This window comes from Enterobacter cloacae complex sp. GF14B (assembly GCF_004136805.1).
Taxonomy (GTDB): Bacteria; Pseudomonadota; Gammaproteobacteria; order Enterobacterales; family Enterobacteriaceae; genus Enterobacter; species Enterobacter hormaechei_C.
Genome location: NZ_QFRV01000014.1, coordinates 1 through 53,904, shown reverse-complemented (window position 1 = coordinate 53,904; position 53,904 = coordinate 1). Strand labels below are relative to the sequence as shown.

The 53,904-nt window shown below is 52.3% G+C and carries 68 protein-coding genes, 1 tRNA gene and 1 pseudogene (1 of these 70 only partly in view); 20 read left to right on the top strand and 50 right to left on the bottom strand.

Annotated features, from left to right (window positions below; translation table 11 throughout):
• Positions 1–459: the final stretch of a glyceraldehyde-3-phosphate dehydrogenase gene (gene gapA / locus DD606_RS07525; protein WP_006809136.1), read on the top strand. Its footprint begins 537 nt before the window's first position; the window shows 459 of its 996 coding nt (coding positions 538–996); its start codon lies off the left edge, out of view; it ends in the stop codon at positions 457–459.
• 74 nt (positions 460–533) lie between these two features.
• Positions 534–1,418 (top strand): D-hexose-6-phosphate mutarotase, encoded by an 885-nt coding sequence (locus DD606_RS07520; protein ID WP_023324474.1) that lies wholly within the window; start codon positions 534–536, stop codon positions 1,416–1,418.
• A gap of 66 nt (positions 1,419–1,484) precedes the next feature.
• Here the strand turns inward: DD606_RS07520 and DD606_RS07515 are convergent, their stop codons facing one another.
• Entirely contained in the window at positions 1,485–2,231 is a 747-nt protein-coding gene (locus tag DD606_RS07515) for a MipA/OmpV family protein (RefSeq protein ID WP_022650867.1), read from the bottom strand.
• A gap of 432 nt (positions 2,232–2,663) precedes the next feature.
• Here DD606_RS07515 and yeaG point away from each other — a divergent pair, with 432 nt between their 5' ends.
• Positions 2,664–4,598, top strand: a complete 1,935-nt coding sequence (gene yeaG, locus DD606_RS07510) for a protein kinase YeaG (RefSeq protein ID WP_006809140.1) — start codon at positions 2,664–2,666, stop codon at positions 4,596–4,598.
• 89 nt (positions 4,599–4,687) lie between these two features.
• Entirely contained in the window at positions 4,688–5,971 is a 1,284-nt protein-coding gene (locus DD606_RS07505) for a YeaH/YhbH family protein (RefSeq protein WP_023299884.1), read from the top strand.
• A gap of 260 nt (positions 5,972–6,231) precedes the next feature.
• On the opposite strand, the gene DD606_RS07500 is transcribed toward DD606_RS07505, so the two are convergent.
• From DD606_RS07500 to DD606_RS07470, 7 genes are all read right to left on the bottom strand, one after another.
• Positions 6,232–6,552, bottom strand: a complete 321-nt coding sequence (locus DD606_RS07500) for a hypothetical protein (protein WP_129258473.1) — start codon at positions 6,550–6,552, stop codon at positions 6,232–6,234.
• The gene (locus tag DD606_RS07495) at positions 6,552–6,791 is read right to left on the bottom strand and encodes a hypothetical protein (protein WP_129258471.1); all 240 of its coding nucleotides are present in this window, start codon (positions 6,789–6,791) and stop codon (positions 6,552–6,554) included. The genes DD606_RS07500 and DD606_RS07495 overlap by 1 nt, the downstream gene beginning before the upstream one ends.
• An 82-nt stretch (positions 6,792–6,873) precedes the next feature.
• The gene (locus tag DD606_RS07490) at positions 6,874–8,214 is read right to left on the bottom strand and encodes a phage tail protein (RefSeq protein ID WP_129258470.1); all 1,341 of its coding nucleotides are present in this window, start codon (positions 8,212–8,214) and stop codon (positions 6,874–6,876) included.
• Between the two features lie 58 nt (positions 8,215–8,272).
• Positions 8,273–8,506 (bottom strand): hypothetical protein, encoded by a 234-nt coding sequence (locus tag DD606_RS07485; protein ID WP_017382566.1) that lies wholly within the window; start codon positions 8,504–8,506, stop codon positions 8,273–8,275.
• Positions 8,507–8,613: 107 nt separating this feature from the next.
• Positions 8,614–9,285 carry a hypothetical protein gene (locus DD606_RS07480; RefSeq protein ID WP_006809145.1) on the bottom strand — a complete coding sequence of 224 codons (672 nt, stop codon included), beginning with the start codon at positions 9,283–9,285 and terminating at the stop codon, positions 8,614–8,616.
• Positions 9,286–9,600, bottom strand: a complete 315-nt coding sequence (locus DD606_RS07475) for a hypothetical protein (RefSeq protein WP_017382568.1) — start codon at positions 9,598–9,600, stop codon at positions 9,286–9,288.
• Between the two features lie 42 nt (positions 9,601–9,642).
• The gene (locus DD606_RS07470; protein WP_129258468.1) at positions 9,643–13,488 is read right to left on the bottom strand and encodes a phage tail protein; all 3,846 of its coding nucleotides are present in this window, start codon (positions 13,486–13,488) and stop codon (positions 9,643–9,645) included.
• Positions 13,489–13,632: 144 nt separating this feature from the next.
• On the opposite strand from DD606_RS07470, the gene DD606_RS26420 reads away from it, so the two are divergent.
• Positions 13,633–14,265, top strand: coding sequence for a hypothetical protein (locus DD606_RS26420; protein ID WP_044703935.1), 633 nt, complete (start codon positions 13,633–13,635; stop codon positions 14,263–14,265).
• Positions 14,266–14,311: 46 nt separating this feature from the next.
• On the opposite strand, the gene DD606_RS07460 is transcribed toward DD606_RS26420, so the two are convergent.
• The 29 genes and pseudogenes from DD606_RS07460 to DD606_RS07320 form a co-directional block, all read right to left on the bottom strand.
• Positions 14,312–14,899 (bottom strand): tail assembly protein, encoded by a 588-nt coding sequence (locus DD606_RS07460; protein ID WP_129258466.1) that lies wholly within the window; start codon positions 14,897–14,899, stop codon positions 14,312–14,314.
• A complete protein-coding gene (locus DD606_RS07455; RefSeq protein WP_023296258.1) occupies positions 14,899–15,609 on the bottom strand; it encodes a C40 family peptidase in 711 nt (236 codons plus the stop codon). The genes DD606_RS07460 and DD606_RS07455 overlap by 1 nt, the downstream gene beginning before the upstream one ends.
• Positions 15,610–15,611: 2 nt before the next feature.
• A complete protein-coding gene (locus DD606_RS07450; protein WP_006809150.1) occupies positions 15,612–16,370 on the bottom strand; it encodes a phage minor tail protein L in 759 nt (252 codons plus the stop codon).
• Entirely contained in the window at positions 16,367–16,705 is a 339-nt protein-coding gene (locus DD606_RS07445) for a phage tail protein (protein ID WP_022648745.1), read from the bottom strand. Before DD606_RS07445 ends, DD606_RS07450 begins: the two co-directional genes overlap by 4 nt.
• A gap of 2 nt (positions 16,706–16,707) precedes the next feature.
• Entirely contained in the window at positions 16,708–20,172 is a 3,465-nt protein-coding gene (locus tag DD606_RS07440; protein WP_129258464.1) for a phage tail tape measure protein, read from the bottom strand.
• A 207-nt stretch (positions 20,173–20,379) separates the two neighbouring features.
• Positions 20,380–20,616: a cor protein gene (locus DD606_RS07435; RefSeq protein ID WP_042863304.1), complete on the bottom strand. Its 237-nt coding sequence runs from the start codon at positions 20,614–20,616 to the stop codon at positions 20,380–20,382.
• Between the two features lie 121 nt (positions 20,617–20,737).
• Positions 20,738–21,016 carry a DUF4035 domain-containing protein gene (locus DD606_RS07430; protein WP_023305929.1) on the bottom strand — a complete coding sequence of 93 codons (279 nt, stop codon included), beginning with the start codon at positions 21,014–21,016 and terminating at the stop codon, positions 20,738–20,740.
• An 8-nt stretch (positions 21,017–21,024) separates the two neighbouring features.
• On the bottom strand, positions 21,025–21,408 hold the full coding sequence (locus DD606_RS07425) for a phage tail assembly chaperone (protein ID WP_045338900.1): 384 nt from the start codon (positions 21,406–21,408) through the stop codon (positions 21,025–21,027).
• A 32-nt stretch (positions 21,409–21,440) separates the two neighbouring features.
• A pseudogene (locus DD606_RS07420) lies at positions 21,441–21,860 on the bottom strand (phage tail tube protein); the annotation flags it as partial.
• A gap of 59 nt (positions 21,861–21,919) precedes the next feature.
• A complete protein-coding gene (locus DD606_RS07415) occupies positions 21,920–22,267 on the bottom strand; it encodes a DUF3168 domain-containing protein (RefSeq protein ID WP_042863305.1) in 348 nt (115 codons plus the stop codon).
• Positions 22,264–22,713: an HK97-gp10 family putative phage morphogenesis protein gene (locus tag DD606_RS07410; RefSeq protein ID WP_006809157.1), complete on the bottom strand. Its 450-nt coding sequence runs from the start codon at positions 22,711–22,713 to the stop codon at positions 22,264–22,266. The genes DD606_RS07415 and DD606_RS07410 overlap by 4 nt, the downstream gene beginning before the upstream one ends.
• On the bottom strand, positions 22,710–23,048 hold the full coding sequence (locus tag DD606_RS07405) for a phage head closure protein (protein WP_017384371.1): 339 nt from the start codon (positions 23,046–23,048) through the stop codon (positions 22,710–22,712). The genes DD606_RS07410 and DD606_RS07405 overlap by 4 nt, the downstream gene beginning before the upstream one ends.
• 8 nt (positions 23,049–23,056) lie before the next feature.
• Positions 23,057–23,383 (bottom strand): head-tail connector protein, encoded by a 327-nt coding sequence (locus DD606_RS07400; RefSeq protein ID WP_017384372.1) that lies wholly within the window; start codon positions 23,381–23,383, stop codon positions 23,057–23,059.
• 42 nt (positions 23,384–23,425) lie between these two features.
• Positions 23,426–24,637: a phage major capsid protein gene (locus tag DD606_RS07395; protein WP_032104393.1), complete on the bottom strand. Its 1,212-nt coding sequence runs from the start codon at positions 24,635–24,637 to the stop codon at positions 23,426–23,428.
• Between the two features lie 9 nt (positions 24,638–24,646).
• Positions 24,647–25,495 (bottom strand): head maturation protease, ClpP-related, encoded by an 849-nt coding sequence (locus DD606_RS07390; RefSeq protein ID WP_064499057.1) that lies wholly within the window; start codon positions 25,493–25,495, stop codon positions 24,647–24,649.
• Between the two features lie 13 nt (positions 25,496–25,508).
• Positions 25,509–26,813, bottom strand: a complete 1,305-nt coding sequence (locus tag DD606_RS07385; RefSeq protein WP_045911168.1) for a phage portal protein — start codon at positions 26,811–26,813, stop codon at positions 25,509–25,511.
• Complete coding sequence (locus DD606_RS07380; RefSeq protein WP_080339344.1) at positions 26,813–28,555, bottom strand: terminase large subunit; 1,743 nt, start codon at positions 28,553–28,555, stop codon at positions 26,813–26,815. The genes DD606_RS07385 and DD606_RS07380 overlap by 1 nt, the downstream gene beginning before the upstream one ends.
• Positions 28,509–28,973, bottom strand: a complete 465-nt coding sequence (locus tag DD606_RS07375) for a phage terminase small subunit P27 family (RefSeq protein ID WP_045911167.1) — start codon at positions 28,971–28,973, stop codon at positions 28,509–28,511. The genes DD606_RS07380 and DD606_RS07375 overlap by 47 nt, the downstream gene beginning before the upstream one ends.
• Positions 28,974–29,100: 127 nt before the next feature.
• Positions 29,101–29,445 carry an HNH endonuclease gene (locus tag DD606_RS07370; RefSeq protein WP_045345562.1) on the bottom strand — a complete coding sequence of 115 codons (345 nt, stop codon included), beginning with the start codon at positions 29,443–29,445 and terminating at the stop codon, positions 29,101–29,103.
• Entirely contained in the window at positions 29,442–30,032 is a 591-nt protein-coding gene (locus tag DD606_RS07365) for a hypothetical protein (RefSeq protein ID WP_074172548.1), read from the bottom strand. The genes DD606_RS07370 and DD606_RS07365 overlap by 4 nt, the downstream gene beginning before the upstream one ends.
• Positions 30,013–30,522, bottom strand: a complete 510-nt coding sequence (locus DD606_RS07360) for an HNH endonuclease signature motif containing protein (RefSeq protein ID WP_071925305.1) — start codon at positions 30,520–30,522, stop codon at positions 30,013–30,015. Before DD606_RS07360 ends, DD606_RS07365 begins: the two co-directional genes overlap by 20 nt.
• 6 nt (positions 30,523–30,528) lie before the next feature.
• A complete protein-coding gene (locus DD606_RS07355; RefSeq protein ID WP_129258462.1) occupies positions 30,529–31,986 on the bottom strand; it encodes a glycosyltransferase family 2 protein in 1,458 nt (485 codons plus the stop codon).
• A gap of 17 nt (positions 31,987–32,003) precedes the next feature.
• Positions 32,004–32,231 carry a hypothetical protein gene (locus DD606_RS07350; protein WP_049019287.1) on the bottom strand — a complete coding sequence of 76 codons (228 nt, stop codon included), beginning with the start codon at positions 32,229–32,231 and terminating at the stop codon, positions 32,004–32,006.
• An 11-nt stretch (positions 32,232–32,242) separates the two neighbouring features.
• Positions 32,243–33,082, bottom strand: coding sequence for a DUF1983 domain-containing protein (locus DD606_RS07345; RefSeq protein ID WP_063945197.1), 840 nt, complete (start codon positions 33,080–33,082; stop codon positions 32,243–32,245).
• Between the two features lie 349 nt (positions 33,083–33,431).
• The gene (locus DD606_RS07340; RefSeq protein ID WP_049019286.1) at positions 33,432–33,626 is read right to left on the bottom strand and encodes a hypothetical protein; all 195 of its coding nucleotides are present in this window, start codon (positions 33,624–33,626) and stop codon (positions 33,432–33,434) included.
• Positions 33,577–33,852 carry a hypothetical protein gene (locus tag DD606_RS07335; RefSeq protein ID WP_129258460.1) on the bottom strand — a complete coding sequence of 92 codons (276 nt, stop codon included), beginning with the start codon at positions 33,850–33,852 and terminating at the stop codon, positions 33,577–33,579. The genes DD606_RS07340 and DD606_RS07335 overlap by 50 nt, the downstream gene beginning before the upstream one ends.
• A 7-nt stretch (positions 33,853–33,859) precedes the next feature.
• Positions 33,860–34,489 carry a glycoside hydrolase family 19 protein gene (locus tag DD606_RS07330; protein WP_129258458.1) on the bottom strand — a complete coding sequence of 210 codons (630 nt, stop codon included), beginning with the start codon at positions 34,487–34,489 and terminating at the stop codon, positions 33,860–33,862.
• Complete coding sequence (locus tag DD606_RS07325) at positions 34,486–34,767, bottom strand: phage holin family protein (RefSeq protein ID WP_129258457.1); 282 nt, start codon at positions 34,765–34,767, stop codon at positions 34,486–34,488. The genes DD606_RS07330 and DD606_RS07325 overlap by 4 nt, the downstream gene beginning before the upstream one ends.
• Positions 34,764–35,168: a putative holin gene (locus DD606_RS07320; protein ID WP_129258455.1), complete on the bottom strand. Its 405-nt coding sequence runs from the start codon at positions 35,166–35,168 to the stop codon at positions 34,764–34,766. The genes DD606_RS07325 and DD606_RS07320 overlap by 4 nt, the downstream gene beginning before the upstream one ends.
• Positions 35,169–35,380: 212 nt before the next feature.
• Between DD606_RS07320 and DD606_RS07315 the strand changes: the two genes are divergently transcribed.
• Positions 35,381–36,151 (top strand): hypothetical protein, encoded by a 771-nt coding sequence (locus DD606_RS07315; protein ID WP_129258453.1) that lies wholly within the window; start codon positions 35,381–35,383, stop codon positions 36,149–36,151.
• Between the two features lie 29 nt (positions 36,152–36,180).
• Here the strand turns inward: DD606_RS07315 and DD606_RS07310 are convergent, their stop codons facing one another.
• The 11 genes from DD606_RS07310 to DD606_RS07260 form a co-directional block, all read right to left on the bottom strand.
• Positions 36,181–36,546 carry an antiterminator Q family protein gene (locus tag DD606_RS07310; RefSeq protein ID WP_032264649.1) on the bottom strand — a complete coding sequence of 122 codons (366 nt, stop codon included), beginning with the start codon at positions 36,544–36,546 and terminating at the stop codon, positions 36,181–36,183.
• A 14-nt stretch (positions 36,547–36,560) separates the two neighbouring features.
• Positions 36,561–37,550 (bottom strand): DUF968 domain-containing protein, encoded by a 990-nt coding sequence (locus tag DD606_RS07305; protein ID WP_129258451.1) that lies wholly within the window; start codon positions 37,548–37,550, stop codon positions 36,561–36,563.
• Entirely contained in the window at positions 37,547–37,936 is a 390-nt protein-coding gene (locus DD606_RS07300) for a RusA family crossover junction endodeoxyribonuclease (protein ID WP_022650833.1), read from the bottom strand. Before DD606_RS07300 ends, DD606_RS07305 begins: the two co-directional genes overlap by 4 nt.
• Positions 37,933–38,253, bottom strand: coding sequence for a hypothetical protein (locus DD606_RS07295; RefSeq protein WP_023305906.1), 321 nt, complete (start codon positions 38,251–38,253; stop codon positions 37,933–37,935). The genes DD606_RS07300 and DD606_RS07295 overlap by 4 nt, the downstream gene beginning before the upstream one ends.
• On the bottom strand, positions 38,250–38,477 hold the full coding sequence (locus tag DD606_RS07290; protein ID WP_129258449.1) for a hypothetical protein: 228 nt from the start codon (positions 38,475–38,477) through the stop codon (positions 38,250–38,252). The genes DD606_RS07295 and DD606_RS07290 overlap by 4 nt, the downstream gene beginning before the upstream one ends.
• The gene (locus DD606_RS07285) at positions 38,474–39,133 is read right to left on the bottom strand and encodes an MT-A70 family methyltransferase (protein WP_129258447.1); all 660 of its coding nucleotides are present in this window, start codon (positions 39,131–39,133) and stop codon (positions 38,474–38,476) included. The genes DD606_RS07290 and DD606_RS07285 overlap by 4 nt, the downstream gene beginning before the upstream one ends.
• Positions 39,133–39,627 carry a hypothetical protein gene (locus tag DD606_RS07280; protein WP_059443610.1) on the bottom strand — a complete coding sequence of 165 codons (495 nt, stop codon included), beginning with the start codon at positions 39,625–39,627 and terminating at the stop codon, positions 39,133–39,135. Before DD606_RS07280 ends, DD606_RS07285 begins: the two co-directional genes overlap by 1 nt.
• A complete protein-coding gene (locus DD606_RS07275; protein ID WP_129258445.1) occupies positions 39,624–40,577 on the bottom strand; it encodes a conserved phage C-terminal domain-containing protein in 954 nt (317 codons plus the stop codon). Before DD606_RS07275 ends, DD606_RS07280 begins: the two co-directional genes overlap by 4 nt.
• Positions 40,561–40,746, bottom strand: a complete 186-nt coding sequence (locus DD606_RS07270; RefSeq protein ID WP_129258443.1) for a DUF4222 domain-containing protein — start codon at positions 40,744–40,746, stop codon at positions 40,561–40,563. Before DD606_RS07270 ends, DD606_RS07275 begins: the two co-directional genes overlap by 17 nt.
• A gap of 240 nt (positions 40,747–40,986) precedes the next feature.
• On the bottom strand, positions 40,987–41,457 hold the full coding sequence (locus DD606_RS07265; RefSeq protein ID WP_049108853.1) for a YmfL family putative regulatory protein: 471 nt from the start codon (positions 41,455–41,457) through the stop codon (positions 40,987–40,989).
• A 25-nt stretch (positions 41,458–41,482) separates the two neighbouring features.
• Positions 41,483–41,680: a Cro/CI family transcriptional regulator gene (locus DD606_RS07260; RefSeq protein ID WP_016530206.1), complete on the bottom strand. Its 198-nt coding sequence runs from the start codon at positions 41,678–41,680 to the stop codon at positions 41,483–41,485.
• A gap of 92 nt (positions 41,681–41,772) precedes the next feature.
• Here DD606_RS07260 and DD606_RS07255 point away from each other — a divergent pair, with 92 nt between their 5' ends.
• The 10 genes from DD606_RS07255 (at position 41,773) to DD606_RS07205 (ending at position 48,178) form a co-directional block, all read left to right on the top strand.
• Positions 41,773–42,432, top strand: coding sequence for a LexA family transcriptional regulator (locus tag DD606_RS07255; protein ID WP_172657808.1), 660 nt, complete (start codon positions 41,773–41,775; stop codon positions 42,430–42,432).
• 419 nt (positions 42,433–42,851) lie between these two features.
• Positions 42,852–42,928, top strand: a tRNA-Arg gene (locus DD606_RS07250).
• 24 nt (positions 42,929–42,952) lie between these two features.
• Complete coding sequence (locus DD606_RS07245) at positions 42,953–43,177, top strand: hypothetical protein (protein ID WP_129258441.1); 225 nt, start codon at positions 42,953–42,955, stop codon at positions 43,175–43,177.
• A gap of 324 nt (positions 43,178–43,501) precedes the next feature.
• Positions 43,502–43,861 (top strand): hypothetical protein, encoded by a 360-nt coding sequence (locus DD606_RS07240; RefSeq protein WP_252054418.1) that lies wholly within the window; start codon positions 43,502–43,504, stop codon positions 43,859–43,861.
• On the top strand, positions 43,861–44,688 hold the full coding sequence (locus DD606_RS07235; RefSeq protein WP_045617025.1) for a hypothetical protein: 828 nt from the start codon (positions 43,861–43,863) through the stop codon (positions 44,686–44,688). The genes DD606_RS07240 and DD606_RS07235 overlap by 1 nt, the downstream gene beginning before the upstream one ends.
• Positions 44,685–45,374: a hypothetical protein gene (locus DD606_RS07230; protein ID WP_116484283.1), complete on the top strand. Its 690-nt coding sequence runs from the start codon at positions 44,685–44,687 to the stop codon at positions 45,372–45,374. Before DD606_RS07235 ends, DD606_RS07230 begins: the two co-directional genes overlap by 4 nt.
• Positions 45,374–45,709 carry a hypothetical protein gene (locus tag DD606_RS07225; protein ID WP_116484284.1) on the top strand — a complete coding sequence of 112 codons (336 nt, stop codon included), beginning with the start codon at positions 45,374–45,376 and terminating at the stop codon, positions 45,707–45,709. Before DD606_RS07230 ends, DD606_RS07225 begins: the two co-directional genes overlap by 1 nt.
• A 368-nt stretch (positions 45,710–46,077) precedes the next feature.
• Complete coding sequence (locus tag DD606_RS07215; RefSeq protein WP_022650818.1) at positions 46,078–46,341, top strand: excisionase; 264 nt, start codon at positions 46,078–46,080, stop codon at positions 46,339–46,341.
• Positions 46,316–47,458: a phage integrase Arm DNA-binding domain-containing protein gene (locus DD606_RS07210; RefSeq protein ID WP_032103854.1), complete on the top strand. Its 1,143-nt coding sequence runs from the start codon at positions 46,316–46,318 to the stop codon at positions 47,456–47,458. Before DD606_RS07215 ends, DD606_RS07210 begins: the two co-directional genes overlap by 26 nt.
• A gap of 219 nt (positions 47,459–47,677) precedes the next feature.
• Positions 47,678–48,178: a YbaK/prolyl-tRNA synthetase associated domain-containing protein gene (locus DD606_RS07205; RefSeq protein ID WP_022650816.1), complete on the top strand. Its 501-nt coding sequence runs from the start codon at positions 47,678–47,680 to the stop codon at positions 48,176–48,178.
• Between the two features lie 20 nt (positions 48,179–48,198).
• Here DD606_RS07205 and yoaI read toward each other — a convergent pair whose 3' ends face one another.
• Positions 48,199–48,300, bottom strand: coding sequence for a small membrane protein YoaI (gene yoaI, locus DD606_RS26415; protein WP_017384693.1), 102 nt, complete (start codon positions 48,298–48,300; stop codon positions 48,199–48,201).
• A 287-nt stretch (positions 48,301–48,587) separates the two neighbouring features.
• On the opposite strand from yoaI, the gene DD606_RS07200 reads away from it, so the two are divergent.
• From DD606_RS07200 to DD606_RS07190, 3 genes are all read left to right on the top strand, one after another.
• Entirely contained in the window at positions 48,588–49,919 is a 1,332-nt protein-coding gene (locus DD606_RS07200; protein ID WP_059370220.1) for a glycoside-pentoside-hexuronide (GPH):cation symporter, read from the top strand.
• A 15-nt stretch (positions 49,920–49,934) separates the two neighbouring features.
• Positions 49,935–51,971, top strand: coding sequence for a TIM-barrel domain-containing protein (locus tag DD606_RS07195; RefSeq protein ID WP_129258439.1), 2,037 nt, complete (start codon positions 49,935–49,937; stop codon positions 51,969–51,971).
• 106 nt (positions 51,972–52,077) lie between these two features.
• Entirely contained in the window at positions 52,078–52,524 is a 447-nt protein-coding gene (locus tag DD606_RS07190; protein WP_003857881.1) for a DUF441 domain-containing protein, read from the top strand.
• Here the strand turns inward: DD606_RS07190 and DD606_RS07185 are convergent.
• The gene (locus tag DD606_RS07185) at positions 52,508–53,299 is read right to left on the bottom strand and encodes a helix-turn-helix transcriptional regulator (protein WP_022650813.1); all 792 of its coding nucleotides are present in this window, start codon (positions 53,297–53,299) and stop codon (positions 52,508–52,510) included. The genes DD606_RS07190 and DD606_RS07185 overlap by 17 nt on opposite strands.
• Positions 53,300–53,398: 99 nt before the next feature.
• On the opposite strand from DD606_RS07185, the gene DD606_RS07180 reads away from it, so the two are divergent.
• The coding region (locus tag DD606_RS07180) for an MFS transporter (protein ID WP_129258437.1) at positions 53,399–53,904 on the top strand (506 nt) is incomplete at its 3' end.

The following is a 53,904-nucleotide window of genomic DNA, read 5'->3' as shown; positions in this document are numbered from 1 at the left end:
ACCGCTACTCAGAAAACCGTTGATGGCCCGTCTCACAAAGACTGGCGCGGCGGCCGTGGCGCGGCTCAGAACATCATCCCATCTTCTACCGGTGCTGCTAAAGCAGTAGGTAAAGTACTGCCAGAACTGAATGGCAAACTGACTGGTATGGCGTTCCGCGTTCCAACTCCTAACGTATCCGTTGTTGACCTGACCGTTCGTCTGGAAAAAGCTGCTTCTTATGAAGAAATTAAGAAAGCAATCAAAGCTGCTTCCGAAGGCCCAATGAAAGGCGTTCTGGGTTACACCGAAGACGACGTTGTATCTACCGATTTCAACGGCGAAGTGTGCACTTCCGTGTTCGATGCTAAAGCAGGTATCGCACTGAACGACAACTTCGTGAAACTGGTTTCCTGGTACGACAACGAAACTGGCTACTCTAACAAAGTACTGGACCTGATCGCTCACATCTCCAAATAAGTTGAGATGAGTGCTTGATCCTAAAAGGCGACTTCGGTCGCCTTTTTTATTGTTTTTAGACAGAGGATTGCTTAATGATTAATAAAATTTTTGCACTTCCGGTAGTCGAACAACTTACCCCTGTGCTCTCCCGCCGTCAGATTGACGGTGCCGATATCATCGTCGTTGATCATCCGCGCGTTAAAGCCTCCGTCGCGCTCAACGGCGCCCACCTGCTCTCCTGGAAACCAGAAGGTGAAGAAGAAGGCCTGTGGCTGAGCGAGGCCACCTCGTTCAAAAGAGGGGCGGCGATCCGCGGCGGCGTACCGATTTGCTGGCCATGGTTTGGCCCGTCAGCGCAGCAGGGATTACCGTCTCACGGTTTCGCCCGTAACCAGCAGTGGACGCTGAAAGCCCACAACGAAGATGAAAACGGCGCGGTGTTGACCTTTGAGCTCCAGGCGAATGATGAAACGCGCGCCCTGTGGCCACATGAATTCACCCTGTATGCCCGCTTCAAGCTGGGTAAAACCTGCGAGATTGAACTGGAAGCGCACGGCGAATTCGAAACTACGTCCGCCCTGCACACCTATTTCAACGTAGGCGACATTCAGGCCGTTAAGGTGAGCGGACTTGGCGATACCTTTATCGACAAAGTGGATAACGCGAAAGAAGGCAAGCTGGACGACGGCGTGCAGACTTTCCCGGATCGTACCGACCGCGTATACCTGCACCCGGAAGCCTGTAGCGTCATCCACGACAGCGCGCTGAACCGCGGTATTGATGTGGTTCATCACCACCACAGCAACGTAGTGGGCTGGAACCCGGGCCCTGCCCTTTCCGTCAGCATGGCGGATATCCCGGATGACGGTTACAAGACCTTCGTCTGCGTGGAAACCGCGTGCGTGACCGCGCCGCAGAAAACCAGCGAAGAAAAACCGTCCCGCTTAGGCCAGACGATCAAGATTGTGAAGCGCTAATATTGTTCAGGCATCATAAAAAACAAACGGGGCGCAAGCGCCCCGTTTTAATGCATTACGTTCTGGTCAGAACTTGTAGGTCACACCTACAGAGAAGATGCCAGACCAGGACTTGTCGACCATCGGGCTGTCTTTCACTTCATCGCTCAGACGAATGTAACGGCCAGTACCGTACACATTCCAGTCACCGAGGAAGTTATACGATGCGGTGAGTTCCAGGTACGGGTCCCAGCCATCATCCGCGCTGTAGCTATTCAAACCACTGCGGCGAGACTCCGCTTTAGACACGCCATAGTAGTAGTCGTTGTAATTTTCGCTGCTGTACTGCACACCGATACCCGGCGTCAGCGTCACTGCGCCGTTGGTATAGCGGTAAAGCCACGCCAGATCCCAGATGAAGCCGTTGCTGTTGTCCAGGGTATCGCCCGCCAGCGCAGTGCGCAGGAAGCCATACTCGGTATTATGGACGTAAGAAAGCCCCGCCATCAGTGAGCTTCTGCGTTTGTCCAGTTGACGAAGCGCATTGCTGTCGCTGTCGCCTGGTTTAAAGTGCGTTGGGTCGTAATAGGCCATGATGGAGAGCTTATCGGCCGTATCGTTCCACAGATAGTAGCCGCCGCCCAACCCACGGAACCAGAAGTTATCGCCTTCATAGGTGACAACGGGGACAGGATAAACGTCGCGGTCATACTGCTTGTACGGGCTGTTAATCACGCCAGCACCCGCGCCAACAGTCCACTGGCTCTCAGCCTGTACGGTGCTCGCTGCGGTAGCGGCAAGGATGCCCAATGCCAGAAGTTTGAGTTTGGTCACAATCCATTCTTTCCTGTAGTCAAATAATCAGCGGGTGAAGTGTAACCGCCATTCCCGTACATCCCAAAATTTTTTGCGCACTAATCCGTTTGATTAACCCGTTATTTTTCATTTTTCAGATGACATCCCGCTTTCATTTATGTGACCGATAAATGAAAAACCCGCTTTTCGCTTATAACCGCAGTGGAAATTTTTGGATGAGTTATTGATATGTCATTGAAAGTAGATTTTATCCGTATGCAAGTTTTGCAATTGCCATCTACGCTTTAATTTAAGAAGAGGTTTTGCTGAACACCCTGCGGTTCATAGCCTTCGACCTGGCACACAGGTTGCTGCTCTGGCAGTGAGGTGCGAAAAATTCTCTTCCGGGAGCCTCCACTACTCATACGAACGGCTCTTATCCTGTGCTAAAAAACGAAAGGACGGCATGCCATGAATATATTCGATCACTATCGCCAGCGCTACGAAGCTGCCAAGGACGAAGAGTTCACACTGCAGGAGTTTCTTACCATTTGTCGGCAAGATCGCAGTGCCTATGCCAATGCGGCAGAACGGCTATTGATGGCTATTGGTGAGCCAAACATGGTTGATACTGCCCTGGAGCCACGGCTTTCCCGTCTCTTTTCGAATCGGGTGGTCGCCCGATACCCGGCGTTTGAAGAGTTCTATGGCATGGAAGATGCCATTGAGCAGATCGTCTCCTACCTGAAGCATGCCGCTCAGGGGCTGGAAGAGAAGAAGCAGATCCTTTACCTGCTGGGTCCTGTCGGTGGGGGTAAATCCTCCCTGGCTGAACGGCTGAAAGCGCTGATGCAGCGCGTGCCGATCTATGTGCTGAGCGCCAACGGCGAGCGCAGCCCGGTCAATGACCATCCGCTGTGCCTGTTTAATCCGCAAGAGGATGCGCAAATTCTGGAAAAAGAGTTTGGCATTCCGCATCGCTATCTCGGTACGATCATGTCGCCGTGGGCGGCAAAACGTCTGCACGAGTTTGGCGGGGACATCACCAAATTCCGCGTCGTGAAAGTGTGGCCGTCTATCCTCGAGCAGATCGCCATTGCCAAAACAGAACCCGGTGACGAGAACAACCAGGATATCTCGGCGCTGGTGGGTAAAGTCGATATCCGTAAGCTGGAGCATCACGCGCAAAACGACCCGGATGCCTACGGCTATTCCGGTGCGCTGTGCCGTGCCAACCAGGGGATTATGGAATTCGTCGAGATGTTTAAAGCACCGATCAAAGTGCTGCATCCGCTGCTGACCGCCACCCAGGAAGGGAACTACAACGGGACGGAAGGTATTTCCGCCCTGCCGTTTAACGGGATTATCCTTGCCCACTCTAACGAATCTGAATGGGTGACCTTCCGTAACAACAAAAACAATGAGGCGTTCCTTGACCGTGTGTACATCGTCAAAGTGCCTTATTGCCTGCGGATCTCCGAGGAGATCAAGATTTACGAAAAACTGCTCAACCACAGTGAGCTGGTCCATGCCCCTTGCGCACCGGGAACGCTGGAAACGCTGTCGCGCTTCTCGATCCTGTCGCGCCTGAAAGAGCCGGAAAACTCCAGCATCTACTCAAAAATGCGCGTGTATGACGGCGAAAGCCTGAAGGATACCGACCCGAAAGCGAAATCGTACCAGGAATACCGCGATTACGCCGGGGTCGACGAAGGGATGAACGGTCTGTCGACGCGTTTCGCGTTTAAGATCCTCTCCCGCGTCTTTAACTTCGACCACGCGGAGGTGGCCGCCAACCCGGTACATCTGTTCTACGTGCTGGAACAGCAAATTGAACGTGAACAGTTCCCACAGGAGCAGGCTGAACGCTACCTGGAGTTCCTGAAAGGCTACCTGATCCCGAAATACGCCGAGTTCATTGGCAAAGAGATCCAGACCGCCTATCTGGAATCCTATTCCGAATACGGCCAGAACATCTTCGACCGGTACGTCACTTACGCTGACTTCTGGATCCAGGATCAGGAGTATCGCGACCCGGATACCGGCCAGCTGTTTGACCGTGAATCCCTGAACGCGGAACTTGAAAAAATCGAGAAACCAGCCGGGATCAGCAACCCGAAAGACTTCCGAAACGAGATTGTGAACTTCGTGCTGCGCGCCAGAGCGCATAACAACGGCCGCAATCCGAACTGGACCAGCTACGAAAAACTGCGCACCGTTATAGAGAAGAAAATGTTCTCTAACACGGAAGAGCTGTTGCCGGTTATCTCGTTCAACGCCAAAACCTCAACCGACGAGCAGAAAAAGCACGACGATTTTGTCGACCGTATGATGGAAAAAGGCTATACGCGCAAACAGGTCCGCCTGCTTTGTGAATGGTATCTGCGCGTGCGTAAATCGTCTTAAAACAAGTGCCCGGTAACGCGCTTACCGGGCCAACAAAATGTCCGGCACTTACGGACGCTGCAAGTTGGCAAATGCAGTACGGGGGATATATGACCTGGTTTATTGACCGGCGTCTTAACGGCAAAAACAAGAGCACGGTGAATCGCCAGCGCTTCTTGCGCCGTTATAAAGCGCAAATTAAACAGTCGATCTCCGAGGCCATCAACAAACGCTCGGTGACCGACGTCGACAGCGGCGAATCCGTCTCCATCCCCAACGATGACATCAGCGAACCGATGTTTCATCAGGGGCGTGGCGGCCTTCGCCATCGTGTACACCCAGGTAATGACCACTTCGTCCAGAATGACAGAATCGAGCGACCCCAAGGCGGAGGCGGCGGTTCTGGCAGCGGTCAGGGGCAAGCCAGCCAGGACGGAGAAGGCCAGGATGAGTTTGTCTTCCAGATTTCAAAAGACGAATATCTCGATCTGCTGTTTGAGGATCTGGCCCTGCCGAATCTGAGAAAGAATCAGCACCGTCAGCTCAACGAATACAAAACCCATCGTGCGGGCTATACCGCAAATGGGGTGCCCGCCAACATCAGCGTGGTGCGTTCACTGCAAAACTCGCTGGCGCGACGCACGGCGATGACGGCAGGCAAACGGCGCGAACTGCGCGAGCTGGAAACCAGCCTGAAAGTAGTGGAAAACACGGAACCGGCGCAACTGCTGGAAGAGGAGCGCCTGCGAAAAGAGATTGCCGAACTGCGGGCGAAGATTGACCGGGTGCCGTTTATCGACACGTTCGACCTGCGCTACAAGAACTACGAAAAACGCCCTGAGCCTTCCAGCCAGGCGGTGATGTTCTGCCTGATGGACGTGTCAGGTTCAATGGATCAGGCCACCAAGGATATGGCTAAGCGTTTTTATATTCTGCTCTATCTGTTCCTGAGCAGAACGTATAAGAACGTGGAGGTGGTCTACATCCGCCATCACACTCAGGCGAAAGAGGTGGATGAACATGAGTTCTTCTACTCGCAGGAGACCGGTGGCACCATCGTGTCGAGCGCCCTGAAGCTGATGGATGAGGTAGTGAAGGAGCGCTACGATCCGGCGCAGTGGAACATCTACGCCGCGCAGGCATCGGATGGCGATAACTGGGCGGATGACTCGCCGCTGTGTCATGAAATTCTGGCGAAGAAGATCCTGCCGGTGGTGCGTTACTACAGCTACATTGAAATTACCCGTCGCGCCCACCAGACGCTATGGCGTGAGTATGAGCATCTGCAAGCGATGTTTGATAACTTTGCGATGCAGCACATTCGTGACCAGGATGACATCTATCCGGTCTTCCGGGAACTGTTCCAGAAGCAGAGTTCTACAACTTCCAATTAAATGTTATCAATCAGCCAGTTAACCATGTTTTTCTGGCTGATTTTATTGCATTTTCATACTCATTTTTCTCCATGTTTTTCATTCACTTAAATTTTATTTTGGGGAATGCGATTTTGAAGAAGTGATTATGCAAAACCTCCTTTGAGCTTTAGGATGCCATCATGGTATGGAGGTTAAAATTCTCTCGTACCGACCAAACCACACAAAAAAACCAGCCGCTTATGGCTGGTTATTCATCAGTGAAGCATGGGGAACTTTATCTATATTGCAGGGCAATCATCATCTAATGCACGATTGATGAAGAACGTCACTCTGCCCAACACTTCCACCTCTTCCAGAGCGGTTCCTTCTATTGCCTCGCCATCATCCGTAATGAGCGCCTTGCCCATGAGTTTTGCAAATTGTGTGTGGCCGTCGCACAAAATTAACAACACATCTCCAGGCGTCTTTTTCGTTGCTGGCTCAATGACTGCGAACCCAACATCTGTTTCAAGCACCCTGCTTTCGGCCCCTATGTTGCACAGAACGGATGGAGAAAGTTGGCGCTCAACGTAGTCTGTTGCTGGTGAAGGAAATCCCATTAGAGAACTCTCCCCATGTTGCGCAGGATCCAATAACGGTTGTCGCTGCCGTCTGTCGTCTTGTCGGCGAAGCCAGGCTGGTTCCGCTCTATCCACGAATTAGCATCGTCACGGGTAAAGTGCCAGTTAAAAGCACGCAACTTTTGTATGAAGCGGTCTGTTCTCAGGTAGCGGTAGCCCTTTGGGTTAAGCTCTATGGCCGCAATAAAGGCGGCTTGAATATCTGAATTTCGGGGCATAATCTGCACTCCCTTTATAACTGTTTTTATATACAGTAGTTTTAAATGGAATGCAGATCAATTTGGGTTCGCCTATTAATTTTTAAGGCTGAATGACTGCTGGCTGCTCTGTCAGCTCCAGAGAAGCTTTAGAAGCTTTTGTATTCCAGATGCTATCCTCTGGCATGTCGAGGCGTACGTCGATCCAGCTGTTAGCCGGAACATCCATAGGAGCCCCTTTTGTTTTGACGATCTCCCCTTCATCGCTCAGCATGTATTTTCGCTTAAACAGGCGGATAGTCAGTCCGCCGCTTTCAGTTTGCTCTGCTTCAACAATTCCCAGTTCTCCCATGCCGCCAGGATCCATTGGCGGCAGTAACTGCCATCCCTCAGACGCAAGGCCTGCCGAACCGGTGAGCACGTAGACCCCTACATCGAGGCGGGAAAGGGTTATTCCCTCCGCCTCGGCGTTCGCCGTACCACATCCACACCATGTGAACCCAGCTTCATCAATATCGGTTCGCTGGTTCTCCTCCTGAGATTTTACGATTCTGGCGATCGGAGATGCAGCCTTGAGCGTTCCGTCGCTGGCTTTCGTGGTATTTGAAGTACCGTAAATTGTATTAGTCTGAAAGAGCTGATTCGCCATGTCGCTCTGAGTGGTTGTGACTGTAGACAGAGTTCCATTCCGATAATTGATACATAGCAACGCATATGTATCGCGAGCTTTGATAAAAATCGCTGGAGAATAAGAAGGAATAACATAGAGAGGTGTATCTGTTCTCGCAAAAGAACTACCTCTGGCGGTGAGGGTCTGAAATGTTGCAAGGAGGGAGGTATCACTGACAGCCAGGGTATCGCCACCTAATCCAAACGCCCCCACCTGCATGACGTTTCCAGTCGCCGTTCCGACGTCCTTTGTGGCGCTACTTCCCAAACTGAGGTTTGTGCGAGCGTCAGCGGCATTCTTTGCCCCGGTCCCGCCCTGGCTGATACTGAGCGCTGTTGTCAGGCCGGAAAGACTGGTGATATCGCTGTTTGCACCTTTCTTCGCCAGTGATTTTTGACCCGGTACGTTAACGACAACGCCATTGATAGTGATGGTAACATCAGATGTCCCGTTCATCACATCAGCGAACCCGCTCATATAGCGCTGGTACATTGTGAAGGTTTCAGCGATGTCCTGCGCCAGACCGTCCACGCTCAGACTGTCACTCAGAAGAATGGCAAATCGGGTTCCGGCGGGAACTGCTGGGTTAGCCGCTGGCGTTACGGTGAGACTTGTCGCGCTGCCAATGGTGGTAATCTGAAATACCTGCACAGGGCTGGTCATTGCAATAACGGTACAGCCGTTACGAATAAGAGAACCAGCAGCAGTGAAGTTTGTGCCGGTACCTGTAAGGGTGTTTCCGCTGATGGCGATAGTGCCAGTAGTATAAATCATATTTTCTCCAGGCAATAAAAAACCCCGCCGGAGCGGGGTTTGTTCAAAACTGAATGGGTTAGTGGCAGGTGGTGCTGGTGAACGTGTTGGCGCTCACCCATGACCAGTTAAAGGGATAACCGGCGCGGTACTGCGTCTGATTGTTTTGTTTACGGACTCCGTAGATCTGGACGCTGCTTTCCTGTCCGCCGACCAGGGCTGTTCCGGTGCATACGGGTTGCTGCTTCTCAATAACGCCAGCGCAACCGGAGAGCAATACCGCTACCGCCAGGCAAAGAATCATATTTTTCATAGTGGTTATATCCCAGGGCATTCATGAAGCTACACAATAACAATATGAATCAATGGGATATAATTGATTTGATAGATCAATTATTCAAAATTGATCGCTAAAAACGATCAATCATAATTGGCGCAGTTAATGGCCATAATCACGTTCCTCAGATTCGAATACGCGACGTTCTGAAGGTTGCCGCCGGGGGTTGTCTGCGGCCTGGCGAATATTCGCGTATTGCTTCCCTCAAGCTTTGCCATGCTCTTGTATATGGCCGAGTAGGGCTGCGGCTGACCGCCGGCCGATACAACTCCGGTAATTAGCCCCAGCATGGCAGGCATACAGGCCCACTTCCCCGCCAGAGTTGTATTGATGTTGTATCCTGAGCTGGCATCCACCCCGGCGGTACCGAGGGTGACAACATCGCTCAGCGTGCGCGTTTCGTTTGTTAAAATCAGCGTCCCTGAAGCATCCCACACGGCCAGCCCGTAGTCTGGCTTTGTCTGTGGGAAAATAGAGAAAAAATAAACGTATGCTGTGCCGGTTGCATTCGGTCTGAGAAAATCAATCGTGATGGTGTTCCCGCTTATCGTCTGAGTGATTTCGACCTCAACCGTACAATGAACGAAGGCGACAACGGGCTGACCTGCGGGGAATGTATGCGTCACTTTGGTATTGAACCCCGATGTTCCCTGAAGTGCCGCTGTCTTTCGCGCCTGTAGAGCGATTGGCGAGCTATTCGCGGTCACCCATACTTCCCCGCTCGTGGTCGTCAGTAAAACGCCATACTCCGCCATTTATGCCCTCTCGATCTGGAAAATGAGATAAGCCGCTGCCGCAGGCTCAGTCCCTGCTGAGTAGTCGGTATCGCCTGCTGCTGACACTGTTGCTGTTCCCCCCGAAATGGTGATCTTCCTCCGACTCGTACCAAACTGATCGCCGTTCATGCTCTGAAAATAGGTCAGCCTGCAACCCGGTGGAAGCGCTACTGTGTAAGAGCCTGTTTTCTGGTTCTGGGCCAGCTGGAGATAGCCACAAACGCTGACAGGCTTAACGCCATAGTTGTTTACCTTGCCTGATGCGTCCCATGTCTGAACACCATATTCCGCCATCCAGTTCTCCTGAAAAAAAGAGGCCCCGTAAGAGGCCTCCCGTTACCATGTTCCCGTAATTCTCCCGATCTGCACCCTCAACACATTGTTGGCATCCTTGACACTGATCGTCTGATTAGTCTGCTTCATCGCCCCCTCACCAGCTGTCGAACCGTAGTTCTCAAACGTACCGCCCTTATCCAGCCTCCACCCGACTGAGCCAGCGACATAGTTATTGGACTGGATGTAGTTGCCGATCTTGGCGTTGCTGATGGTGCCATCACCTATCAGCGCGTCTCTGATGAACACCTGCCCGTTCTGAATAACGAACGGAAGGGTCACCGTGGCTCCGGCCTGGTGCGTTACGGCGAAGCGGTCAGCCAGGAAGATAACCTGCGACTGCATGCCGGACGGCGTATTCTCCACGCCTATCCCCATCCCTGCGGCGTAGTACTGGCCGTTGCTGGATAACCCGACCTTGATGCTGTACATCGCCTTCAGGTCGCCGTTGACGTTCGCAATGGCCTGCGCGTTGGTGGTGATCGCTGAAGTGTGCCCGTTGATGGTCGCCGTGATGCCGTTTATCTGCGTAGCCGTGGCCTGCTGGTAATCGGAGAACGTCTGGTTCAGGCTGTTGATGGATGCCTTGTTGCCGTTCACGTCAGTCTGCAAACTCAGCAGCGAACGCGCCGTTGCCTCCCTGTCGCTTGCCATGACGTTATCAATACGATCGATGCCGGCCTTGCTGTCACCGTACTGCGCGCTGAGTCTCACCCGCTGATCAACCTGCGCCAGCGTACTCGTTATTAGCGCGATAGCGTTATTCTGGATGCCGCCGCTGGCAGTATCGGTTCTTGCTCCCAGCTCCTCCAGACGGGATGCCATTGATGAAGTCGTGTCGGTGACAACCTGTCGCAACGTGGTGATATCAGCAGTGTTTTGTGAGCTGGCTTGTTCAGCTGCATCTGCCTTACCTGATGCAGTGTCAGCTTTACTCGAAGCCGAATCAGCTTTATCAGAAATGACCTGAGTACTCGCAGTGAGCTGATCAACAGCAGTAGCCCTTGCCTGAGCTTCATCTGACAGAGCCTGCCTTACCTCGGTAATTACCGCTTCGTTCTGCGCTGTTTTTGCCTCAAGACGGGTTACATCCGTTACGCGTGCCTCCGTCTCAGTAGCGATCACCTCCCGGAGCTGTTCGAAAGTCGCAGAGTTAGCGCCCTGTTGGGCTGTCTGGCGCACGACAACATCGGCAATAGCCAGCGCGTTTCCGATGATTGCTTCAGCGGTCTGCTTGTTCGAGCCAACCGCAGCAGCAAGGCCGTCTGCGTTCTCTTTGATTGCATCAGCCAGTTCTGCCAGTTTTCCGCTGCTGTCCACCGCGTTCTCGATCAGGTCTTTGAACGTATCGGAACCTTTCATGTCCTCCAGGATTGCATCGGTGATGTCGGATACATCGATGCTGGCCTGCCCGCGCACCCATTCTGTATACCCTGATTCGTTTCCGCTGCGGTCCACCAGCTGCGCGCGGTACCAGAAAATTTGCCCTGCCTTAAGGCCCATCTGCTGATACTTGCGCTGCGGATAGGGTACATCTGCCAGCAGCATCGCATCGTCTTCGGTCCCGGTCGGGCTGTACTGAATTTCCGTCTTCAGCGTGTCGTCGGTATTCGCCGGGAATCCCCAGCTCAGCTCGATACCGAATACCACATTATCGGAAGCGATGAAGCCGACCGGTTTCGGCGGATTGCCCACTTTACCCGTAAGATTTACTTCTGCTGATGTTGCCCAGACTGATGAAACGTCGCTGGCGTTCACCGCCCTGACGCGCACCAGATAACGTCCGGAGTAGATACCCTGCACTTCAAAACCGAGAGAAGACGTTCGGGGCACACTAATCCAGTTGCCACTGTCACGCCGCCATTCAGCCTCGTACGCAACTGCCCCCTGAACAGCATCCCAGGCAACACGCATGGTGGTAACAGCAATGTTCTGGTTAACCGTAGAGTAACTGTCAACGACAATATTACCAGGAGGTGCCTGAACCCCTGGAGGGATGACACTGATCGGACGCTCGTCCAGCCTTGCCCCGGTATCAACGGCGGAATAGATGTCAGGGTTGTAAGTCGTCCCGGTGACTTCGAAAGTACCGTCGTTGTTGTCCCGCGTTCCCGTAACACGGAAAAGCGCTATATACAGATCGTCAGAATCCACACCCCAGTTACATTCAGCCTCCGGCGTTTCGCTGTAGGGTGTGGTGACAGTGACTGTGTTTCCCTTAACGGCCTGGACGGTTCTGGCCTGAGCTATTCCTGATGGCAGGTTCAAAAACAACCGGTTACCGGCTTTCACATCAGCGGCGCGATCGAGGGTTATGTTGCGGCCGTTAACCGTACTCACCCTGCCGCCGATAGTTCTTCCGGCAAGCTCATTAGCGGCCACGCCGATCACTTCCCCGACAGGGGGAACGTCCATGCCTGTGCTGAAAGTCACCACCTCGCCAATACCGTTAGTAAGCAGCGCCCAGCGCCCCCGACGGTTTGCCTCTGACTGCCTGGTGCAGCCGATTGCGGTCATTTCGAGCTGACGATAATCGAAGCGCATGGCCAGATCGTTATCGTAAACAGGCTCAGGCGTATCTTTATAGTGGTTGGCCGGGTCTGACCAGTTCACCAGTGCGGCGGTGTTTCGGGTGGTTTCACTCGGGTCCGCAAAGGTAAATTTACCCTCAACCACGCTGGCGTGGTTATAGATATGCCACACATCACGGGGCATATCGGCGAGGACATACATCTTATTGTCGCCCCAGTACGTCATACCGCGAAAAATACCTGCCAAATCACGGAGTACGGTCCAGGCGTCATTACGGTCCTGGATATAGACGTTGCAACGAAAACGCGGCTCCGTCCCGCTGCCGCCCTTTCCGTCTGGTACCAGCTGATCGCAATACTGGGCGATGCGATAAAGCTCCCATTTGTCTATCTGTGTCGCGTCGATTCTTTGACCCAGCCCGAAACGCTCGTTCAGAATGATGTCGTAATAAATCCAGGCGGGGTTATCCGTCCATGCCCATTTAAAAACACCTTCCCATGTACCAGAGTAAGTGCGGGTTTCAGGATCGTAGGTATCAGGTACACGGATGATTCGCCCTTTCGGATTGCACACAACCTGAGGAATGCCATTAGGGAACTGCTTTGCGTCAAACTCTACATACAGCAGCGCTGTGTTAACGTAGCGAATTTTGGCGTCAATAATTTCAGTAACGGCCACAACGCGCATGGTGTCGACGATATTCACGCTCGTGGAATCCGGCGTGATTCTGCGAACCCGCAACTGCCATCCAGTCGAGGCTTTCGGAAGATTGACGCGGTGACTGCGCTCATAAAGCGACGTGGTTTTGTCATCAACAGCACCGTTAACCACCGTTTCATACGGCCCGCCATCGACCGACAGATCGATAGCATACTCGACGCGGGTGCCGACTTTATCACCGTTGTTTTTCTGGAGTAAAAGAGTTGGCCACCCCAGGCGAATTCGCAGCGCAGAGAGCTGCGTGTTGGATACCGCGCGCACGTACGGCACAGCCTGTTTCAGCTCATATGAAACCTGAAGTTCGTTTTCAATGCCGGGGAAGCCCTGAATGTAGTCCTGGTCCTGAGTACCGGAACGGAACTCATATTTCACATTATTGAAGTTATAACTCCCGTCGGCGTTCTGAAGAGGCGTGTACGAAGATGAGTCACCAAGAAAAATGTTTTTACCATCAAGCCCGCCAGCGAACTCACCCTCTCCAAGCGCAATCAACACCTTTGCCCTTGCAATGGACTGAATGCTGTCCGGTGCTTCAACGGGCGTTCGGGTCTGGTTGCTGCCACCTTTACCGCGGCCTTTGATGATCGTCGTTGTCATATTTCGCCCATAAAAAAGCCACCTTAAGGTGGTTACTGTTTGAATATCAGGATGTTGATTCCTTACAGCCCTGGGTATGTTGATACTTTGCTGTAGTTACTAAATAAAACTTTCGTCTGGATCAAATAGGTTAAGGAAAGTGAAATGATTGTCGTGTCATCCTTTGAAATAACGGAATCCGGAAGACGTTCCCAACCATGGGGTGCAACCGAAGGACATCAGTATAAAGCGGGGAAATACTATAATTTTAGAGAGCACCCCGAACTCATCACTACACATTTAGAAGACTTTGTAGAGCACGCAGACCAAATATCGGTACAAAATTTTTACGATTTTATTAGATGGATAAACGGTCCAGGAAGTGCCCTGGAAAGCACTGACTGTATGCTCTCTGGAGAACCTAAGGATGATCCATCAGCAGCCTTATTCAGGTGTACACATGGAATAACAGGCCGCTTCGAATTTTTCCTTCGACAGATAGAAATGAATGCAAACAAAGAAGCAATCATATGGGTTTACGATAAATTATCGATATACCTTCAGATAGAAAGGTCCGATTTTAGAAAAGGCTCCTTCCGCATCAGCCCCCTCATAACGGACTACATCACCCCCGACGGGAACAAGTTGACCGGGCACAGATTCTGTATCTATTTCCAGGCTTACGGGAATGGCATCCAAGATGCCTGGCTCTCGCTTGAAACAATGTTTGATAGTCTCGTGAAAACCACAAAACGGCTGAACTCTGAAATCATCAGTGGCCAGGCTGTACCGCTGTAAAAATAGCTGTTTATCCATAACATCTCTCCGGCCTCAGGGATGAGGCTTATTGCTGATCTTCTGCATAAATCCCGGCGGAGATAATCGCGCCGCCAATTTCCCGTTGCCCATAAAGCAGGGGGACGGGATTGCCAGATGCCGTCGTGTTAACGGGACCACCAAACGCATAGGAGGGTTTGTTATCAGGTTCCTGACGCATTCGCAGACCTGAAACCTGAGGAGAGAGCATCTGCACTACACCACCAACGGCCATAGAACCAGCTGCGGCATATAGTGCCATTTGTGTGCTTGCTGCCCATCCTATTGGGTTCCACCAGGTAAAGGCCGCAATTGCGGCGGCAGTAACAATTTGAAAGAGCCCCGCCCTTTTACTACCGCGTATGACAGGGATAATACGGAGCTCATCACCAGGCCCAAGAAGTTCAAACTCTTCCTTGCCTATGTTTATTTGGTTTCGGAAGATGACAAAGTCCAGCCCTTTCGCTCTGGTCTCTCGCAGGTAGGCATCAAATCCGTCAATGGTGTTAGAAAGTGCCCTGAACACTTCGCTGGCCGACGTTAGTGCGCGGCGATGTATCCTGCCAAATCGCTGAGCCATTGAGCCGCTGAGTTTGATAACGGTTTTTCTTTCCATTACATCAAATCCTTATAACGCAGAATTTTGATGGTACGGTCACGGTAATAGCCACCGTAGGGAATACGCTGGCTTAGCTGGCCATACATGTGATGCAGTAGCATGTTGCCATCAAGCAAAATCCCGGCATGGTTCGGGACGGTGGACTGAACCTGCATGATAACCATGTCACCTGGCTGAGCGGGACCGTCGTATTCACGGAAACCGCATTCCTGCCAGTTATCCATATAGAGGTTTTCACCCTGCTCCCACCAGTGGCGATCTACGCTGTAGTTGGGCAGTTCAATGCCGTGCTCGATGCGGAAATAGTCCATGATGAGAGACCAGCAGTCTGCATACCCGAGTACAAACTGGCGCCCTGTGAGGGGACGGTCTCCGCGAGGCATGACGGTGCGAATGTCGCCCTCCGGCCACGATGCAATAATCCAGGGCAGTTCCGTGGCATCACACATCAGCATGTCGAGCTCGCTCGGCTGAGTTGTTGCCCCGTCGCCGGGATGGCTGTGGACGATCGCCACCACAGTGCCCTGCTCTTCGGCGGCCGCATAATCCTCAGGATTAAGTTCAAATTGCTCAGTCGGCGACTCAGCATTATTTTTGCAGGGGATGTATTTCTCCACCCGCCCCTTCTGAATAACCACGCCACAGCACTCCTCGGGGAAGGATGCGGCGGCATGCGCCAGAATGGCGCTAACTGTTTTGTCGCGCATGATTATCCTCTCAGAAGTGAAGCGCCGGGGAACCCGCCATAATCCAGCTGTTCATTCTCTCCGAAGCGAGGTTTACAGCCCGTTGACAGCAATCCGGAGCAAACATCCTGTGAAGGATCGTCCACCCGATTGCCGTCTTTATCGAACCAGCCGTTTTGCCCGGCGTAGGTGCAGCCGTTCCCGGTTTTGTACCAGCCCCGCATGCACCACGTGCACATTGGCTGAATTTGCCGGGTCGGAATAAGTTGCCCGCGCAGATCGGCTGGACTGGAAAGCTCAAACTCTACGGTTTCATCGTCCGATCCTGACTTACGGTCGATGTAATAAACCTGTTTGCGCTCCTCGTTGGGATTCGCAGTCGGGTTCCCATCAGGGAAGTTTCTGGCGTCTAGATAGTGTGCGAAAGTGTCATGGATGATCACCTTAGCTTTAGCCATCCCCTGAAATCTTCGGCACAGCGCGCCAATCGTACCGCTGATGTTTGCCACGGTGAGAGACGGCCGTGAACTCTGGCCGTCACTGCTTACAGATATGCCGGTCAGTTCATACGGCCACGCGCCATACTCCTGCCCCTGCCACCACACCGACTTCGGCTCAAGTTTTGACTCGTCGCCGCCTGCGGCGATGATTTCCGCCTCGGTATGCGGGATTGTCTCGTTGTGAAAGCGAAGAATACCCGCACCGAACGCTGAGCCGTCCACCTCGATCAGGCGGACGCGCTTACCCGGTTCCAGTTTCTGGACATCAGATGAAATACTCATGGATGGTATGCCTGTATGAATGTGCTGCTGAGGGTGTATTTTTTGTTGCCGTGGGTAGATATCTGGAAGGATTCCGCGCGCCATAAACCTGAAGGCTCAAGCGGCGGCTTCCAGATAAATGACTTCCACCCTGCATGTCTGTTCAGAAAGTTTTTAATGGCCTGAATGTAAGCCTCGTCGCCGGTAAAGCTCACGCTCCACTGAGGTGTTACCGGGTTGATGCCGTCCCCGGCCACCTGTGTATAGCCATCACCAAACTGCGCCTTTCGGGTACGAAAACTTGTATCAACCTGAGAGGCAACCTTTGGGCACCAGCTGAAGGTTTCGACTGCCATGGTTAAACTCCCTTGATTAATCGCCACAGAGGCGAGCCCGGCATGCTGGCCTGTTCGTTAATGACACCAGTGATGGCATCCTTAAGCTGCCTGCCTGCTGCTCCGGCAGTACCCTGACTGGATGCCTGTGGAGATCCGCCCTGAATATTGATATCGCCGAAGTTAACTGAAGGCACACCGCCAGAGACCTGCGGCATCCCCACTGCGCGAACGGCAAGATCACCATTAGGTGCCCGCGTGAGGGGCATGATTGCTTCAGGACCTGCCTCGCCGAAAATCCCTGCGCCTTTGGCAAAAGCAAACAGCTGAGGCGTCTGGAAAACGCCATTGCTGTAAGCGCTCAGGGACGGAGAGTCGTAAACGTTACCCTTCGCATTAAATGTGAAGTTCGCGCCAGCATTCTGAATAGCGGTACCGCTGCTGGCGGTTGCGGCTGACGAGGCACCAAAACTGAACAGTGATCCAATTGAGCTGACGCCATTAGCAACAGCCATGTTCACCAGAACGTTCTGAATAATCTTCAGTACGCTCACGCCCCAGTCCTTCCAGCTGTCAACGTTGCCATTGAGCATGTCGGTGATCGTGGTGACCGCGCCACCCATAGCCTGCTTCATGCCGTCAGCGGCCATGGAAGAATAATCAGTAGCTTCGTCCACCCAGTTCGCATAACCCTCAGACAGTCCCGTCATCCAGTCGTCACGCTGCGCATCAGAAGCTGCGTAATATCCCTCCTGGTCGCGCAGGCGCTCTTCGAGATAGCGCTTATTGAGTGCCAGCCCCTGCTGATAGAACGTCTCGTCGATTTCACCAGCCTGGCGCTGGCGAAGAAGATCGGTATTCTTCTGCTCGAACTCCTTACGCAGTTTGAACTGCTCCTGAAGTCTTTCCCGGAACCGGGTACCCTGCCCGTAACCAAGCAGTTGCGCTTCATTAGCTGCGCGGGCGCTGGCGTTACTGTCGGCAAGGTTGGCTTCGTAATTTCGCAGTTGCTCACGCAATTTAACCTGGTCAATCAGCGCTGCATTCTGCAATACCGTCTTTTTCTGGGCTTCCGTCAGAGAAGCAAGTTCGCCCTGGCTGACCTGATATTTAACCTTCGCCAGTTCAGTATTCTGACCTTGCAGGGCGATCTGCTCTTTTTGCTGCTTGATAAGGCGCTTATACACATCCTCTGTTTTCTCTCCTTCGGTTTTACCGCCCTTCGCCTTGGGTTTGTTGGCCTCATTATTCCGCCATTCAGCCAGACCGTTATTAATCAACTCCTGACGTCCAGTCTGGAATTGTGGATCACTGGTTAACCCCAGGTCATCGGCTGCATAACTCAGCCGCAGGCGCTCTTTGGCCTCCCCCTTCAGGCGTGACAACTCCAGATCCCGGCGGCTCTTTTCGATGGCATCGGTTTGCTTTTTGTCGAGGTCTGCCTGCGGGAGTCTGAGCGGGACGTTAGCCAGCCCCTGGCGAGCCATGAGAAGTTGATTGCCCAAACCAAGAAGTTTATTAAATTCAGTATGCTGCCCATTCATCATAATTAGTGACTGATATACAGCATTCTGACGCCAGGCTTGCTCACGTATCAAATCGTTACGACGCCGCTCTATTTCTTCGAGGGCCTGCTGAATTCCGCGAGACTTATCTCGCATATCATTCAATTTTCCCTCTTCAACCGCGAGTTGATCAGTAACAATCGCGATAGCGCTTAAAATATTGGCATCGTTCTCGCTGGTAATGCCCGGCTTACCACGGGAGGCATTAAGATCGTCAATTTGAGACTTCAGGTCACCAACCTTCCTTGCTTGCTCATCAATCAGACGATTTTGCTCGACAAGGGCTCCAACAGTCCTACCACGGTTGTCATCCGTTTCCGATAAGGACATGCGAGATGTTTTCTCTCTAATCTCGTCAATTTGACTGGCATACTCCTGTGCAGAACGACGAGCCTGCTCCTGATTCTGATACATCGCATACCAGGCGCCTGCTCCCAGCATCACCAGCCCAGGCACGCCACCAATCAAGCCAAGCGCACCACTCATCAGCCGAGTACCGACAGATGTTACGCTATTGAGATTGCTCTGAGTCGAAACGCGGTTTGCAAGGTTCCGGCTTAAGGAGGCCTGTGTCGCGGCCAAACGCCTTTCTGCAACAGCCTGGGCATCGGCGTTTTTTGCGGCCACCAGCCCTGCCTGTGCACGTTCAAGCGCAGTTCTGGCTCTGACTTTTTCCGTAGCGGTGCCAGTTGCAAGAGCAGTAGTCAGCCTGGCTTGAGCTGCTGTAACCTTTGCTTCCGCTGCCGCAATTTTCTCTTGCTGAGCAGCTTGGACATCTGCGCTTCGTGAACGCTGAACAGCTTGCTGGGCTCGATAAACTTCAGCCCTTGAAGCTGCAACAGCAGACTGAGCCGCTTTATCCTGCGCAACAGCAAGTGCGACCTCTGACTTAGCCGCAGAAATTAGCGCGCCGGTTGCGCTCGTGGCGCTAGTTACTACTCCACTGAGATACCTTGCCAGCCCAACACCAACAAGCGCACCCGCCACTGTTGTGATCGTGGACATATTGTCTGCAACATCACTCAGTGCGCCACTTACTGCCGATGATGTAAATGAATCAAGCGTTTGGGCAACCCCGTCCAGGCCACCAGATAGCGCATCGGTAGCACCTGTAGCCTGGTTGACACCGCCAACCCATGCCATGAACGAGTTTGTGACTTTTTGCAGGGATCCGGAAACTGTTTGCGGCATGCTGGCAAACTCACCCTGTAATGAGCCCAGCTGGCTCATTAATGCAGGTACAACCTTATCAATCGTAAGTTGCCCCTGGTCAGCCATGCTCTTCAGGTCTTTTCTGGCCACGCCCATTCCGGCGGCAAGTGCGCGAATAACACGATCACCTGCTTCGTTAACGGCGTTGAATTCTTCACCACGAAGAACGCCTTGTGCGAGCGCCTGACTGAACTGAGTGATAACAGAACTCGCCTCCTGAGTGTTAGCCCCAGAAAGCTTAAGACCGGTAGAGACAGCTTCTGTAATTTTCAGAACTTCGTCAGAGCTATAACCGTACTCGCGCATTGAGGCAGCTGCGCGAGAAAAAAGGTTTGCGTTATCTGAAAATGCCGTGCCGGTTCTTTGGCTTATTTCCATTAACTGCCGCTGAGAGGCAGCAAAATCATCAGCAGAAGATGAGGCCTGCTTTAGACGAGCGTTTACTGAATTCCACTCATCGGCAATCTGAACAAGTTTACCTGTCGCAAAGGCAGCTGTAGCAGCGGCTGCTGCTCTCCCTACTGATGCAAATCCATCAGTCAAATCGGATAGAGCCCTTTCGCTCTCACGGGCGGCGGCGGCGGCCTGTCGTCCACCATTTTGCATGGTACGGTAATAGTCTTGCCCCATACGTGAGGCGCGGGAAATTTCCGTCTGGAATGACTGCGAGTTAGCGGAAATTTTGATTATTAATTCGCGTAAGGTTGCCATCACATTTCTCCAGGCGAAAAAAAACCCCGCCGGAGCGAGGTTTAATTTGTTGCTGCTGTGCCGGGTGCCTCCCGGTGAGTCCTCCAGTCAAAGAACTCGCGATCTCGTTTACGTTTCTCATCAGAGAAATTTGACTGTACGCCCATCCGCATAGGTGGATTCACAGCAGCAACATTATGCTAACTTAGGAGTTCGTATCTGACAAACTCATTTTGAACAAGTATTGGATTTGAAATTATTGGCTGCGACCCACTGCCAGTTAAACGGATAACCAGCTCGATACTGAGTTTGTTCAACCACCTTACGAATGCCATAAATTTGCACCGTTGTTTCTTGTCCGCCAACCATGGCCACACCAGAACAAATAGGGTCCTGTTTATCAAGCAGGCCGGCACAACCTGAAAGCACGCTAGAGATACCCAGGGCCAAAATAAATCGTTTCATTGCACATCCTCTTAGTTTTTTCTCAGATTAACAGCAATTTATTTTGGATTAAACTCGTGTTAAAGCAGGCTCGGGATTGTAATCACCAAATTTCTTTAGCCAGAGAGTAAAAAGAATGTTCTTACTGTGTCGCAGCTGTAAGTGCAGCCTCAAGTCCTGCAAACGGGTCTTTTGGTGCTGATTGCTCGTCACCACCCCAGCGCAGGATCGCATCGTCCAGCGGTACTTTTGCCCCCTGTGATCCGTAGATGGCAGAGACGAGCTGGGCGGCCTGAATGTCCCCGCGAATATCGCCAACCGGACTTTGCCTGTCGTACTCAATCCACATCAGAAGCTCGCTTGCCGTCATGTTCTGCCGAAGTTCTGATAGCGTGCGCCCCATCCGGAGCGCAAGCGACATCAGAAACTTTACGCCGGGGGTTGAGACTTTTCCCGCGCTTCGTCCGCGTTGTTAATCAGGTCAAGCGCCTGTTTGAGCAGGCGTGAGTGGACAGGTCCGTAAATTTCACGCACCTGCTCTTCTTCGTCAACGCTGAACACCGGTTGCTTATCGGTGTCGCACAGAACGTCAATGAACAGAACCACGTCAGCGCAAAGATTACGGTGCGCCTTTTCCGATACCGACACATTTTCATCGTCGGCTCCCGCTTTCACCACTTCCTGCCAGCGCAGCCAGGCTTCACCTGACGGCTCACGGAGAACCACTTTGACGCCTTCCCACTCAGGAACGGAGACCGTCTTATGACGAAAGCCCGACATCTTAGCCAGGGCGAGGTTTTTAATATTTTTCATGCAACCCCTCAGGAACCAGATTCGATGTTTTCAGGCTTACCCTTCAGGCGCAGGGAAAACGTTGCCGCCACTACGCCGTTGGTACCGGAGGACCAGGTATGCTGGCGGATTTCAGCCAGGAACTTAAAGCCCTTCCCTGACGGGAAAATGACCTGGAAAGCGTAGGTCGTATCGTTGTCATACGCATCGCGCAAGGCATCCTGCGCCGGGTTCTTGTAAAAGTTGCCGGACAGGGAGATTTCTGACGGAGAAGGCAGACCGTTGATATTCTCCTGCTCGGTAGAGCAAAGCGTTGTTACGTCGATATCCTGCTTCTGACCACCGGTGAACTGAATTTCTTTGATGGTGCAACTCAGATCGAGGAAGGTTGCGGAATCCATCGTTTCTTTGGTGGCTGGCAGAGAGGAAATAAGGATCTTCGTCAGCTGCGATTTTTCATAAAGTGCAGACATAGCTGTCTCCTGGAAAAAGAAAACCCGCCATCAGGCGGGTTCGTTGGGTGAATTAATTGTCAGGGGGTAACCCTGAAATCGAGGGTCATGCGGTAGAGTCGTCGATGGGGCTCGTATCCGGGGAGCCTGGCGACCTCCGTCGGGTTTAGTGGCCGTAGCGCCACTAGAGCATCTTCCACGAGCGCGCGCGCCTCTTTGATGGAGGTTGAGTAAGCATCTACCTGAATGGAAACCCTGCTCTCTGCCTGGCCACACAGCACGTCAGCGGAAACATCATCGACGATGGAAAAAATAATCCAGGGTGGCGAGACAGACGGCTTTCCGTCACTACCTAATGGTGCAACGTAGGGATATACCCGTCCTTGCGCCAGGGGAGAAAGCAAGGCGTAGATATCATCTTCATTCACTTGCTCAATACCTCATCAATAGCCTGATTCATTCTGGCAATAGCGACGCTGGCGGCCTCTTCCTCGCGCGTATCGTAAGCGGGTCGCACAAAAGGATGCGCAGGCATGTTGGCCGTTCCCAGCTCCACAAAGCGCCAGTAAAAGGCGTTTCTCGGGTTATTCGCCTTCATCGTGTTATCGCTGTTACCGGTGCGCGGGTTAACCCCACGAATATGGACGCCGGAAGAAATCTCCCCTCGGCGGCGGCTTTTTTGGGTAACCACCACCACGTTTTTTTTCAGTTTCCCGGTGCGCACTGGTGCGCGGGCGATCACCTCTTCCTTAAGCACTTCGGCGCCAGCGCGCGTGGCATCACGCAGGACCTTGTTGTTTTCAGCGCGGCTAAGCGCCTCCAGATCCTTTGCTATGTCATTTAACCCGGAAAAATCGAGGCTCGTCTCAATCATTTTTCGATCCCCTGCTTACAAAGAATTTCGAGCTGAATGCCGCGAGAATCAGGTATCGGCGGACCAATGATATTTAAAATGGCCCCCTTGAGCGGGCCAGTCATAACCCTGAGTCTGGACGCAGCAGTTATATCGCTACGAAATCGTGTCCATACCCTGATGGTTGCGACTGCGGTTTCAGCACCAGCGGCTACCAACTCACGCCCACTGATGCCCTTAACTTCTGCCCAGGCTTCTGCACCGTCATGCCACGTTTTAACAGGCTGACCAGAAGGATCACGCGATGTTGTGATGTTCTGAATTACCACCCTGTCTCTCAGTCTTCCGGCCTGCATAACCCCTCCTACACTCCGTAAATTCGGTATGGCTGAAGCAGGGCTTCAACTGCAAGCGGGACCTCTGCAACGGTTTGTCCGGTGACCACGGATTCCCGGTTTGCATACCAGTGACCGATAAGCAGTAGCATGGCTGCCTTAACATCATCATTGAGCAGTATCGAGTCCGGGTCGTCAGCGTAGCCAGGGCTGCTTTCCTTTTCATAGAGCGTTCGCCGTGTCCATGTCTGGACGTACCGGGCCGCCGCACCTGTGTAAATCTCCAGCAGAGCATCATCACCCGTAAAGTCGGTATCAATGCGGCAATGCTGTTTCACCACATTCTGATCAAGCATTTGTTTGCCCCGGAAAAAGCGGCCCGAAGGCCGCAATAGTTATCAGCTACCCGCGCCGGTGCTGAATGAACCGTACACGAACGCCTCAGGGCGTTTCACAGCCAGCGCAAGACGTTCTTCGCAACGGATGGTGATCATGTTTTTCTCGAAGTCGTCGGCGTTCTCCGTGGAGATAACCACGTTCGCATCTTCGCGGTCGAAGATTTGCGCGCCAGCGTTAAATGCACCGGTCAGGAATTTACCCTGGAAGGCTGCCGCTTCCGTTGCAACAACCGGCAGGCCCCACAGAGTCGGACCAGTCAGCGCCGCAGGGTTCGCCAGAATGTAACGACCCAGGCTGTCTTTGGTCAGCTCGATCCGCGCCCAGTCAATGAAGTGAAGAACATGACCAGACGCCGGGAAGCGTGCCAGCTGTGCCTGCAACATTGCCAGACGCAGATCGTCAATCCCGCTCTGCTGTTCGACAGTGAACGCCGGATTGAAAGCTGACGCCTGAGGAACGATGCCGTGCAGATGAACGCCGGTACCATCACCGAAGAGAATTTCCTGCTCTTCTGCATACTTCAGTCCGTAGCGCATTTCGGCATCAACGGTGGACTGCAACTGTGCGAAGTCATCCAGGATCTGCTTTGAGGCTTTGAACAGGTGGGCGATGGTGCTGACGCCAGTGATTTTCGGCGTGAACTCAATTTCGCTGTATGGTTTCTGCGTATTTTCAGGAACCACTTTCGCGTTATTGGTAAAGCCTGTCTGCTGCACCCAGAAAATAGCTGAGGAGGACGTACGGCCTGGAGCAATCAGATCGCGGATGAACAGGCGCTGCTTCGGTGCCGTATCAATACCCGGCAGGCGCTGTGGCTCCACGACACCATCAGGCACATCCACCGAAGTCAGGGCGGCCTTGACCGGGATGCTGATGCGCTTACCGCCTTCCACGCTGGAAGCAAAGGTTTTCAGGGCTTCAGCGGAGATCACCTGGTGGCCAACGGACTCGATAACCTGTTTTGCGTTTGCCAGCGGCATCTGGGCAACATGTTGCTCCAGTTCGCCCATTGCGGCCTTCAGGGTTTTTTCAGCTTCACGCAGCGCGTTGAACTCAGAAGCCATTTTATCAACGGCAGCTTTTGTTTCTTCTGACAGCCTGCCTGACTTCTGCGCCTCTTTGAGTGCGTCTTCTGCTTTCGCGTTGAATTTGCCGGTTGCCTCTTCAATGCTGGCAGTGACTTTTTTCAGAATTTCGTTTACTTCAGACATAAAGGGTCCTTATTTGACTAACGCCGCAAGAGCGCTTTCAAGTGAATTGAGGGTTTCAGGTTTGATATCTTCGGCAGCGCCCGGCGTACCGTCGTGGGTGGTGACAGCGCCAGGCATGCCACCGGATAAGGCTTTAATGAGTTTTCTGCGCTCAGAGCGCGGGGTGTTGGTTTTAGCCAGCAGCGCATCAAGTTTTCGAAGCGCGGCCGCGGGTGATTCATCGCCATCACTGACCGCATCAGCAGAAAGCAGGCTGTCTGCCAGTCCCTTCGCCACAGCGTCACTGCCACCGATATAACTCTCGGCGTCCATCAGTTTCTGAACGGCTGCCATATCAAGGCCGGAACGCGCCGCGTAGATGTCTGCCATAGCGGTATCGAACGGCTCAAGAGACTGTGCCAGTTCCGCAAAGTCATGGCGGTTACCCATCGCGTAGACCCAGCAGTTGTGGATCATCAGGAAGGCACCACGACCGATCTGAATATCATCCCCGGCCATCGCAATGACCGAGGCGGCGCTGGCGGCAATACCGAGCACCTTCACAGTCACACGGCCTTCGTATTCACGCAGAAGGTTGTAGATGGCCAGGCCTTCGAACATGTCCCCGCCAGGGGAGTTAATATTGACCGTGACGTCGGCGCCATTCATCGCCCTAAGCGCACCGGCGATACGTTTGGCTGTTACGCCTTCACCCCAGTAGTCCTGCCCGATCACATCAAAAACAGAAATACTGTTGTCGTCGGTGGCCGCAGCTTTGATCCCGCCGTCCCAGCGGTCCAGTGCGGACGGTAATGTTTCACAGGTAACGCGCGCGCAGGGGCGACCCGCCGGTGCTACCGGAAGTTGTTTTTTGCTCATCAGGAAAGTGCTCCTAAGCGGCCTGTTTCAGCGGAGATTGTTCAAAGGAAATATCGGGGAATACGTGGTTATGCAGTTCTCTCAGGGCCAGAGCCTGAACAGCAGGATTGCTGCTTTCGAGATTTTTCAGTTGCGTCAGGTTGAGCTGAACGGTGTAAATGTCACCCCCTTCAATCGGTGGCATATTCTCAAGACGGCGCACGTCATTGCGGGACATCCACCCATTCTGGAGCGCGCTGGTATAGTAAGCAGCACGGCCCGCGCTGTCGGCGCGCAGCAGTCCTTCTACGGAGAACTCCGCGAACACCTCATCATCGCTGTCCAGGAGGCACCGTCCAATTTCCTGTTCGATGTTCACCAGCAAAGGTCGCAGGGTGTGCGTCAGGAAAAGAAGGTTCATACCCTCCAGACTCGAAGCCCAGCTGCTCTGCTTTGTCGTATGCCCAACCATATAGGGCGGAACGCGGAACCAGCGGCAGATTTCCTCAATGCTGAATGAACGGCTTTCAAGAAGTTGCGCAGCCTCCGGGTTCATTGTGACGTTCTGGTAAGTTAATTTATTTTCCAGAACCATCAGCTTTCCGGCATTTTTTGAACCGATAAATGACTGAAGGTTCTGGCGCAGTCGATCGCGCTGCTCCTTCGTCAGTGCATTTTCAGAGGACAAAAATCCGGTGCTCTGAAGGCCATTCTCGAAAATTTTTGCTGCCGCTTCATCCACCGACATAGCAGCGCCAAATACATCAACGCCCGCCATCGTTGGCATCATCCCACAAACACCATCCAGCCCGAATCCGCGAATGTGCATCATGTTTTTAACTGGAATGATGCGTTCGTTTCCGTTTTCAGTGTATTTGTATTCCAGCGCTCCGGTAGTGAGACGTTTAACCACCATGTTCTGCGGCAACAAAGGCACCAGCGAAACCAGGCGGTTTGCGATGAACTTCTTCTCAATGAAGGCATTCCCGCGAAGACAAATACTGGCTACTACCATCAACATAAAGCGGGATGGCGTCATTTCTGAGTTAGGGCGACGGCACAGCACCGAATAGGCCGGGTGATCGGTCGCAGCCTTTCGAGACCCGTCAGGCTGGCGCACGTATATTTTCAGTGGGAGTGTTGAAATGGACTCACTCAACAGCCTGACACAAGCCCAGACAGCAGAGAGCTTTATCGCTTTATCAGCGGTAACAACCTTTCCGCTGCTACTGGTGCCATACCATTCACGCCAGAATTCACCTGTCGTGAGACTGATTGGTACTCCCAGCCAGTTTAACAGGGCGCTTTTTACACGCCCGGGTTGTTTATTCTTAGCCATCAGATACCCACTATGATCGGTTCGTCAAAAAATCCATCGACATCGCCCTCATCCCCAACATCCCCTTCAGATGCACCAATAGCCATAGCAGATGCCACTACGCCATCAATACGGCCGGTACTCTTTTTCTTGGCAAAGATCCGGTTTTCTTTCTGATCGGCTTCGGTTACTGCTGATGCAGCATTCCAGCGCAGGCAGGGATTGGTTTTGATGATGATGTCGCCGTCATCCAGCCGCTGTTCGAACAGCTCAATAGAGTGCGGCATCCATAACCCTGACTCCTGGGCTTTGTAGTACCCTTGCCCGTGAGGGATCAAAGGCACTGATACGCTGGCATCTTCCAGTTCAGGTTCAAGATATTTGATTCGATACTGGTCAAAGGCTATTGCCTTGATAAAAAACATCTGAGAAAGGTCAGCTATACGTTCAGCAACGAATCCGTACTTAACCGCTTTCCCTGGCGTGGTATGAATGTATCCATCCCGCTCCCACGCGTCATAAGGAACCCGATCCGTTTTAGCCCGATCAAGCAACGTGTCTTTCGGTGTCCAGAACTCCACCAGCAGTTTTCTTTTTTTCGGGAAAAACAGCGCCAGCGCGGTAAGGTCCCGGCTTCCAGAAAGGTCAAGGCCGCCATAACATTCCTCACCCTGCAATTCATGCAGGTCGAAGTCCTCTTCACATCCCATCCACACATCGCTGCTCATCCAGGGATTATCGGCGTCTACCCACTGACAGAAGTTGAGCCGGCGAACGATACTCTCTTTCGACGGCATGCCACGTGCCTGGGTGACCTGTTCCCTCAGATAACGGTCTGTGAAGGTGTGACCAAGCGAGGGGTTAGCTTTCTTCCAGCAGGTCTCGTCCTTAAACGGGTCCTCCCCTTCATCAAGCGAGCAGATGAACGAAAAGAAACTGTCATCCTCGATCGAACCTTCTGCTACCTTGCGCCCGTACTCGTGGTAGTCATAACAGACGCTGGTTTTATCGTGGCCGCTGTTGGTGATCATGAAAATCAGCGCCTGCCGACGTCCTTTCGTACCGGCGCGCATCATCTCAACGACCTGGTTGTTCTTATGCTCGTGAATCTCGTCAATCAGTGCACAATGCGGACGCGGACCTGACTGTCCATCATCAGAACTGATGGGTCTGAAGAAAGACCCCGTCTGAAGGAAAGCCAGGTTCCACTCCTTCCCGGCTCCGCCTGATTTATTAATCCGCTGCGCCAGCGCTGGTGACTGATCAACCATCGCCACCGCATCCCTAAACAGGATCATGGCCTGGTCTTTTTTCGTGGCCGCGGCATATACCTCAGCACGTGGTTCTTTATCAGCTGTCAGGCAGTAGAGCCCTACTCCGCCAGCCAGCGGTGACTTCCCCGAACCTTTACCCGATTCGACATACACCATGCGAAAACGACGGTAGTTTTCAGAGTTTTTCCACCCAAATATCGAACCAACAATGAAACACTGCCAGGGCAGGAGGATAAAGGGATTACCTTCATGCTCGCCGCCGTTGAGCTTCAGCACTTTCGCGAAAAAGTCGATGGCGCGCTGCGCAGCTTCGGTATCCCAAAACAGCCCCCGGGCATGACATGATTCAAGGTCCTTAAGGTGTCGTTTACAGGCATTTCTTATATCCGGCCCGGCGATTTCCTTACCCGAAACTACATCCATGGCGTATCGCGTTGCGGGATCAACCGAAGAACTGGTTGAACGGGTCTTCTTCTTTTTCTCCACCATCCACTTTCACCTTCGTTCTGGCGGCCGGAGTGAGACCGAATTCAACCAGGTAGCTTTTAAATCGACGATCAGCGTCGGCAAGCATGGCAACCGCCGGGTTTGCTTTAATCAAAAAACCGCCCTCTGTCTGCACTGTGTACGTTCGCCCTTCATCGGCAATCGTCAGACGCAGTTGCAGAATGTCGGCGTAAATATCACAAAGACGTTCGAGCGCCAGCGTATCGGCAATGGTCAGAATTCCCATGCCGTCGAGTAGCACGGTTAGCTTTCCCCAGGCCACCTTTCCCCAGTCAGAGAGATGCTCAGGTGGACTCGGGATTTCTCGCGCCGGTGTAGGCTCTTTGTCGTTGAGTTTGCGTTTGCCCGGGTTGCCGGTTACCACTTTCAGGTGGGTCGGTTTCGGGCGTCGTCCTGCCATCGGAACCTCCCGGAAAAAAACTTTTCATTTCGCGGTTGTGCACAAAAAGGATGGGCGGCGGTCATTCAGGGTGACAGCCCTGAACTTTTACCCCGCCCTTCCCCTGCCCACTCACGAATGAGAAATGTTATCGTTTGAACCAGTGTGAAGAAGGATCAAGAGGAATGCCGCTTTCATCACAGCCGATGATAGTGCCGCGCTTCTCCATCCTCTGCTTCGTTGAGTCATGATGCTGCTTGCACAGTCCCTGCCAGTTACTGCGGCTCCAGAAGAGCTTCTGGGCTTTGCTTATGGCATCCGCATCACCAGATCGAAGAGCCTCTTTCAGTTTATGCGGAATGATGTGGTCAACAACCGTTGCTGCTGCCACCCTTCCCTGATCCCGGCACATAACACAGAGAGGATGTGCGCGAAGGAACACCAGACGCTCTCTGTCCCATTTGCTGCCATAGATACGCGGTTCTTTATTCACGCCAGCCTCCACGCCCGGCGGCGTTCTGATCGTGGCGATGAGTCAGGGTGACGTTCAACAGGCTCACAATCAGCATGATCCACCAGCGAGTAACACGGATAAACTACAGCGCCGCCATAGGCATCTCCAACGGCATAATCGGCAGGCTTGCTGCTGTCCCATCGAGAAAGGACTCGTTCAATATGCTGAGGAGGTACGCTATAACAAACGCCGTGTATCAGCCGCGGCAGTGTGATGTAGTCAGCCTGAGTTTTATCAGCGACTATCAGTCGTTCAGCTATTTGCATTTGATATTGAGGTGGTCTACCAGTACCCAGGTAAAAACTCACCAGCGATTCTGGGAAGCGATTAAGCCAGCTCGTGACTGAAGTGAAGAACAAGCCCACTGGCATCGCATCATCTTCAACAACAACTACCCGGCAGGTTTGTTCTGATGCCCATTCAAGCGCGCGTCGGTGATTCCAGTTCGCGCCGTGGTCACCTTCATCGATAAGCAGGTGTGCGCCAATACTCATGGCCAACGCTTCAGCCTGTTGCCGCCTGGCGTGATGGCCAACAACGCAGAACTTAATATCTGTCAGCATCATTATGGGTAAACACCTTATTCCGGGCTCGTCGTGCAACCTCAGCGGCTTCATGCTTGCAGTCAAAGTAACCAAGGTGATGACGGGTACCATGCTCTTTATAGTGAGCACACCATTTCTTCATATCCCGATTCCAAGTAACGCCACGAAATCCTGACGCAGAGGAGTGACGGTGCCTGTTTTCAGCGTTTTGCTTTGGTGTTGCTATTCGAAGATGTTTTGGGTTTACGCAAAGAGTGTTATGGCAGGTATGGTCAATCAAATATCCGTCTGGGATAGGTCCGTTGCAAAGTTCCCATGAAGCTCTGTGTGCAAGAATCATCTTTCCAGGCCCGCCAGCAGTAACTCCAGCTTTCAAATGCCCGTAAAATAAATACTTTCCACCGCCTATAGGACTCTTTCTCTTAGCCGCATTCCAGATCCAGCATTCATCTGGAGAAGCAACAACGACCTTTTCCCAGAATCTTTCACTGAAAGTTCTGGTCTTTTTCATATCAGCCTATTTGTGTTTAAACCAGGCGCATTCTTTGCCAATACCATCAGTCTTAAAAACTGTGTGGATGCGCGGGCCGGTGACAATGCGATCGCCAAAAGACTTAGCGACAATGCCAAAAGCGATCATATCCCCCACCGCGGCGCCTGCCTGTTCTTTCTTCCAGAAACGATAGCTCTCGATCCGGTAGTAAAGACGGATTATGCCGTGAGCGAACGCCATCACATCAGCGCGGGTACCACCCAGCAGCCCAGCGTTAAGCATCACATCGTTGCGGTGCGCTTCAATGAACTCCTGATAGATGCTCTCCGGGTGATTCTGCTTTGCCCAGGTATCGGCGTAGGTCTTTGGTTCTGAACCGACGTACACCTTTCCGGGCTCCATTTCTTCCCACGGCGCGCGAAGCATTTCGACATCGGTACCATCGGTACACCAGACGAACCGGTATTCAGGGTTATCTCGCAGGTGCTGCCAGATGTGCAGCCAGCGACGAAAGTAGACATTCATCTTCACGTCAGGTACGAGATACAGCTCAACATCTGTTGGAGCCGTAAGTAATTCATCCACCAGCGCTATACGACCACACTGGCGAAGCGAGGCCGCCCATTTGTTCAGCATGTCAGGCGAGGCCGCCATTTTTGTGCCGCGCTGCGGGTCAGGCTGACTGGTGAGCAGCGTTGTGATAACTACATCGCGCTGCTGGCGATATTCAACGTAACCAGTAAACCCGGCATCACGCCGTTCGTTGTGGATCTTCACGTTACGTTCCACCAGCGCCTGTCGGTCGGGACGCGGTACCGAACGCTCTACGGCTTCATGCTCATCGAGAGAATGGATCAGCTTTTCTGAACCGACCACATCACAGTAAGCCCATGTCGTCAGGCCAGCATTATGGATGCGCAGGGCGAGGTCGCTGTGTTCGTACATGCCGCGACCGTAAATCGGATCGAAACCGCCAACCTTCTCGATAGCGCTGCGATGGTAATACAGCATCACGCCGCGCTGCCCGGTGTAAGCCACATGCTGATCGTCACGGTAAAGCTCAGAAAGGTCATTCAGCTTGTTCGTGCCAGCAAGATCGAGAAACTGGTAAGCCAGGTGCGGTTCGGGTGATTCGATGTATGGCAGGTGCCAGTTATCAGCGATGGGCCAGGCGTCATCGTCCCAAAGGAAAAGATGCTCACACCCGGCGTCCATCAGCGCGGTTAAACTGGCGTTCTTCGAAGCAACAATGCCGAGTGATGTTACATGGCGAAGCAGCTGCACGCCGTCAGGTACTACGGCGGCAGGTTTAGAGCCGTCGTCGATAACCACCACCAGCGCCCCGGCGGGCAGATGTTTAATGTGCTGCTCAATGGCGCGGTTTAAAACGACTGGCCGATTGTGGGTAGTGATGGCAATACCAATCCGTGACGCTGAAGCGCAGGCAGGCACAAACGGGACACCATCAATAGTGACCTGCATAATTTCTCCATCGGGGTTTATTGACGCTTAATGGTGACTTTTCCGTAAAGCGTTTGTTGCTTCACAATGCCTCGCTCCGCCTTCATGTGTCCGCGATCATCCCGCACAGCAGCAATTACCTCGCCTTTTTCATCATCAGCAGTGAATACGTGCTTAACCTCAATACCATTGAGAAAAACGGCATATCGTTCCTGAGCTGGGTTAATTTTCCTGCCGGGATCGCCATCCAATACAGTGATACGCATAAAGCCTCCCGTCAGAATCCACGCGACCGTGCATTCCAGAGGATACCGCCAGGCTTGAGCGCATTGCGGATAGCATCGTTCACCAAATCGCGCATCGCCTGTTGCAGTCCAGCTACTGAAGCTTCCTGCGCATTAATGCTTGCCTGGAGGGCTGCGAACAAATCGCTTTCACGCACGGCATCAATGACGGCCTGCTTCATTTCATCGCCAAGCCTAATCTTCGTCTTAGCGCTTGTTGCGACGGCGTTTTCGATGATGGATGAAGCCGCTTCATGTACATGAAAGCGATCAGCTTTAAACACTACCTTGCTCTGGTCACCTTCAATACCGAGGGTCATGCCAGCTTCGTGCGGCTTGCCTTTATCGGCGTCGTTCAACTTTACGTTATAGTTTGTAGACAATACGCCATCGCTAATCTTCGCATCGGTAATGAACACCTGGCCGTTATTAATCACCAGCGTCCCGTTCTTTTCGAAAGACCAGCCATCTTTCAGGACTTTGAATGCATCGCTGTTTCGGATTTTGTCGTCCAGATCATCAATAGCCTTTTGTGCGTCTGTGGTATCCAGCTCAACTCCAATATTGATTGCGCTGCAATACTGCTTCACACCAAAACGAGTATTGGCCAGGTGCTCAATGGCAAACGCCTGACCTTCAGCCGTCAGGAAGGTGAAATAATTTTCCTTTTGATACTCTGTCGCGGTATGGCGTGTTTCAGCGAATCCCAGCTCTCGAAGCTCAGCAGCGCCTGATTTAGCTGGTAGGTCACCAGACTGAAGCGCGCCACGGAAAAACAGCGCATAAAGAACATCCGTCGCAGCGCCGGACAACGTAATGATTTTCTGACCCATGATTTATTTCCTTTTAGGCGTGAGCCTGTCGCACGGCAAAGCCGCCGAAAGTTAACGGTTTGCCCAGGCTCACAGCTGAAAGACTTTCTTTGATGTGCGCGTGCGATGCGCATTAAAAACCCCGCGGGTGCGAGGCCGTTTTATACCTTGTAGGGGATAAGTGTTTTCTTATCCGCCGGAGGGGATAACCATTATCAAGCCCACCAGCAGGTGAGCTTTGTAATGGCTAACACTTAGTGTCACCTTGGCCAGCTGATAAAAAACATAAAGCCGATGAATGCGAAAAACAGCCCAGCGGCTGCCGCAACAACGATTAGAGCCCAAACAAGAATTGTTCCGATGGTTGCGATCACTTGGGCCTCACTTCTTTTGGTTGCTGGCAGTTCGCCTGCCACGCTTTGTTATGCGTCAGGATGTCTTTCTTCGTCTGGCGGTCCATAACGTCGATGTCGTGATCAGTCAGGTAGATTGGCTTTACCCAGTCACAGGCGGTATCAATCACCACCGGGACGCTTCCACGTGTCACGCAGCTCGCGATCAACATCGTCATCAGGCATGTGGTTAACATTCTGCTGTACATTGCTGGCCTCTTTCGTTGCTTCTACCCGGCGTTCGGCTGCTGTGACCGTTGCCGCTGCGTTATCTTCAGTTCGCTGCTGCTCGGCTCTCGCTTCCGCTTTGCTGGTGCCGCGAATATGGCCCAGGCCAAAAGCGCCGGCGATAGCGGAAATGACCAGTGCGGCCAGCCCGATTATCGTTTCGATACCCACATTCACCTCACACCAGAACGGATTTCGCCAGATTAAATAGTGCGCGGCGTTTATCCAGCCCGTTGCGGCCGCCATTGATTAGCAGCGTAACGCGCTCAACATCGCCGGAATGAAGCAGGCAACCGCGGGAGGCATAGAACCATGCGGCTGAGCGCGCGGCGTATTCATCCTTTTCAAGCAGCTCCGGGTGGGTAACAAGGTCCAGTTTCAACGCGTGGCCACAACTGCGATAGTTGCTCAGCCCGGTAACCTGTTTCAGCCCGCGACCGCGATATTTCCAGCCATCACCAGCAACCTGATTGCCAAGGTGTTCTTTTCCCCACTCACCACCGTATACCAGATTGGCGATCGCTTTCTGATTTGCCGGTTGCGTTGCCGTTCTGCCAAGTGCAGCGGCCTGCTGTTGAGTAATGCGGTGGCTGCCAAACGTCGGCACCAGGTTTTCAGCCGCATAATTCAGGTTTTCCACCAGCCGGGTAAATCTGGTGCTTTCATGCCCCATCTGGGCAATAAACATGGCCTGATCTAGCGGTGCGGTGATGCCGTATTCCCTCATAGCGGCGTCGATATGCGGAAACCAGCGCGCAGATAACCCGGCGCTGATACCAGCCGCCTTTTGAAATTGTGATTGATTCACGTTGTGCTTTCCCCTGCGATTCTTGCGATGTTGCCACGAGCACGCCATACGGCTATGCAGACAATGAGGTTGACGACCAACTCTCCGTAATCAACCTGCACGTAATCACCATGCCAGATGCGGAAAGCGGTAAACGCTGGTGCGAGGATCAGCCCATAAGCCAGAAACTCCATCAGACGGCGGCGGCGTAAGCTCCGCTTCCTGAAGAACATCAGGCGTATGGTGATAAGGATGCATGCAACAGCGTTAATGTTCAGGATCAGTGTTTGCCACGTCATTCTTCCCCCTTCAATCCGGGTAAGTCTCCTGTCTTCGACCGCTTAAGGATGCGAGCCAGGATGGTGACAGAAACCGATGAAGCCAGCAGAGCACCCATAGCTGGAGATACCTTCACGGAAACTGGCGGAGAAAGGTGACTTAATGCCGCATTGATAAGCGCAGCGATGATTTCAGATGCTGTTCCGGCGCAGTAAATCCCGCCAATAAACGAGATAAGCGCGAACAGTATCTGCTTCCAGATCTTGTGGTCCTCACTGCTCAGGACGTAAAGAGCGGCCCCGGCAAGTGAGCAAAGCATTACGGCGGGAGTAGCTTCTGGAAACATCGTGGCGAAGGTGATTCCGGTAGTACCGGCAGCAACACCAGCAGTTGCCGTAGCAGATATCGGTTCTGCGGACATTTAGCCCCCTCTTATTGCCGTGAGTCCTCTCAGAACGAGGGGAAACAAAAAAGCCGCCCGTAGGCAGCCTCCGAAAATGATAAAACCTCGACGTAGTCAGGCATATAGATCTTTTTAAGTCTGTGGTCAAAAACTCACACTTAACACATTAACAAACTTATTGCGGACCGCGTTAGTATTTGTGATAATTTTCTTATCACAAGGAGAAAATCATGTATCTGGTAAAAAGTTGCCATGAAAGAGATAATATTTGGGAAAGAAATACTATAAAAATTGGAACACTGACAGAGTATAGAGATACGGAGGAGCAGCAAATAGCCGACAGATATGAAGGTAATATAGAGTTAATATTCAGGCTAAATGACGTTCACTTACCTGCATTTGTATTTAATGAGATGAATACTTTCAGCGATGCCTCTAGCGATTTCTACGCTCAAAATATTGATATGCGAAGCAGTCCTTTAATTCCGAATCACGTATATTCAAAAAAATACCATGCAACAGGCACAATGACAAAATTTAATAGATTTATTTTTTGCTTGTCTGAGTTGTTAGACCCAAAAAAGTGCCAGGGAATTTTTAGAGAATATAACGATTATTGGTATTTCCCAAGGGATAGGGCATCATTCTTTGGTGACCTCGTATCAAAATCAATACTTACGGAGGTGTCAGCAAGGACATTAGATGGCGAGAAGCTCTTCACCACAGACATTGAACAAAAACCACTGGAAATAAGATGGTATAGCAATCGCATTTTTTACACCTCCAGAAAGATTCATATTGATAACAAGGTAATATATACTGAACCAGAAAAAATCATCCACTGCCTTTCAGAAGGACACATGGTAAAACCCTCAGATTTTCAACATGAAAAGGAGTGGCGATTCATCTTTGATATTTATTGTGAGAATAAAATTCTGCAACCTTTGAATAAGCCATTATTTATAAGCGCAGAAAACATCCTGCCACTTATCAAAAGTTAAAACCTGGCCACTTAATAGTGGCCAGAAAATCAATCATCCATATCCAGCTCTATTTCCAGCATACTTAAACAACCATCTATGAACCCTTCAGCCATCTGAATCTCTATACGTATGAGCTTCTCATCCTTTTTCCGTGCTTTTGCTATTTTACGCTTCGATATTCCATAGAGATAGTGTGCAACTAAGAGAGAATGTTCATAGGGCTTTCGTTTTTGAAGTCGAGCTAAACACCCCTCAATAATTAAGGCATCGTCATCAGTACATGACGGGCGGGATTTGCTTGTTGGGGGAAGAAGTCCTTTGAAACCAGCGGCTATTGATGAGTAATCGACTCCGGAACTATCACTCGCAGCCCATCCACCCCAGCGCTCTAAAACCATCTGAATATCACGCATGTTTTCTCCACTATTCATGCTAATACGCCAATTTCCAGCGCACGGTCTAAAAACCGAAACAACAACGTTAACTGGTCGCCGTGCTTCGCTTCAAATGCCACAGGATCAGCGTGCAACTCGTCGTGATGTGCTCTGCACAGCGGTATCACAAACAGGTCATGCGCTTTGGTTCCCATTCCACCCTGCCCGTGGCCTATCAGGTGGTGGGGGTCGTCTGCCGGGTTATTGCAGCAACTGCACTTCTGCGACTTCACCCAGCGGGTGTACTTATCATTCTCCCAGCGGCGGCGCTTTGGCCTAAGCATGAAAGATTCCGGTGACTCAGGGTCTACCTTAACGGAGACAACCTTCTTCACCTTCTCCTGGAGGATTTCAGTCGCCGGTAACGACGGAACAATGTCGCTTTCTCTCATTACGGAACTATGCGATTCAGGCTTAATCCTGAGGGCTTTGCTCGCCACTGATTCAGGAATAAGGTCAGCCAGATCGTTGCGTACCATCCACCAGCAGAACTCCGGAAGCGTCAGGGTGTGGTCTTCGCTGAAACCCAGCATAATATTTACCCTTTCCAGCAGCCATTTTACCAGGTTCTGCATGGCAATTCCTGCCAGTCTTTCAGTGGTTTGCTCACGTAAATGGTTATCACACGACCAACAAAGACGAATGCTCCCCGGAGCGTGGCGCATTACCGTAAAGTCAGTGGCATGCCAGTCAGTGTGAGGCCACTGGCATTCAAATTTTCTCTCCAGCCAGGCATCAAGGCTACTCAATCCACCAGCTCGCTGAATAACCCTCTCGTTAACGAAAATGGCCTGCATATTGGCATCATCAGTAAGAGGCTGGTGGGCTTCAGGGATTATTCCGGACGGCAGATGCTGGATGGCTTCGGATGGTGGCTCAATAACTACCCTTCCCTGACGGAATAGCCAGAGCAGTTCGGTACCAGGGCGGAACAGAACCACCCCGGACATCGGCGCAATTTCAGGCGTCAGTATGGCTCTCACCCAATTCCCCCCATTGTTGGTTGATGCCTGGTTATCGATATTTCTACCCTTCCGCCATGCACTTTCGGCCCCCACTCCACCAGCATTCTCTGCACCTGGCTGTCATCCTCCCAAATGCCAGCATGTGTAAGCGCATCAAACAGAGCCTTGTTGTAGTTGTCGATGTCGCGGCGGCGGGCATCTGGCGGAAAGAGAAGGATCTCCACCGCAGCTGGTGATGATGATGGTTTTGGTAAGCAACGCAGTTGCTCAATGATCGCTGCACATGCCGCGCTCTGGTATGCCCTGCCCTTCTCGCTGATAAGATGGCGGCCTTTTAACGGCCCCTTGTTTGGGGCTCGCCAGTATGTGTTTACGCTCGGTGGGAACGGGAGCACCAGTTTCATAAACTCACCCCCTGTTTTTTCAGCCATTCAACAGCGTTATCTCTGGCCTTGTCTCCGCCGGATAGCAGGTCTTTGATGATCGTTACTGGATCTGCATCCCATTCCGTTTTGACGACGGTAATGCCCCTGGCTGCGCCAGGAGCAACAGTGATGTAACCCTTTTTCTTAAGTGACTTCACGTGCGCTACAGCAGCGTTCGGTGATGCGCAGCCAATTAATCCGGCAAGCTCCAGCATCGTAGGTGGGAAGCCAGCCTTTTCGATATGAACCTTGATAGCTTCGAACACTTCATTCTGACGCGGTGTTAATTCGATCATGACTCGACTCCATAACGCCCGTTCAGGTGTCCGATTACGCTGTTGAACATCACCAGGCTTACGCCCATCGGTTTCACCTTCTCGTGGTATTCCTTTAGGATCGGAGGTACAGCCTCGTTCCAGCTTGGCTTCGGCTTTTTCTTCAGGGCTTTCTTAATGGCATCTGAGCATTGACGGGCAACGTCACGAACCGCATTTTCCTGCTCTGTGGATAGTTTTTTCATGCAGCACGCTCCTGAGGTTTGCCCATTGGAACGGCTACGGCCGGGATAAGCTCAACAGCTGGTGATTCAGATTGATTTCCCCAGTGGTCCCAGCCAGGCGCACCGCAACGGCTGAATAGTTCGATGCGTGGGACGTCACCGTAAAGCTTCTCCAGACGGAAACGCGCCTCTGCTGGCTTCTGGCTGTGCTCACCGAGTGGGCTGTAGATAACCTGCTTGATGCTGGCGCACTTGCGTTCCAGTCCATTTCCCCTGGTGGCGATTAGCAGGTCTTCGGTATTGGCTCGGGTGTAATTCCCGCCGTTCATGCGTGTTTGTACGTTCAGCAGTTCAAGGAAGTCGTAAAAATCCTCCACACGCCCTGCCTGAAGTGCCTTGTTGATATGCTGCTCTGCCAGTGGGTTGAACTTTACCCAGGTAAAGCCCTTCATCGTGCGGACCTTAAAGCCCCACGCTTCTGCCAGCTCGATAGCTTCACGGGTATGGGTTCCGGTAAACCACATAGCCAGAACTGCATCCTCGGCAGCCAGGTCCCAAACCGGCAAGCGCTTCATGTCGATAAGCTTCATCGTGCCGTAATGGTTGGTTGCAGCGCCGTTGCTGATGGTGTTCCCGTATTCCCACGCAGGGTCAGCGTAAATCAGTGAATATTTCATCAGACATTCCTCGCTCGGCCAGCCAGACACCATGCATCAGAGGGTGCTTTCACTTTCGGCGCCATGCTCAGGCAACGCTGACGCTCAATCAGTATCTTCATCCGCTGCTCTTCGTTCTTAGAGCGATTGAAGGCATCCATCAGAACCGTGGCAGCACGCTGGTAGAGACCTTTTTCAAACAGGCCTTGAGCCTTATCCATCATTGTGGTCACAGCAGGATTCAGAGCTTCTTCCTGTTCTGGTACAGCTGGTTTATCAGCCCGGTTGATTTTCAGTGCAGAACGCCCCTCGCCAACCTCCCCGCCCGGTGCTTTGGCAAAATACTGGTAGCACTTGCCGTTATGCTGGCGGGTTGCGCGATTCAGTTTGACCAGATGGCATACACCGCGCTGAACAGCATGAACGTCGTACTGTGGCATTGATGCCGCAATCTCTTTGTTCGTTAAGCCAGGATTAGCGGCGATGAAAATTTGAATATCTTTCAGAAGACTCATGAGTTCGCTCCTCTGAAGCCCGCCGGGACTTTGCTGTAGTCGGTGTTCTTGAAGCTGGATTTGAAGATTCCATCCTCACGCTCCCACTTCCCGTTAACACGCGCTGGCCTTCCGGCATTCGCCCAGTTGGTAGCGGACTTCAGGTAAGCTGGAAACTTCGTTGGCTGGAAAAGTGTCTGCGGGCGCAGGTAGGCCGCCATTGTTAAATCGTCGCTCCACTTGGCGTTGCAGTAGTCCACCACCAGCGACAGATCTTCAACGGTGAAGCCCTCCCCGATTCGGGCGCGAATGTTTTGCAGCGAGGTTGTTGAAACCTGATAGCGGGAGTTAGTCACCTGGTTCAGGTGAACCAAAACCTGTTTAGCCTGATCGGTGATCAACACATCACGGTCTGGTTGCGGCGCAACCGGACAAATAGGTTTATTAGTCTGCTTGTTTAACTCTGTATTAAAGTCTGTATAGAGATAGGATTCCGTACTTTCGCGGCTCCCAAGATTCCTGTCATTAGCGGATTGAGAAACGCAGCTTCGCGGTTTTGATTCCGCATCTTCACGTTTTCCATTACGTACTTTTGCGGAATCGTTATTTTCTGGAAAGATTAATGAGATTAGAGCATCGCCGTCGATGCGATAATGCTTGGTTGGCGTACCATTGACCTTTCGAGAGCAGGTCTCGATCACGCCAGGCAGATACTTGTTTACCAACTTTTTAACCAGCCGCTCTGTCTGGTCTTCAGTTAATTCGCCCGCCTCAGCTCCAAGCTCCTTGTGAGTTTTATAGAACCAGCCGTCTTCATCCCCAAATGCTGACCAGAAAACGAGGTTATTAAGAACTGCTGCCAGCGCATGAGCCTGCTGGTCTTCTTTAAAGAACAGCAGGTACGGCCTGGGAAGAACAATGACGTTCTTCTGGCCTGACATTGACTGGACGATGTCAAAGATTCTGCTCATGGTCGTCCTTTAACTCTGTAAATTTACGCTGGAATTGCTCAAGAGGGCTGAAGCACTCATGATCGTACCCTTCGCGGAGGTATATAACGCGTCGGGTCTCGGGCTCCCATCTAATGACGTGGACGGTGATGCCTCTTTGGTCTCTGAATCGCCGGTCAACTTCAGCCATTCCTCACGCCCCTTCTCGTTCATCAGTGCAAATGCCTCTACCATCGCGTTCTCAGGCTGGTAGTTGTTCTGATCCGCCTGGTTGTTTAATCTCTCCACATAGCCGAACGGGGAATCTTTTCCCACCAGAGGAAGGCATCTGAATTGCTTCGCTGGTCTCAATCGGTTTAAACTGTTCATGCGTTAGTTTCTCCACTGAATACGACACGCCACGACGCCCGGAGCTGCACACTCGCGGGCGTCACTTCTTTTGGCTTTTCTTACGGCTAAACAGCGCGACAATCGCGCGTATTTCTTCTTCACGCGCTGCCAGGTGACGGCGGTGATATTCATTGATTTCTTCAGCTTCATGACGTTCGATAACTCCATCTTCCAGAGCTCTCTGGATCACGGTATCAACACGTCCACGCGCTGCTGACGTTCTCATGGCACGATCAAACAGGTCGGCACGATCAAGGTCTTCAAGTTGAGGAACGTCCACCAGCAGCGCGCCACGGCGACGGGCAAAGTAATCCGCCAGGAGGGACGTATTCGAGATGTCTTCCATCGCCTCCAGCTCATTCACTTCGAAGAAACGGCAGCCGTTCTTCTCGTACAGGTTGTTATTGAACTGCGTTACGGACATGCCAAGAGCACCGGCCATAGCCTCACGGCCACCGGGGTACGCTTTGCACATCGCTTTCACTACTTCTTTCAGGCTTGGCTCTACCATGTTGATTTTCCTTTTGTAGTTACTTTCAAGCAGCTGAATCTGTAGCCTTTTGGTAAAGGCTCGCATCGTACTTAAGCTTGCCTTTCGTAATTCGCTCGATGACGAACGCTTGCTTTTGAGGGATGACTTCACCCCATCGGCAAACTGCCGGGTGGGAAATCCCAAGGACACTGGCGGTTTTTGATACGCCGCCGAAGTGCTCAATGACTTCTGATTTACGCATGGTTCCTCCTGGTTAACTCACGCCTTAAAGGTAACAAAAGGTACATCAAATAGCAAACAACAGTTACAAGGAATCAATGTAACATTGGTTACATGAAAACAGAGATGAAAGACCGAATAAGATCCCGACGAGTCCAGCTCGACATAACACAGCAGACCCTGGCTAAACGCTTAGGCGTCAGCCGTGTTTCCGTAACTAAGTGGGAGAGCGGTACAACCAAACCTGATGGTGAGAACCTCCACCAGCTGGCAATGGCGTTGCAGACAACTCCAGAATGGATTCTTTACGGTCAGGGTGAGGAAACGCAGGACGATACTAAAGTTGTTCCGTTCCTTAAGCCCCCAACGGCAGTCCCCATTATCTCGGCTGTTCAGGCTGGTATGTGGACTGATACTTATGCATGCTCAAGGCTTTCTGATGTGATTTCATGGACACAAACCACTGCAAATGTTTCTGATGAAGTATTCGGATTGGTTGTTCGTGGGGAGTCTATGACTAACCCTCATGGGCTTCCATCAATCCCTGAAGGTTCGATCGTTATTGTTGAGCCTCATTATGGCCAGCTGGATGACCTTTACGGAAAAATTGTAGTAGCGATACTTGACGGCTCAGCTGAGGCGACCGTTAAAAAGCTTGTATGGGATAGTCCTTTTGCATATTTGATGCCACTTAATCCTGCCTTTAAACCCATCCCAATAGACGGTAATTGCCGGATTGTTGGGAAGGTAGTTCAGATAACCCAGAATATCTAAGTTATTCATTCCAAATGCCAGATATTCTTCTGGCATTTTTTTCGCACCTTCAGGTAACAAAAAGTACATTCACCGCTTGACCATTATAGTAACTAAAGGTACATTTAAATCACACCACGGGTACTGACAGTTACCTGCGCCGGTGTGGTAGTAATCAGTGCAGCATATGGCACATGTGCCGCAGCGGTCCGGGGATTCCTTGCAAGACAATATCCAGATCCAGCGGGTAGCCGGAATGTGCAAGCCAGGCAAGTACGACGGCCAGAGACGTTTCACCAGCGTGGCGATCAGGTGTGACACCTCGGAAGAGACGAGGATGCAACGATGAGAGCACTATCTGTGAATAAGCACACCATGCTAACGCCACGTGATGCCCAACCGATAGCTGTTTAGAAGCATCATTTAGTGCTCTCAACGTTGTGGCATTAGCTCAGATGGATAGAGCAGCGGCCTTCTAAGCCGTCGGTCGCAGGTTCGAAACCTGCATGCCGCGCCAGATAAACACTATTTAGGAGCTCGCATGGCAGCTTACGACATCAAACTTACCAATGGTTGGATTAGCACTATCAATTGCGCGAGCAGCGAAATCGAAGCCATCGAAAGACTGAAAATTGAACGTCAGCGTATGGGTTATGAACATACCGATGTGGCTGAAATTAGGTGCATGAAAGAGAGCTATGGCAATGGTGGTTATGGATCGGTTGCTCTCGAAGAGTTTCACCCTATCACGTACCCAGCGTGGTAAACCCGTAGTAGCTGTACCAGATGCTGTGTGTAGTCTTGGCGGTCGGCAGTTTTGAATGTCCTTAATGTCGACCGCCCCTTTTACACAACTGAAAGCGCGTTCAGCGTTCAACTTGAGAGGCCGTAGTCGTTAAATCAACTCAGGAGAACGCGCTCTCAATTGTGGAGAAGCTGACTGGCGGTGGCAGCCGCCCGTTTCACTAAGTGCCCTGGTTGGGTGCTTACTAAAACGAACCCCCTTTATTTTTTGTCGCCAACCGGCGAGGGATTCGTGCAACCAAAATTCAGCGCTGTGCAGAGCGCGTATAACACGGAGAAACTATCCATGACGAACACACAGAACGTCACCGAGTTACAACCACGCATGACCCGGGAGCAGCTGATCGACGCAGCGCGTAAGGCAGCCCCTCTCCTTCCGCCAGCTTATCGCGGCATTATGACCGAACTGGCTAACCGCCTGGACTATACCAGCGTCGCGCTTTGTGAGGCGATGGCTCAGCGTAAGGAACTGGCTGTTCAGAACGCTACTCTGCGTGAAGATGTCGCAAGCTGGGCCAAAGAGTGTGACCGCATTGTTGAACGCCACACGAAGAGCAGAACCAATATGCATTTACTGGAAGCCCAGCGAGAATTGCGTGAGCTGTCACCCATCGTCATTTCCCAAAATAACGAGGTGGCTCTCTGATGGCTAACTCATTCAAGCAAATGACCCGTGACGGGACCATCAAGCGCACCGATACCGGGATGTTCATCAGCCTCGACCAAATCCATGTGCGGGAAGGTTTCAACAAACGCGAAGATGATGAACGTACCCGCCAGGCAGATGATGACCTTTTCAACTTTCTGATGAATGGTGGCTCCGTTCCCCCGCTGGAGGTTATCGCCCGTGATGAAGGTGGAGTGTGGGTTGTTGAAGGCCACCGTCGGCGTCGCTGCTATGCGCGCTGTGCAGAAGCTGGTAAGCCAGTAGACCGCATCCATATCATGCCGTTCAACGGTAACGATGTTCAGCGCCTGGCGCGCATCATGACCAGTAACAACCAGCTCCCGCTATCTGATATGGAACAGGCAGCTGTTATTCAGGAGCTTCATAACGCCTTCAACCAGACCACCAGCGAGATTGCAAAACTGGTCAACAAGTCTGTCCCTACTGTCGAAAAACTTCTGCTTCTTAGCACAGCCAATCACGACGTTCAGAAAGAAGTTAAGTCCGGAGCCGTGTCTGTAGATGTGGCCGTAGACCGAGTAAAAGAGTTTGGCGAAAAGGCAGGTGAGGTGCTTCAGAAGGATAAAGCTTCTGCTGCTGCCAAAGGTAAGAAGAAAGTTACCCGCAGCGTTATAGCGCCAGAAATTAGCGTTAAGAAAGCGCGTCGCCTTGTAGAGCTGATCAGCCTGGCGGGGATAAGCGACACAGGTGTTATCTATCTCGAAGGATTGGTCCATGCAGAAGTCGTGGAGATTATCGACGAGCACAAAGCTATCGCCGTTCAGCGTCATGGAGAAGCATCATGAGCACACTTACCAAAGAATGGCTCCATCAGACAATCGCTGATCTCGAAGAAGAGCGCGATGCAACCCCCGGCGCCGTAAACGAAGATGCGGACAAGGCGCTGGCGGCAATGAAGTTAGCGCTGTCATCGCTGGAAGCTAAAGATAAGATTCCGGAACTGCGTCAGGTTATTTATCATTTCCGCGATTGGAATGAAGGCTTTCCGGTTGAGCGGTTCAAAGCCGACTACGTCATTAGTTGGATGTTGGCAAATTATCCTCCAGCTCAGCCAACGGCGGTATCTGTTCCTGGTGATGTCTCTGGCCCGCTTGCTCATGCCTACAAAGAGCTTACTCCTACGTTCATGCGTAACCACATTGGCGTATTCGAGCGTTACGGGATTTACCCTGATGGTTCGGCAGGGATTCAGGCTATGCGCATTGCATTGGATGGTATGAACCGCCGCGCCGCCATGCTTCAGGGTGTCGAAAACGCCGAGACGCCCACCACCATGCAGACCGCGCCAGCTCTGGATTCTTCGCCAAAAATTGCCGAGTTGCCCAGCGGCAAATCTCCGGTGATTCCGGATGGTTGGGTGATAGTGCCAGTTGAGCCGACAGATGAGATGTGGCGCGCGGCTCTTGATGCTACTGGCATAATTGATTCGTATAAGGCGATGATTGCTGCAGCACAGCAGCAGGAGGCGTGATGTACGATTTCGCTAAGCGAGTTCAGCGTCTTGAGGCTGAGCGCGGTAAGACCATCACCACTGAAGTTGAGCTTATTTCTTACGTCAAAGAGCGCAGCACTGGAAACTCTGAGGCTCGTTACTACGTTAAGCACAGCAACCAGCAGACGGTTCTTGAGCAGGAAATGGTGATAAACAGAGATGGGTTTGGTAATCATCAAGCCAGCATCATCATCACTGATTTCCCCGGGCAGAAATCTCCAGAAGAAGCAGCGCTAAAACTAGCTGATTGGCTTAAGCGCCTTGGTGAGTCCATTGAGGCTAATTTCAAAAAGCCAGAGGTGGATGATGCCTAACCCATTCGACGTGGTGATTTTCGTGCTGCTGGCAATCGGCGCACTTCAGCAAATGGGGTGGCTTCCATGGTGAGCAAACTTAAACAGCGGCGCTTGCGCCGCCTTAAGGCCGATGTAGCCTGGTGGAAAGGTGAAGCCTCAGACCTGTACGCAAGAGTCATGGAGCAGGCAGACGAAATAGCCGAACTCCGCAGGCTGGTTATCCGCGTTCCGATGCCAGTAATTATTTCAAAGGAGATGGCCAACCAGCTTTATAACAACGAAACGAAAAGATGTCGTACCTGCAATGATGGCCTCCGTGGTGGGTGCTCATCATGCATTTTCTATAAAAGATAGCCGGGTGCAGCCGGTAAAGTGGAGAGAAACGCATGGGGCAGTTAGTAACACTTCATGAGTGGGCATCTGGTCCTAATGGATTCAAATATCCATTAAGCAACTCAGCATTAAACAAAATAGCAAAGACCAAACAGACTTATCCGCCAGCCTTAAAGCAAGGTCGACGCTGGGTAATAGATGAAGATGCTCGTTTTGTTGGCATGGTTGGCAGTGTTGATATTTCGTCATCATTATCAGACAAGGCCCGCCAGTTAGTGGAGAAAGCAATAAATGGCAGCTCGCCCCAGAAAACATAATGTCAAAATACCCAACCTTTACTGTAAGTTAGATAAACGTACTTCAAAAATTTATTGGCAATATCGCCACCCTGTAACAGGTTCATTTATTGGATTCGGAACAGATGATGAAGCGGCAAAAGCTGCTGCAATCGAGATGAACCGTATAACAGCAGAACAAGAAACTCAGCAATCTTATGCTCTGATTGATATGGCAATGAAGAGCTCAGGGAAAAAGGATCAAGGTATACGTGTTTCTGAGTGGATTAAAAAATACATCGAAATTCAGATGGAAAGGTTGCGTGACGGTGAGATAAAAAACCCTACTGTAAAATCCAGACGATTATGTTCTCAGATTCTCGCAGATAGAGTGCCAAACCTTCGCCTGAAGGATGTAGATACAAGACTCATTGCAAAAATTATTGATGAATATAAGGCAGAGGGAAAGCACAGAATGGGCCAACTGATAAGAAGCGTACTAAACGACGTGTTCAAAGAGGCGCAGCATGCTGGCGAGGTTGATCCTGGCTACAACCCAGCCTTAGCTGTAAAAAATCCAATAGCCAAAGTGAAACGAAGCAGACTTAGCATTGAACAATGGAAATTGATTTTTGAAAGCGCAGGCTCTTTGCCGCCTTGCGCTCAAAATTCTATGCTTTTGGCTTTAGTAACCGGGCAAAGGATAGGTGACATAGTCGAGATGAAGTTTAGTGACATTTGGGATAATCACCTTCATGTTACCCAAAATAAAACCGGAATGAAGTTAGCCATCCCCTTAAATTTAAAGTGCGATGCAATCGGGTTGACTCTGGCTGATGTTATTAGTAAGTGTCGCGATAGAGTAGTGAGCCCTTATCTGATCCACCATGTTAAGCATCACGCTTACGGTAAAGCGGGATCTCACGTTCCCGAAAAAACAATATCAAGATATTTTAAGGAGGCAAGAGATAAAGCAAATATTACCTGGCCTAAGGATTGTACTGCCCTTCCGCCGTTTCATGAACAGCGCTCGCTTTCATCAAGAACATACAAAGCTCAGGGTATAGATGTCAAAACTCTTTTAGGGCATAAAACCGAAGCAATGAGCGTAATGTATGGAGATGATCGTGGTCTAGAATGGAAAAAAGTTGTGATTTAAACATGGAGTTTTGGGGAATTATTTTGGGGATGTTTTGGGGAAAGAGTTTTACGAATTAAATTCAGTCACTTAGATTTTAGCGAATTGCTCCAGAAACAGTCATCCACCAGCAACGCATGACCCAACAGCCAGCGCTCCCGCTGGCTGTTTTCTTTCAGCCCTCTCCGTCCCGTGCTAATGTAGCAAGCTACGTATTGGCAAATCACAGGTGAAATCGTTATGTCTGATGACGTGACCGGGACGACGACCCATCAGCGGCTAATCAGCTTATTAACCGAGCAGGAGGCGCGCTTTCGCGTGGTGGCGCATGAGGCCGTTGGGAAATGCGAAGCGGTCAGTGAAATTCGCGGGACCGATCTCCGGCAGGGTGCAAAAGCACTGGTCTGCAAGGTAAAAGGCAACGGCGTTAAGAAACATATTCTGGCAATCCTTGCCGCCGATCGGCAGGCCGATCTGAGCCTGCTGGCCAGCCATTTCGGTGGGCTAAAGGCCTCTCTCGCCAGTCCGGCAGAAGTGGATGCGCTTACCGGCTGCGTTTTCGGCGCCATTCCCCCCTTCAGCTTTCATCCGGATCTGACGCTGGTCGCCGATCCGCTGCTGTTTGAGCGCTTCGATGAGATCGCCTTTAACGCCGGCCTGCTGGAAAAGTCGGTGATTATGGATACCCAGGACTATCTGCGTATCGCCCGTCCTGAACTGGTGACGTTCCGTAAACAATAAATACAGCGGCTGGCTAACGGTCAGCCGTTTTCCAGCAGCAGCACGGAAGCAATCAAAATAATCGCGATGATAAAAAATGATGAGGAAATAATTAGCGTTTCGACAAACATAGGATCGTTCATGATGCCCTCTGCTTTGCCCATTTACCTCTTTTTTTACTCCCCCACAATGACAGCTAAATGACAATGACACGTCCGCGAAATGACGATTTTTTCGCTGAAACGATTCGCTGTTAACGATCCTCCCCCGTATAAAGTCACTGTTTAAATATTTTATTTGTTACCGGTATCACGAAAAGAAATTTACGTAACCCCGATGCCAGATCTCGCAATTGTTAACCTTTTCATCCTGGTTAACCCTGTTTACGGAGCACCTCAAAAATAAACCTTACACTGGCAAGGTGAATACAATGACCGAGATAATTACCCGTAAAGAAAAGATCAGTTATGGGTTAGGCGATATGGCGAGCCATATTGGGCTGGATAACGTCATTATTTTTCTGACGTTTTACTATACGGACGTGGTGGGGCTACCTGCCGCATTCGTGGGCACCATGTTTCTTCTGGCGAGAACCGCCGATGCCATAATAGACCCGGCGATGGGCTATATCGCTGACAGGACGCGCACGCGCTGGGGCAAATTCCGTCCCTGGATGCTGTGGCTGGCGCTGCCCTTTGGCGCAAGTTGTCTGCTGACCTACGCCGTGCCGGCGTCCCTCGATCTGCACGGTAAAATGATTTTCGCCACCGTCAGTTATACCCTGATGATGCTGATGTACACCGCAATCAATATTCCCTATTGCTCCATGGGCGCGGTGATTACGCCCGACAACGATGCGCGAATTTCCCTCCAGTCTTATCGCTTTTTCCTTGCCACTTTGGGTGGCGCGCTGTCGACATTCTTTATGATGCCGCTGGCAGAGTTTTTAGGTGGCGACGATAAATTACTGGGCTACCGCTGGGCAATGGCCATTATGGCGACCGTCGCGGTCGTCATGTTCTGGATCTGCTTCGCCAATACGCGTGAACGTATTAAGGCTCCCGCTACCCACAATAATTATCTTGCGGAACTGCGGGATTTATTACGAAACGACCAATGGCGGATTGTCGCCGTCCTGGTATTAACCAACATTGGTTTTGGCGTTATTCGCCTTGGCGCAATGATGTATTTCGTCACTTATTATCTCGGTAGCGCAAGCTATTTTATGTGGATGCTCGGGGCGCATATTCTCGGGAAAGCCGCAGGCAGCGCGCTGGCCAAACGTCTGACGCGGAACGTCAGCAAAGTGCAGATGTTTGGATACTGTTCCGTACTGGCGGGGGTACTCAGCATCGCTCTGTTCTTTGCGCCTAAGTCGGTGCTTATTCTGGTGCCCATGACGTTTATCGTCTCCACCCTTTACCAGGCCACCACCACGCTGATGTGGGTAATGATGGCGGACGTCGCCGATTACGGCGAATGGAAACAGGGCAAACGCATGGACGGCGTGATCTTCTCCACCTTCCTCGCCGTACTCAAGTTGGGGATGGCGATCAGCGGCGCGATTGTTGGCTGGACGCTGGGCTTAAGCGGTTATGTTGCCAATGCCCCGGAGCAGACCAACACGGCCATGTACTGCATCATCGCCCTCTTCACCGTCGTGCCTGGCGTCTTGTCACTCTGCGCGTTTGCCACGCTGCGCTGGTATAAGCTCGACGACAGCACAATGCAATCCATCCATCTCGCCAAAAACCCTGTTTAGAAGGACGCGTTATCCATGAGTGAGCTGATTAAACATTCCAACAGCATCGAATGGCGTTTTGAACGCCAGATCCTGCGTATTGAACCGTGGGGAGAAAACAGCCTGCGCGTCAGGGCCACCTGCTCCCCGGCTTTTGAGGACGCCTTACAGGCACTGTTGCCCGCCGCCCCTTGCCAGGCTGAGATTATCGCCGAAGCGGAAAGCCTGACGCTGCGCAACGGCAATATTACCGCGACGCTGAACCTTAAAGGTCAGCTGGCCTTCTACAATCAGCGCGGCGAACTGCTGCTGGAAGAGATGTGGCGCCAGCGTTCAACGGTGGGTATCGGTGCCAGCGAGAAGAGTCAGGATAAATATGTCAGCGCCCTGAAGCTGGATGGCCGTGAATTTAAGCCGCTAATGGGGGGAAAATATCAGCTCACCGTCCGGTTTGAATCGCGTCCGGATGAACGCATCTATGGCATGGGTCAGTATCAACAGCCGTGGCTGGATCTGAAAGGCTGTACGCTGGAACTGGCGCAGCGCAACTCCCAGGCCAGCGTGCCCTTTATGCAGTCCAGCCTTGGCTATGGCCTGCTGTGGAACAATCCGGCGATTGGTGAAGCCAGCTTTGCAAAAAATCAGACGGAATGGCGCGCCCGCGTGACGGGAGAAATGGACTACTGGATCACCGCCGCTGATACGGTGGCGGATATCACCCGCCAGTATGTAAAAGCCACCGGAACTCCGCCCGCCGCCCCGGCGTTTATCAGCGGGCTGTGGCAGTGCAAATTACGCTACCGCACCCAGCAGGAGGTGCTGGAGGTTGCGCGGGAGTATCGCCGCCGTAATCTGCCGCTGTCGGTGATGGTCATCGACTTTTTCCACTGGCCGAATCAGGGCACCTGGTGCTTCGACCCCGTAGACTGGCCCGACCCTGAAGGGATGGTCGACGAGCTGCGCGAAATGGGTATTGCGCTGATGGTGTCGGTGTGGCCAACGGTAGAGGCGCGCAGCCCTCTCTATCCGCTGATGAAAGCCAAAGGCTGGCTGGTCAGCAGTGAACGTGGCGTGCAGGTCAACCTCGACTTTATGGGCAATACCAGCTTCTTTGATGCGACCCATCCTGAGGCGCGGAAATTCGTCTGGGATACGGTGAAGAAAAATTACTACGACATGGGCATTAAGCTGTTCTGGCTGGACGAAGCGGAACCGGAATACCGCGCCTATGATTTTGACAACTATCGCTACCACGCCGGTCCGGTACTGGAAGTGGGCAATCGCTACCCGCGTGATTTTGCGCAGGGCTTTTACGATGGGCTCCAGGCAAACGGTGAAACCGACATTGTTAACCTTGTACGCTGCGCCTGGGCAGGCAGCCAGCGATTCGGCGTGCTGGCGTGGTCGGGTGATGTCCACTCCTCATTCCATGCTTTTCGCAATCAACTCGCCGCGGGACTGAATATGGGCCTGGCGGGGATCCCATGGTGGACGACCGATATCGGCGGCTTCCAGGGAGGGAACGTTAACGACCCGGCGTTCCACGAATTACTGATCCGTTGGTTCCAGTGGGCGGTGTTTACACCGGTTCTGCGCATGCACGGCTATCGCGAACCGCAGATCCAGCCTCCGGAGCGCTACCGTGACGGCATTCCTCAGTGTAACAGCGGTTCGCCTAATGAGCTGTGGAGTTACGGAGAAGAGAATTACGCCATCATGCAGCACTGGCTTACCGTGCGCGAAACCCTGCGCCCGTATATTGACGCGTTGTACCAGCAGGCTCATCTGCACGGAGACCCGCTCATGCGTCCGCTGTTCTGGCACTATCCGCAGGACAAGCAGAGCTGGGCGTGTGAAGATCAGTATCTGTTTGGCGAAGATCTTCTGGTGGCACCGGTTATGCAGGCCGGCCAGCGTGAGCGCGATGTCTGGTTGCCGACGGGCAATAGCTGGGTCGCTCTCAACGGTGAGCGCTACGCCGGTGGGGAGCATATCAGGGTGCCTGCGGCGCTGGAAACCATCCCGGTGTTTATCCGCGAAGGAAGTCCGCTTATCCAGCAGCTGGTGGACTGACGTCAGGCAAGTGCCCAAAAATAGACAATTTTTTCAGTAAAGCCTGCCTGCCGTCGCGTTTGCGCGTAAAGTAAGCAGGCTTACTATTTTTGGCAAGGATCCCGTCATGTTCGACCCTACACTGCTCATACTTCTGGCCCTGGCTGCACTGGGTTTTGTCAGCCACAACACCACCGTCGCGATTTCCATTCTGGTCCTGATCATCGTTCGCGTCACACCGTTGAACACCTTCTTCCCGTGGATAGAAAAACAGGGGCTTACCATCGGGATCATTATTTTGACCATCGGCGTGATGGCCCCGATTGCCAGCGGAACGCTACCGGCCTCAACGCTGCTGCACTCCTTTGTAAACTGGAAATCGCTGGTGGCGATTGCGGTGGGCGTTTTTGTCTCGTGGCTTGGCGGTCGCGGCGTGACGCTGATGAGCAGCCAGCCTTCGCTGGTGGCCGGGCTGCTGGTGGGCACCGTGTTAGGCGTGGCGCTGTTTCGTGGCGTGCCGGTTGGCCCGCTGATTGCTGCCGGTCTGGTTTCGCTGTTTATCGGGAAGTCGTAGTCAGGCTGGCGATATAGCGGGCGGGCGTCTGTCCCAGTCCTTTCTTAAACATGGTGATGAAGGCGGTGGTGGAGTCATACCCCAGCGCCTGCGCCGCCTGCTGGACCGACTTCCCGCCGATCAAAAACTGCAATGCGACAATCAGCTGGAGCTGGTGCCGCCAGCGGCGAAAGCTTAAGCCGGTCTCTTTCACCACCAGCCGCGCCAGATTGCGTTCGCTCATGGCAAAGTGGCTTGCCCACTGCGCCAGCGTCTGCCAGGCGGCAGGTTCGTTTGCCATGGTCTCACTCATCAGGCGAATTTTTGGATGCGGAGATACCGGCAGCTGTAGATGCTCCTGCGGTTGCAGGGGCAGTTCATCAAACAGGACGTCTACCAGCCTTCCCGTAGCGGGAAGAGGCAACTCTTCCCGTGACCTGTCCGCAAGCGCCAGCACCAGCTCCCGCACCAGGGGCGATATTTTCAGCGTACAGGTACGCGTCGGCAATTCGAGCGCACCGGGTTCAATAAACAGCAGGCAGAGCTGCGCGCCGGGCGTCGCCTTGTTGCTGTGCGGCGTTTGTCCTGGGATCCACACCGCATACTGGGGCGGCACCATCAGCATCGCGCTCTCCACTTCACAGGTGATCGCTCCACCCAGCGCCATAATCAGCTGCCCTTTGCGGTGCTGATGCAGCGGAATAAATTGTTCCTGTGCCACCACGCGGATGCGAAAGGCCACCGCCGCGTCGTGCTGGCTATCGGGATCGTAGCCGTCGAGCCCCAGTCCGTACATAAAGTTGTCCGATATTAGCGATAAACTGTCATTTTAGCCTGATTTCAACCACAACTTAAATCGGTATGGTATGCGCTCGCCTGAACGTAAGAGACAATAATGACTACTGCTATTCAACCTTCCGGGAAACAGGGTGCACTGCTGGTTGCAGGCATCCTGATGATCGCCACGACGCTGCGCGTCACATTTACCGGTGTCGCCCCCCTGCTCGACACCATCCGACAGGACTATGGCTTAAGCACGGCGCAAACCGGCCTGCTCACAACGCTGCCCCTGCTTGCCTTCGCCTTTATCTCTCCCCTTGCCGCAGGCGTCGCCCGGCGCCTGGGCATGGAGCGCAGCCTTTTTATCGCTCTGCTGCTGATTTGCATCGGGATTGGCGTACGTTCGCTGCCGTCGGCCGCGCTGCTGTTTATCGGTACGGCGATCGTGGGCTGTGGGATTGCGCTGGGCAATGTCCTGTTACCTGGCTTAATCAAACGTGATTTTCCGGGCCAGGTCGCAAAACTCACGGGGGCGTATTCGCTGACGATGGGGGCCGCCGCTGCCGCAGGGTCGGCGCTGATCGTCCCGCTGTCGCTGGGGAGTGGTGGCTGGCACGGAGC

What these genes read in the sequence shown, in the direction of transcription:
- DD606_RS07390 (WP_064499057.1), bottom strand. Translation starts at nt 25,495, where the DNA reads ATGAGCAAAAAACAACTTCCGGTAGCACCGGCGGGTCGCCCCTGCGCG.
- DD606_RS07375 (WP_045911167.1), bottom strand. Translation starts at nt 28,973, where the DNA reads ATGGCAGGACGACGCCCGAAACCGACCCACCTGAAAGTGGTAACCGGC.
- DD606_RS07245 (WP_129258441.1), top strand. Translation starts at nt 42,953, where the DNA reads ATGGCAGCTTACGACATCAAACTTACCAATGGTTGGATTAGCACTATC.
- DD606_RS07230 (WP_116484283.1), top strand. Translation starts at nt 44,685, where the DNA reads ATGAGCACACTTACCAAAGAATGGCTCCATCAGACAATCGCTGATCTC.
- DD606_RS07455 (WP_023296258.1), bottom strand. Translation starts at nt 15,609, where the DNA reads ATGCGCGACAAAACAGTTAGCGCCATTCTGGCGCATGCCGCCGCATCC.
- DD606_RS07395 (WP_032104393.1), bottom strand. Translation starts at nt 24,637, where the DNA reads ATGTCTGAAGTAAACGAAATTCTGAAAAAAGTCACTGCCAGCATTGAA.
- DD606_RS07345 (WP_063945197.1), bottom strand. Translation starts at nt 33,082, where the DNA reads ATGGGTCAGAAAATCATTACGTTGTCCGGCGCTGCGACGGATGTTCTT.
- DD606_RS07490 (WP_129258470.1), bottom strand. Translation starts at nt 8,214, where the DNA reads ATGATTTATACTACTGGCACTATCGCCATCAGCGGAAACACCCTTACA.
- DD606_RS07485 (WP_017382566.1), bottom strand. Translation starts at nt 8,506, where the DNA reads ATGAAAAATATGATTCTTTGCCTGGCGGTAGCGGTATTGCTCTCCGGT.
- DD606_RS07435 (WP_042863304.1), bottom strand. Translation starts at nt 20,616, where the DNA reads ATGAAACGATTTATTTTGGCCCTGGGTATCTCTAGCGTGCTTTCAGGT.
- DD606_RS07260 (WP_016530206.1), bottom strand. Translation starts at nt 41,680, where the DNA reads ATGCGTAAATCAGAAGTCATTGAGCACTTCGGCGGCGTATCAAAAACC.
- DD606_RS26420 (WP_044703935.1), top strand. Translation starts at nt 13,633, where the DNA reads ATGATTGTCGTGTCATCCTTTGAAATAACGGAATCCGGAAGACGTTCC.
- DD606_RS07360 (WP_071925305.1), bottom strand. Translation starts at nt 30,522, where the DNA reads ATGAAAAAGACCAGAACTTTCAGTGAAAGATTCTGGGAAAAGGTCGTT.
- DD606_RS07520 (WP_023324474.1), top strand. Translation starts at nt 534, where the DNA reads ATGATTAATAAAATTTTTGCACTTCCGGTAGTCGAACAACTTACCCCT.
- DD606_RS07285 (WP_129258447.1), bottom strand. Translation starts at nt 39,133, where the DNA reads ATGAAATATTCACTGATTTACGCTGACCCTGCGTGGGAATACGGGAAC.
- DD606_RS07450 (WP_006809150.1), bottom strand. Translation starts at nt 16,370, where the DNA reads ATGAGTATTTCATCTGATGTCCAGAAACTGGAACCGGGTAAGCGCGTC.
- DD606_RS07205 (WP_022650816.1), top strand. Translation starts at nt 47,678, where the DNA reads ATGTCTGATGACGTGACCGGGACGACGACCCATCAGCGGCTAATCAGC.
- DD606_RS07320 (WP_129258455.1), bottom strand. Translation starts at nt 35,168, where the DNA reads ATGTCCGCAGAACCGATATCTGCTACGGCAACTGCTGGTGTTGCTGCC.
- DD606_RS07350 (WP_049019287.1), bottom strand. Translation starts at nt 32,231, where the DNA reads ATGCGTATCACTGTATTGGATGGCGATCCCGGCAGGAAAATTAACCCA.
- DD606_RS07475 (WP_017382568.1), bottom strand. Translation starts at nt 9,600, where the DNA reads ATGGCGGAATATGGTGTTCAGACATGGGACGCATCAGGCAAGGTAAAC.
- DD606_RS07325 (WP_129258457.1), bottom strand. Translation starts at nt 34,767, where the DNA reads ATGACGTGGCAAACACTGATCCTGAACATTAACGCTGTTGCATGCATC.
- DD606_RS07355 (WP_129258462.1), bottom strand. Translation starts at nt 31,986, where the DNA reads ATGCAGGTCACTATTGATGGTGTCCCGTTTGTGCCTGCCTGCGCTTCA.
- DD606_RS07295 (WP_023305906.1), bottom strand. Translation starts at nt 38,253, where the DNA reads ATGATCGAATTAACACCGCGTCAGAATGAAGTGTTCGAAGCTATCAAG.
- DD606_RS07190 (WP_003857881.1), top strand. Translation starts at nt 52,078, where the DNA reads ATGTTCGACCCTACACTGCTCATACTTCTGGCCCTGGCTGCACTGGGT.
- DD606_RS07495 (WP_129258471.1), bottom strand. Translation starts at nt 6,791, where the DNA reads ATGCCCCGAAATTCAGATATTCAAGCCGCCTTTATTGCGGCCATAGAG.
- DD606_RS07280 (WP_059443610.1), bottom strand. Translation starts at nt 39,627, where the DNA reads ATGAGTCTTCTGAAAGATATTCAAATTTTCATCGCCGCTAATCCTGGC.
- DD606_RS07225 (WP_116484284.1), top strand. Translation starts at nt 45,374, where the DNA reads ATGTACGATTTCGCTAAGCGAGTTCAGCGTCTTGAGGCTGAGCGCGGT.
- DD606_RS07505 (WP_023299884.1), top strand. Translation starts at nt 4,688, where the DNA reads ATGACCTGGTTTATTGACCGGCGTCTTAACGGCAAAAACAAGAGCACG.
- DD606_RS07200 (WP_059370220.1), top strand. Translation starts at nt 48,588, where the DNA reads ATGACCGAGATAATTACCCGTAAAGAAAAGATCAGTTATGGGTTAGGC.
- DD606_RS07195 (WP_129258439.1), top strand. Translation starts at nt 49,935, where the DNA reads ATGAGTGAGCTGATTAAACATTCCAACAGCATCGAATGGCGTTTTGAA.
- DD606_RS07310 (WP_032264649.1), bottom strand. Translation starts at nt 36,546, where the DNA reads ATGCGTGATATTCAGATGGTTTTAGAGCGCTGGGGTGGATGGGCTGCG.
- DD606_RS07315 (WP_129258453.1), top strand. Translation starts at nt 35,381, where the DNA reads ATGTATCTGGTAAAAAGTTGCCATGAAAGAGATAATATTTGGGAAAGA.
- DD606_RS07270 (WP_129258443.1), bottom strand. Translation starts at nt 40,746, where the DNA reads ATGGCTGAAGTTGACCGGCGATTCAGAGACCAAAGAGGCATCACCGTC.
- DD606_RS07215 (WP_022650818.1), top strand. Translation starts at nt 46,078, where the DNA reads ATGGGGCAGTTAGTAACACTTCATGAGTGGGCATCTGGTCCTAATGGA.
- DD606_RS07410 (WP_006809157.1), bottom strand. Translation starts at nt 22,713, where the DNA reads ATGATTGAGACGAGCCTCGATTTTTCCGGGTTAAATGACATAGCAAAG.
- DD606_RS07240 (WP_252054418.1), top strand. Translation starts at nt 43,502, where the DNA reads ATGACGAACACACAGAACGTCACCGAGTTACAACCACGCATGACCCGG.
- DD606_RS07265 (WP_049108853.1), bottom strand. Translation starts at nt 41,457, where the DNA reads ATGGTAGAGCCAAGCCTGAAAGAAGTAGTGAAAGCGATGTGCAAAGCG.
- DD606_RS07385 (WP_045911168.1), bottom strand. Translation starts at nt 26,813, where the DNA reads ATGGCTAAGAATAAACAACCCGGGCGTGTAAAAAGCGCCCTGTTAAAC.
- DD606_RS07300 (WP_022650833.1), bottom strand. Translation starts at nt 37,936, where the DNA reads ATGAAACTGGTGCTCCCGTTCCCACCGAGCGTAAACACATACTGGCGA.
- DD606_RS07210 (WP_032103854.1), top strand. Translation starts at nt 46,316, where the DNA reads ATGGCAGCTCGCCCCAGAAAACATAATGTCAAAATACCCAACCTTTAC.
- DD606_RS07275 (WP_129258445.1), bottom strand. Translation starts at nt 40,577, where the DNA reads ATGAGCAGAATCTTTGACATCGTCCAGTCAATGTCAGGCCAGAAGAAC.
- DD606_RS07340 (WP_049019286.1), bottom strand. Translation starts at nt 33,626, where the DNA reads ATGTTGATCGCGAGCTGCGTGACACGTGGAAGCGTCCCGGTGGTGATT.
- DD606_RS07290 (WP_129258449.1), bottom strand. Translation starts at nt 38,477, where the DNA reads ATGAAAAAACTATCCACAGAGCAGGAAAATGCGGTTCGTGACGTTGCC.
- DD606_RS07425 (WP_045338900.1), bottom strand. Translation starts at nt 21,408, where the DNA reads ATGAAAAATATTAAAAACCTCGCCCTGGCTAAGATGTCGGGCTTTCGT.
- DD606_RS07235 (WP_045617025.1), top strand. Translation starts at nt 43,861, where the DNA reads ATGGCTAACTCATTCAAGCAAATGACCCGTGACGGGACCATCAAGCGC.
- DD606_RS07185 (WP_022650813.1), bottom strand. Translation starts at nt 53,299, where the DNA reads ATGTACGGACTGGGGCTCGACGGCTACGATCCCGATAGCCAGCACGAC.
- DD606_RS07470 (WP_129258468.1), bottom strand. Translation starts at nt 13,488, where the DNA reads ATGACAACGACGATCATCAAAGGCCGCGGTAAAGGTGGCAGCAACCAG.
- DD606_RS07380 (WP_080339344.1), bottom strand. Translation starts at nt 28,555, where the DNA reads ATGGTGGAGAAAAAGAAGAAGACCCGTTCAACCAGTTCTTCGGTTGAT.
- yeaG (WP_006809140.1), top strand. Translation starts at nt 2,664, where the DNA reads ATGAATATATTCGATCACTATCGCCAGCGCTACGAAGCTGCCAAGGAC.
- DD606_RS07430 (WP_023305929.1), bottom strand. Translation starts at nt 21,016, where the DNA reads ATGTCGCTTGCGCTCCGGATGGGGCGCACGCTATCAGAACTTCGGCAG.
- DD606_RS07405 (WP_017384371.1), bottom strand. Translation starts at nt 23,048, where the DNA reads ATGCAGGCCGGAAGACTGAGAGACAGGGTGGTAATTCAGAACATCACA.
- DD606_RS07255 (WP_172657808.1), top strand. Translation starts at nt 41,773, where the DNA reads ATGAAAACAGAGATGAAAGACCGAATAAGATCCCGACGAGTCCAGCTC.
- DD606_RS07445 (WP_022648745.1), bottom strand. Translation starts at nt 16,705, where the DNA reads ATGGCAGTCGAAACCTTCAGCTGGTGCCCAAAGGTTGCCTCTCAGGTT.
- DD606_RS07500 (WP_129258473.1), bottom strand. Translation starts at nt 6,552, where the DNA reads ATGGGATTTCCTTCACCAGCAACAGACTACGTTGAGCGCCAACTTTCT.
- DD606_RS07365 (WP_074172548.1), bottom strand. Translation starts at nt 30,032, where the DNA reads ATGATGCTGACAGATATTAAGTTCTGCGTTGTTGGCCATCACGCCAGG.
- DD606_RS07440 (WP_129258464.1), bottom strand. Translation starts at nt 20,172, where the DNA reads ATGGCAACCTTACGCGAATTAATAATCAAAATTTCCGCTAACTCGCAG.
- DD606_RS07480 (WP_006809145.1), bottom strand. Translation starts at nt 9,285, where the DNA reads ATGGCGGAGTATGGCGTTTTACTGACGACCACGAGCGGGGAAGTATGG.
- DD606_RS07460 (WP_129258466.1), bottom strand. Translation starts at nt 14,899, where the DNA reads ATGGAAAGAAAAACCGTTATCAAACTCAGCGGCTCAATGGCTCAGCGA.
- DD606_RS07400 (WP_017384372.1), bottom strand. Translation starts at nt 23,383, where the DNA reads ATGCTTGATCAGAATGTGGTGAAACAGCATTGCCGCATTGATACCGAC.
- yoaI (WP_017384693.1), bottom strand. Translation starts at nt 48,300, where the DNA reads ATGAACGATCCTATGTTTGTCGAAACGCTAATTATTTCCTCATCATTT.